Raw genomic sequence first — 54,452 nt, 5'->3', positions numbered from 1 at the left:
CGAAATGGTTCATGTGCCCTACAAGGGCGGCGCGCCGGCGAATGTCGACCTGCTGAGCGGTCAGATCCAGGCCGTTTTTTCGCCCTTGGTGGAAGTGCTGCCCTACATCGACAGCGGTAAGTTGCGTGCACTCGGCGTGACCACCAAGGCCCGCTCGCCGCGCCTTCCCGACGTGCCTGCCATCGCAGAGGAACTGCCCGGGTTCGACGTTGTGCTTTGGAACGGTGTGTTCGCACCCGCCGGCACACCACCAGCTGTCGTGCGCCGCCTGGGTGCAACTATCAGCAATATCCTGCAGGATCCATCTGTGTGCAAGATATTCGCAGACCAGGGATCCACGCCGGTGGGCAATACACCGGCTGAATTCAAGAAGAACCTGACGGTGGAGATCGATAAGTGGGGCAAGCTTGTCAAGCTGTCCGGTGCGCGCGTTGACTGATCGGAGGCTCGCAATGCACATGTTCACGCCCTTTCATCGTCTGGCGCTCGTCGCCGCGCTGACCCTTGCGGGCTGCGCGGCCGCTGAGCCGGCCGTGTCCGCGCCTTCGTACTTCCTGTCGACGCAGGACGGCCGCGCCGCACTGCTCGACGGCGTGGTCGATGCCGCCAAGGACAAGCTCGCGGTTGTCGAAGAGTCAGGTGGCAAGCTCCGTATCGTGAACGCGATCGTCATGCCGGTCTGGTTGATGGGCCCGCCGAGTTCCATCGCGCTGGTTCCGGCCGGCCGGCTGGCGCTTGTGAGTACAGCCACTCGGCGTGCTCCGGCCGATCCAACCAGGGTAATCGCCTTCGACCTCGTGTCGGTCGCTGCGCTCGATCCTTCGGGCATGGTGCCACCGCGCGCGGTGGCCGCGCTGCACACGGGCGTTGCAGGCATCTCCATCAACCGCACGGGCACCTTGGCGCTGGTTGCCAATCGGGGCGAGGGCTCCGTTTCACTGCTGGCCATTGATGGCGAGCGCGTCGAGACGGTGGCCAAACTGATGCTGGGCGAAAAAGCCGGCCCGGCCCATGCCGCTTGCACGCCGGATGGGCGTCAGGTGTTGGTGCAGGACGCGCTCAATCGTCAGATCCGGCTCTACCGCACCGATGGCAACCAGGTTTGTCGACATCGGCGAGCGCCTACAGTTCAACGGCGCGCCTTCGGCCCTGCGGCTCTGGCGCTGAAACCAATCACGTCTTTTGGATCTCTTCGCATTTCATGAAGCCCTTGCTCCTTGTCCTCGTCTTTCTTTCCGAAGAACACCGTGCCCTAGTCTCCGAGCGCTTCGAGGTGATCTACTCGCCCAATGAAAAGCTGGGCGCTGACCGAACCAACGGCGAGGCCCAGATCGCTGCGCGAGGCCCAGACATTCGCGTGGTGCTGACCAACGGCACGAATGGCTTGCTGGCATCGGAGATCGCTGCCTTGCCGAAGCTGGAATTGATCAGCACCGTAGGGGTCGGTTTCGAGAACATTGCGCTCGACGCGGCCAGCACTCGCGGCATTCCGGTCTGCAATGCGGCCGGCACCAACGACGCCGCCGTGGCCGACCATGCGATGGCCATCCTGCTGGCCGCCATCCGCCGCCTGCCGTTTCTCAACGACGGAGTGCGCAACGGCCTGTGGCGTGACGACATTCCGCGTCCGCCGCATGTCAGTGGACGGCGGATGGGCATCTTTGGCCTCGGTGCCATCGGCAGGAAGATCGCCAAGCGGGCCAGTGGTTTCGACATGGAAATTGGCTACCACAGCCGCACCCGCCGCGACGAGACCGGCTTTCAGTGGTTTGACGGCATCCTGAGTTTGGCGGCTTGGTGCGACTTTCTCGTCATTGCCGCGCCGGGCGGTAAGGCCACGTTCCACATCGTCGACCGTGAAGTGCTCGACGCGCTGGGTCCGCAGGGCGTGCTCGTGAACATCGCGCGGGGCACGCTGGTCGACACGAACGCCGTCGCCGACGCGTTGCGCGAGAAACGCATCTGGGCGGCCGCACTCGACGTTTACGAGAACGAACCCGCACCGCCTGCGCAGTTGCTGGCGTTCGACAACGCGGTGCTCACGCCCCACGTCGGCGGCATCTCGCCGCAAGCGATCCATGCGTCAGTGCTGCGGTTTCTAGAAAACGCCGAGGCACATTTCGCTGGTCGGCCTCTCGTTACGCGAGTCAACTGACTCGCATGTGACTGCCCGCGCGCTGGGGCGCTCCCGGGATCAGTCGGCCTTGATGTTCGCTTCCTTGATGAACGACGGCCACTTCGTCGTTTCACTGCGCAGGTAGTTGCAGCGTTGTTGAATAAATCGTTTTCGAGCCCGAGGGCAGGGATCTGGCATGATTTGCTCGCTTTTACCTGCAGAAAAGCCTGTGCAAACACAGTGAAAACCGCCGTCACATGATCGCAAAAGCCCGTTACAAGATGACCCAGTGCGCAACAAGCCTCGCCGTTCAGGGCAGGCAAGGATAGCGCGGACGGCGTAGCCGTCCTGGGGTGAGGCCGCTGGCATCCGGGGATATGCAACATTCCCCCCCCGGAGGTATCTGCGGCTCCCTGCCCTCAACGGGGCGTCCCTGGTTGGGGAAGCGTGATCATTTCATGCGTCGTGGAGACCTCCAATGCACCGCATCACCCCGCACCAGCCCCACCCGCTATTCGACAGCGCAGCCACAGGCCGCATCGAGCGTGCAGCCGCAGCCACCCTGCCCGCGCACCAGTTGATGCAACGCGCCGGCTTGGCCGTGGCGCAGTTGGCCCAGGCGCTGGCGCCATATGCACGCACGGTGTGGCTGGCCTGTGGCCCCGGCAACAACGGCGGCGATGGCCTGGAGGCTGCGATGCACCTGCAGCGCAATGGCCGCCAAGCGGTGGTCACCTGGCTGGGCCAGCCGGACAAGGCGCCCGCCGATGCCCGGGCCTCCTGGCTGCGCGCACAGGCCGCCGGGGTGCAATGGGCCGACCACGCCCCGGATCAGCTCAGCAGTTGCGACCTGTGCATCGACGCGCTGCTGGGCCTTGGAGTTTCTGCATCGTCATCGCGCGCGATGGACCCGGCGCACGCGATGAACGCCCCGGCGCGAACAATCGACCCGCGCTTGCGCGCCTGCCTGAGCATGCTGCGGCACAGCCTTGCGCCCGTGCTGGCGGTGGATCTGCCCAGCGGGCTGGACGCAGACACCGGCCAGTACGCGCCCGGCCTGGCCCCTGATCCAGGCCCACCTCCTGGCCCGGCACGCTATACGCTGAGCTTGCTCAGCCTCAAGCCCGGCCTGTTCACCGCCGCAGGGCGCGACGCTGTCGGCCAGTTGTGGTTTGACGACCTGGGCGTGGCGCCCGGGCCAGAGCCGCCGAGCGCCTGGCTGTCCGGCCCGGCGCTGGCCGCGCCGCGCGCCCACGCCAGCCACAAGGGCAGCTACGGCGATGTGGCCGTGGTGGGCGGCGAAGGCTTGGCCGAGCGCGGCCTGGGCATGACCGGCGCCGCCTTGCTGGCCGCGTCTGCCGCATTGCACAGCGGCGCGGGCCGGGTGCTGGTGGCCCTGCTGGACGACGGGCAGTTGCCACTGGACCCGCAGCAACCCGAGCTGATGCTGCGCCGCTTCGAGGCCCTGGCGCTGGAACGGTTGACCGTGGTCTGCGGCTGCGGCGGGGGCCAGTCCGTCGGCCAGCGGTTGCCTGAAGTCATCACGCGCGCGGCCCGCTTGGTGCTCGATGCCGACGCCCTCAACCACATCGCCGGCCATGCCGCCCTGCAAGCGCTGGTGCTGGCGCGTGGCCAGCAGGGGCGGCCCACCGTGCTGACCCCCCATCCGCTGGAAGCCGCCCGGCTGCTGGGCTTGAGCACTGCCCAGGTGCAGGCCGACCGGCTGGGCGCCGCCCGGCAACTGGCCACACGGTTTGCTGCCGTGGCCGTACTCAAAGGCTCGGGCAGCGTGATTGCAGCGCCGGGCCAGACGCCCGCGATCAACCCCACGGGCAATGCGCTACTGGCCAGCGCAGGCACCGGCGATGTGCTGGCCGGCATGGTGGGCGCGCGCCTGGCGGCAGGTGCCAGCCCGCTGAACGCCGCCTGCGACGCGGTGTATGCCCATGGCCGGGCGGCCGACGCCTGGCCTGCCGGTCAGGCGCTCACAGCCGGCGAACTGGCGCGGCGGCTCGGTCGCTGAGCGCGGCAGCACCGCCGGACACCCCAACCGATCATGCTTGTGGCGCTTGTTCTGCTTGCGTCTGTAGCCATCAAGAAATGAGCAAGCCACCAGTGGATGGCGGGCGGCACATCAGTTGCGGCGCGGCTTGCGCGCTTTGCCGGTCTGGCCGGCGACCGCTTTTTTCCTGACCGCCTTTTCCTTCTTCTTGACCGGCGCCTTCGGGGGCGTTTCTGCCACCGTCCCGCTGACCGATGGCGCAGCCCCCGGGGCCGACTTGCGCCCTCCCGAGCGCCCGCCGGTCTTGCGCGCAGCGCCACTGGCGCCATCCCCTCCTGGCAATTCCTCGCCCTCGCGCACCAGGCGAAAGTCGATCCTGCGGCCGTCCAGATCCACGCGGCTGACCTGCACCCGCACCCGCGCACCAATCGCATAGCGGATGCCGGTGCGCTCGCCGCGCAGTTCCTGGCGCGCCTCGTCGAACTTGAAGTACTCGCCCCCCAGTTCGGTGATGTGCACCAGGCCCTCCACATACATCGCGTCGAGCGTCACGAAGATACCGAAGCTGGTGACCGCGCTGACCACGCCGCTGTATTCCTCGCCCAGATGCTCGCGCATGTACTTGCACTTGAGCCAAGCCTCGACATCGCGGCTGGCCTCGTCGGCCCGGCGTTCGTTGGCGCTGCAATGCAGGCCCGCAGCTTGCCAGGCCAGGCCAGCGCGGCCGAGCGCCTGCTGGCGCGGCTTGCTGCCCGGCGCGGCCAGCCGCTTGGCCAGTTTGGCCTGCGCCTCGCCCGGTGCCGGCAGCGCCGGCAACTGGTACTGCGTCTTGCCCAAAATGGCCTTGATGACCCGGTGCACCAGCAGGTCCGGATAGCGCCGGATCGGGCTGGTGAAATGCGTGTAGGCATCGAACGCCAGGCCAAAGTGGCCGCTGTTGACGGGCGTGTAGATCGCCTGCTGCATCGAGCGCAGCAGCATCATGTGGATCTGCGGGGCGTCTGGCCGATCCTTGGTGGCCTCGGCAATCGCCTGGAACTCCGCAGGCTTGGGCTCATCGCTGATCGACAGGCCCACCGCCATGGCCTTGAGGTAGTTGCGCAGGAGCACCTGCTTTTCCGGCGTGGGGCCTTCGTGCACGCGAAATAGCCCCGGCTGGCCGCCCTGGACGATGAAGTCGGCGCTGCAGACATTGGCCGCCAGCATCGCCTCTTCGATCAGCCTGTGCGCATCGTTGCGGATGCGCGGCACGATCTTTTCGATGCGCCCGTTCTCGTCGCAGACGATCTGCGTCTCGGTGGTCTCGAAATCCACCGCCCCGCGCTCGCGCCGGGCCAGCAGCAGCGCGTGGTAGACATCGTGCAGGTTTAGCAAATCCTTGACCCGCTCCTGGCGCTTGGCGGCTTCAGGCCCGCGCGTGTTGGCCAAAATGGCGGCGACCTCGGTGTACGTCAAGCGCGCATGGCTGTACATCACGGCCGGGTAGAACTGGTAGGCCGGCACCTCACCCCGGGCCGTGACCAGCATGTCGCAAACCATGCACAGGCGCTCGACCTGCGGGTTCAGCGAGCACAGGCCGTTGCTGAGCTTCTCGGGCAGCATCGGAATCACGCGGCGCGGGAAGTAGACACTGGTGGCGCGGTCGTAAGCGTCAATGTCGATCGCGCTGCCGGTCTCCACATAGTGGCTGACATCGGCAATCGCCACCAGCAAACGCCAGCCCTTGGCGCGGCCGACCTTGGCCGGCTCGCAATACACGGCATCGTCAAAGTCGCGCGCATCTTCACCGTCGATGGTGACCAGCGGGATATCGCACAGGTTGACGCGGTGCTTCTTGTCCTGCGCGCGCACCTTGTCGGGCAAGCCCTTGGCCTGCGCCAGGCCGGCAACAGAAAACTCATGCGGCACGCCGTACTTGCGCACCGCGATCTCGATCTCCATGCCCGGGTCGTCGACCTCGCCGAGCACTTCGGTGATGCGGCCCACGGGCTGGCCGAACAATGCCGGCGGCTCGGTCAGTTCGACGACCACCACCTGCCCCGGCTTGGCAACGCCGGTGGCGCCCTTGGGGATCAAGATATCCTGGCCATAGCGCTTGTCCTCGGGCGCTACCAGCCACACACCGCTTTCTTGCAGCAAGCGGCCGATGATGGGCTGGGCCGGCCGTTCGATGATCTCGACCACACGGCCCTCCGGGCGGCCGCGCCGATCCTGGCGCACGATGCGCGCGCGCACGCGGTCCTTGTGCAGCACTGCGCGCATCTCGTTCGGCGAGATATACAGGTCGCCTTGGCCGTCGTCACGGATGACGACCCCGTGCCCGTCCCGGTGCCCCTGCACGCTGCCTTCGATCTCGTCCGACACATGCGCGGACTGCGCGCCGGAGGTCATTTTCTTGCTGTACAATCTTAGTCTTTCCTGAAATGCCCAGGTGGCGGAATTGGTAGACGCACTAGTTTCAGGTACTAGCGAGTAACATCGTGGAGGTTCGAGTCCTCTCCTGGGCACCAAGTTTAACGACAACCGGCAACGGTCTCCAAAATAAAAGAGCCGCCCCGGGACGGTCTATCCCCCACCCCGGTGGCGCTCAGACCCGCCTGCGCAAGCTCGCAACCTGTTCGAGGCCATTTCGGAGCAAGGCGAGTTGGTCGATCCACGCGCCCAACCCAATGGCCGACGTGGTCGTACAAAGCACAGTCGCCAACCTGATCCAGTGGTTGCGCGCAATCACGGTGATGACGTTTTGCGTTTCATGACCGATCCGGGAGTGTCCTTCACCAACAACATCGCCAAGCAGGCGGTGTGCATGTCCAAGGTCAAGCAGAAGATGGTGCAGAGCGCAGTCGTGCGCGGTGACGAGGTGACACTAGCCGGCTTCGGCTACTTCGAGGCGGTCCTTGCGAAGCGCCTCGCACCGGGGAGAGCGCAGACATCGGAGAAAAGCGTCGTTCGAAGTTCACGGTCGCACGCTCAAGACCGCCGTGCTGGGCGCACCCTTCCTGCCCGTTCTGGCCGGCATAGTTTCCAGATTGGCGGGCATCGGAAATCTTGCCTTGCTCCGGTGGAACCTATGTACATAATCCCGGACGATTGCATAAACTCCAAACGCTATCCGCTGTTCATGGCCAGAGCAGTCCTGCAGGAGCTGATAGAGTCCTTGCAATCCACCCCGGGGAGTGTCAAACCATGTCGATGGCCCTGCACAAGAACGCCCGCACCACGCCGGCCGTGCGTGCCGAGATAGCCGCCAGTAGCCAGACCGCCAGTGTCTTGGCCCAGCGCTATGGCATCACCGAACAGACGGTCTACAAGTGGAAGAAACGCGAGGTCTTCGTGGACCGCTGTCACACAGCCCATCGCCTGCAGACCGTGCTCACGCCTGCACAAGAGACCGTGGTGGTCCACCTGCGGCGCACCTTGCTGCTGCCCCTGGATGACCTGCTGGCCGTTACGCGGGAGTTCCTCTGCCCTGATGTGTCACGCTCGGGGCTGGACCGGTGCCTGCGCCGCCACGGGGTGGGCAACCTCGATGCCCTCAAGCCCCGGGAGCCTACGGTGACCCACCAGGCATTCAAGAGCTACGAGCCGGGCTACGTGCACATGGATGTGAAATACCTGCCCCAGATGCGCGACGAGAGCCGCCGGCGCTACCTGTTCGTCGCCATCGACCGGGCCACGCGATGGGTGTTCGTGCAGCTCAAGGCCAACAAGACGGCCGCCAGTGCACAGGCCTTCCTGAAGACATTGCACAAGGCTTGCCCGATCAGGATCAACAAGTTGCTGACCGACAACGGCAAGGAGTTCACCGACCGACTGTTTGCCAGCGGCGAGCGCCAGGCCAGTGGCAACCATGAGTTCGACCAGTTGTGCCAGGCGCTGGACATAGAGCATCGGCTGACCAAGCCCAGGACGCCGAGAACCAACGGCATGGTCGAGAGGTTCAATGGTCGCATAGCCGATGTCCTGAAGACCCACAGGTTCGACAGCCGCGAGGACATGGAGCAGACCTTGCTGCGCTATGTGGCCTTGTACAATCACCAACTGCCGCAATCAGCGCTGGGCAGCAAGACGCCTATGCAGGCCATGAAAGAGTGGCATCAGCAGCACCCGCATCTGTTTCACAAGAGGCCATATGATCGTCCGGGATGCGACAGGTAAGCGAGCAAGGGAGCGGAGATGAAGATCAAGCGGTTGGTGATCCTGGCGGGCGTTCTGGCGTCCTTTGGCGCCTCGGCGCAGATGCCCGTCCCGCTGCTGGATGGCGCCGACACGGGCGGCAAGTCAGCGGCCCAGGCCCAAGTGGGCAAGCAGCTCGAAGCGCTGTTGCAGTGCAAGGCTGGCACCACCTTCACGGCCAAGGCCGTGGGGGTGGAGTTCCAAGCCCTCGGTCTGGTCAAAGGGCCGGATGGCTTCTTGCTACCATTGCGCAAAGGCCCGCAGCCGTCGCTGTTCGGGGATCAAGTCCTGGCCGCGCTGGTCAGCGATGCGGACGGGGAGAAAAAGGTCGTTGTTTACCTGAAAAAACAGACAGGCAAGCAACTGGCGAAGAAACTCGGCGTCACCAAAATTGACGAACAGGCTGATACCGATGAGCCGTCCTATTTCAAGCAGACCAGCCAGAAGACCACGTTGCTGGTCGGCTCGGCTTCCGAGGTGTTCCTGGGCAACAGCAGCATCAAGTATCAATCGGCTGTTACATGCCAGTTGATTAAGTGAGCTGACCATGGCAGAAAATGAGAGGCTTCAAGAAGCCGTGGGCATTTTGGGCGATCAGAACGCTCAAGAAGATTCGTGCAGAAATCGCTGCGGGTCGAGAATAGAAAATAATTTGTTGAATCCTTTTTAATAATGGAGGTAATGATGGCGAAAATGTGGAAGGCTGCGGCTGTCGTGGCGTCGTTCTCAGTGCTCGCGGGTTGCGCGGGCTACGACCAGTGGGCCGAGAGCACGAATCGCAAGATGAATTCCGGCTGGACGGAGATGCTGTACGGCAAGCAGACGGTGGACGCATCGGCACTGCCCAAAGGCATGACGGTCAACCTCTCCTACGGCAAGGGCGAGGGCAGCGGCATCCCCGGCCCCGCCGCGTCGAAGTTCTACGACAAGCTGCTCGGCGATGTGACCTACACCAAGAGCTGCAAGAACATGCTGACCTTCAACGTGGCCATGTTCAATGATGCCGGGGCCGCGATCCGTACCGAGCCTGTCGTGGTCGGGCCGTACACGGCGGGCACGAAGGCGCTCATCAGCAAGGACGTGATCGCCGATCCGCAGATGCAAAAGTCCAATCAGGTCACAAGGCTGGTTCTCTCCAGCGCCAAGTGCATCTGATGGCCGACTCGATGCAGGCCGTGGCGATCCGGTCGGTGATCGCCTCCCTGACGGACGCGGCCATGTGCGGCGACTGGCAGGGGAGTGACGCGGCATCGGTGTTGCGGGTAATGGGACGCAGCCCGCTGCAAGCGCGGGACGTGCCTGTGACGATGGAGATGGTCGCCCTGCTCCAGCACTTCGCCACCCGTCTCGACGTGCGCGACGTGCCTGGGCTGGGCGTTGAAGGCCAGGAAGACGTGGAACTGGCCCCAGGCATCGTGTGGGGTGGCTCCAAGCTGCTTGTGCTGCTGGATGTTCCTGCGGGCGCTTTTGATGGCATAGCGTATTGGGTCGCTGACAGCCTGCCGAGCGCCAAGATCAAGGCGATGCCCGGTGTGCTCGCCCTCCCCTTCACCATCGAGAGCACCGGGGAAGGGGACGAGGCCCAGGGCCGTGCTCTTTCCTGACTGGATGGCCGTGTTCTACCCGCATGCGCGAGCGGAGCATGCGTTCCCGATCCTGGCCCTGCGCCCCGTGTTGTCGAACGATGCGTTTGGCGGCGACTGGGTGGATGCCGCCATAGGACACATGGGCTTCTACGGCCTGCCACGAAAACTCGCGGAGCAGTTCGTGGCAAAGGGAACAGCGCCTCTGTAGGTTTTGCTATTAGTGCGTAATAATTGCGCCGCACTTATTCAGTCGCAGCATGAAGGAGGTGAACGGTGATGAACACCACGCTTTCCCCGATCACGGTGCCTGCTACCTCGCGGCGCCGCTACCTCGGCGGCATGGCCGCGCTCAACCTGCCGTCGCCAGCGGGAACGGGCGACTGGCACATGGAGCAGACGTTCTTTCGGCAACGGGAGAAGCGTTCCCGCTCGTTCATCTCCGGCGTTGGGTGCCCAACGGATACGACCGCGATCCTCGGGGATGCTGGGGTCTATGACTGCACTGCCACGCTCGATGAACTGGGCATTCCTCATGAGAGCACGCTCGCCTACGCCGCAAGCCACGCGCGCGCCTGCGCTGATCTCGTGCTGGCAGCGGTGATGCGCGGCGATCAGCCCGATTTCGTGACCCTGGACGACTGGATGCCACGCGACGGCGACAAGCAGCAGGTTTTCGACCTGTTGGCAAAGGCTCTCGGCCACCTCACCGCAGAGCAAAAAGACAAGGTGCTTCGATGGCAGAGCAAGAACGCGATTCGACCCCCAGGGACGAGGCCCACGAGCGGCTGATGCGGTCGATCCTGAAAGGGATCGGCGACACGCCGCTCGTGCTGAAAGGCGGCACCGCCTTGCTGCTGGCCTATGACCTTAGCCGCTTCTCCGAGGACTTGGATTTCGACGCGCCGCACAAACTCAACTTGGAATCCCGAATCCAGCGCAGCGTGCCGATGGGCATCACGCTCGATGACGTGGCCGCCCTGAAAGACACGGGCACCGTGACGCGCTACCGGGCGAAATACCATACCGAGCACGGCCCTCGCTCTCTGAAACTGGAAGTCTCATATCGGACGCCGACACCGGATTCGGAGGTGCGATCTGTCCATGGCATCCGTGTGGCGTCTCTGCCCCGCATCATCGACCAGAAGTTAAAGGCGGCACATGACGGGCATGATCCGCGTGCGAAAGTGCGCGATCTGTACGACCTTGATTTTGCGGCCCGCCGCTGGCCCGTCGCTTTCACGGGCGATCTCGCCTCGCGGTTGCAGGCATTCGCCGAAGACCCTGGTGCGCTGGAGTCCAGATACCAAGCGGACTACGACGAGGATGACCTGATTCCCGATCTTGTCGATCTGGAAGACCTTGCGCTCAGGATGCACTACGCGGCCCGGGAGATCGCGGCAAGCCGCGCGGAGATCGACCAGCGGGTCGAGGGCCTTCCGGCGCTTCGGGGTGCCGCAGACCCCGCTGTGCGCGCCTTCTGGAAGCACGCCGATGAGGCGGTGGAGAGCATGAAGGCGGGCGGCGGCAACGCCTATGAAGTCGATTGGCGTCAAGTCGAGCAAAAGACCATCCGGGAATGCCTCGAACGTGGACAGTCGCTGGACAGCATTGCCGATGCCTTGGGCAGCAACAGCCCAGGCGCGGCAAGTCCGGGTCAGCAGGCCGCCCTACGCGAGCGCATCGCCGGAATCGAGGCGGAAAGGCCGAGGGCTGGCCAACAGGGCCTTGCCAAGCTGCCTGCCCTTCACTTGGTGAACCGGCACGCCTGCAAGCAGGCCATGGCCCCGGCTACGGCTCCTGCCTGGAGCGCGGAGCAGGAGCACAGGGCCGCAGGCTTGGAGGGAATCAAGGCCATGGCTACCGGCGCGCTGCTGACCTTCGCGGAGATCGGCGCCGAGGCGATCAAGAAGGCCGCTGAGGCGCCGAGGGTGGATTGGCGACAGGTGGAGGATGCCGTGATTGCCAAGAGCCTCACGGACGATCAGCAGCCCGCCGACGAGGTGTACCGGGCCATCGCAAGTGCAAGTCCTGGCGCGCTGACGGATCAGCAGCAAGCGGCTTTGCGCGAGCGAATCGACAGCGCCGCGCGAGTTGCGCAGGGCGTGGATCGTGATCGGGGATTTTCAATGTGAGGGCGAAGCATGGACAAGCAAATGGAAATTGACGCGCTCCGCACCGCACTGCGAATGATGGGACTGGAACCAAGGAAGGTGGCGAATTTCATCGCGGAAGGCGGGGACTATGCCTGCAAAGCTGTCCTTTTCCGATGCGTCACCCTTGACGAAACGAGGCTGCGTGGGGTGGTTGGGGAGCAGTCCAACATGGACGGTCGGCGGTCGATGTGGGCTCAACTCCTTGTATCTGCGTCTGCGAGTTCCCCTGTCGGGAACGATGAGCAATTGACCTATCGGGTATGGCCCGATGGCACGGCGCAGGCCACCGAGGACGGCGAGCCGTACTCGTGGATGAGCGACGATTTCATCGTGATCCATGCTGCGGACGAAGACAAAGCGCGCGCACTTGCTGGCGTCTAATTAGAGAATTTTTGATTTAAGTAGAAACATATCCAGAAAATGAAAAGTAGTTGGATAATTCCTGTGGTGTAAAACAATCAAGCAGGTGCCCGATGGTATTCCAAAGTCCATCGACAGTACGCTGTTCAGCTTTCCTGAGCAGGGCTTTCAGTTTGGAAAAGAATTTTTCGATAGGGTTCAAATCTGGTGAGTAAGGCGGAAGATAACGCAATGTTGCGCCAACCCCCTCAATGGCCTCACGCACACCAGAGACTTTATGGCTGGACAAATTATCAGCGATCACGATATCACCAAGGCGCAGCGTAGGACACAGAAATTGCTGTACATAGGCCAAGAATGCTTTGTCATCCATAGGGCCATCCAGGACCATCGGGGCGGTCACGGCGTTCACCCGCAAGCCGGCAATGAAGGTGGTGATTTTCCGGTGACCATGTGGAACACTGGCTATGCAACGCTGTCCCTTCGGCGAACGGCCTCGTGTGCGGGTCATGTTGGTGGATGTGCCCGTCTCATCAAGGAACACAAGCTTTGTTGCGTCAAGTGCTGGCTGGCTTTCCTTCCATGCAACCCGATCCGCTTGCACATCCTTACGCTCTTGCTCGCTGGCGTGCAGAGTTTTTTTTAAAGCTCAAACCCCATTAGCATTTCCCTGGCGACTTGGACTACTGCCCGCGCTGCGTGAAGAACGGCGCAGCGAAGCGCCGTGACACCAGCATGGGCCTGGACAAGAGCACCAGTCCCAGCGCTTGAAGGTCAGCGGGGCACGTCGCCCACGAGGCCGCGCAGCCGCGCTCCCTGGGCGCGGGCCTCGGCCAGCAACGGCTCCCAGTCGCTCGGCGGGTGGCCGCTGGCCAGCATCCTTGCGAACACCCGGTATGCGTCATCATCGCTCTCGTATGCGCGTTTGGTGGCTTCGTCGTTGACCCAGCCAAGCACAATCGTCTTGCTGGGCGCGTGGAATCGGAAGAACAGCCGGTATTGCTGGAAGAACTTGGCCCGGAACCAGTGCCTGTTTTCCGCGCCAAGGGTGTTGCCCTGCCGGTATTCAGGCCGTGCCGGGTCTTGCGGGATCACGTCGAATGCCAGCTTCGTGACAGCTTTGTACCTCTTGGCCACATTCTTCTTCGCGTAGCCACTGGGGTCTTTCGCCCGCAGCTCGTCCACCTGTTGAATCAAGGCCTCAAACCGTTCGAGAAACAGTGGGTACGCAAAAACCCTCCAGCCATGGATGACCACATGGGCGTCTTGATCCTGGGGAGTGCTCTCGGAAAAGTTGGGCAAGCGGGACAGGGGAACGCCTGCACCAACATGGCGGGTGCGAGTCATTCGTCTTCCGGCGACAGCGGCGCATCCAGATCGACCTCGATGCCAGCGGCCAGCTCTTGGGCACGCTGAACGAAGCCGACAGTCAGGGGTTGAAGACGCTCAGGATGCTCGGCAATGTCACGGGCCAGGAATTCCAAGAACTTCCCGAGAACAGGATCATCCTCTCCAGCATCGGCGCGGGTCAGGACGACCTCGCCGGTAGGCTGGATCGCGTAGTGGATCTTGTCGCGCTTGCCCAGGCGCAGCGCGCGGCGGACGGTTTCTGGAACCGTGGTTTGGTAGCGGTCGGTCAGGGTCGACTCAGCTTCAAGTGCGGTCGGCATGATGGAATCTCCGGGGTGAATGCCCGGATGGTAATGCAATCGCATTGCCCGGTCAATGGGCCTGCTGCTGACGGGCGCACAGGGCTGCGAGGTGCGCGCCCAGGTCGGCAATACCTGCGCTGCGCAGCTCGTCGGCTACCCGCATCGAGCGGGCCTCGCTCCTGGGCAGCAGAACCGCCCTGGCGCTCTCGTAGGGACGCGGCAGCGGGTGCCATAGCCACGTTGCCCGAAAGGCGCGCATGGCCTCGAAAAAGGCCTGGGTGCCCGCGTCTTCGTTGCTGATGACGAACATCTCAAAGTCGCGGCGCAGCGAGGCAATGGCGAGCGCGTTGAGCGAGTAGGTGTAGCGCGTGCCCTCCAGCGGCACGCGCTGGCCCAGGCGGGCCGAGAGGTACTTGGCGGCGGCAGTGTGGTGCGAGCCACCATCGTTCATGAGCCAGAGGCGCCCATCCCACAGGTATCGGGTGAAGTGGTCGCTGGTTCCTGGGGAATGGATGATGCGAATTTCGCTGTGCGCAAGGCTCTTGGCCAGCCGCTCCGGCGTGATCTCGGAGATCAGCCACTGGCACCGGGCCTCGGCCATGGCCTCCGTGCTGGAGAAGGCCCACAGGTCTGCTTTCGAGGCCAAGAAGCCGTCTATGTCGGTCACGTCGCAGCACCAACCCTGCTCGATCTCGCAGTGGGCGATCTGCGCGTATTCGGCGCGGATGAGGTGGAAGCTCTGCCATCCCCCATCAATGGCGTGCCAGCCCAGCAGAAAGCCGCGCTGGCGGCGCGGCCCTCCCAGTGGGGGGTACATCCCCAGCTCGTGCCAGCGAGGCACGCTGCTGGCGTGAATGCAGGGTGCAGGAACCTCCAGTGCGGCCCGCGTCTGCGGATGCGCGGCCAGCATACGGCAGAGGCTGACCGGCTGGCCGAAGTCCTCACGGATGCCGTCAACGACGCGCTTGAGCAGTGCCTGCATATCCTCACCTCCCGAGAAGGGAGAAGTGATCTTTTTTATCGTGCAACTGCAATTTTAATTCCTGCCCTTGTTCAAGTCTTTTGAGTAACCGTCTTCCGAGTCAAGCGCCGTGAAGCGATTTATCCCAAGGTTTGCGAGTTCTGACCATGGCGTTGAGCGCATGCCATTACACACAACCCTCCTCCTTGAAGCCCGCGCCCATGCCAGCAATAGACGAGAAGTTCAGTCTGGTATACCTTTTTCCCGCTTGATTCATTTTCAGACGAGAGAGACCGCAATGACATGGGCCGCAGAAGAATTTGCAGGAGCGCAGTTGGGAGATGCGCGCTTGAATCACCGCTTGATCAAACTCACGGAGCGATTTGCCGACAAACCCACAGCCAGCATTCCTGGCGCATGTCCGGATTGGAGCGAAACGCAAGGGGCGTATCGATTTTTCGATCAAGCCAACAACGCCAAACGGCCCTTGAAATGGGAAACGGTGTTGGCCCCGCACATCGAGCGCACCGCAGCACGGATGCGACAACACCGCGTCGTGCTGTGCCTGCAAGACACCACCGAGCTGGATTTCAACGGGCAAAGCATCGAAGGCCTCGGGCCCTTGTCCTACGAAGCTCAACGCGGCATGTACCTGCACCCGACCTATGCCGTCACGCCCGAACGCGAACCGCTGGGCATCACCGACGCTCGGATGTGGGCACGCACACCCAAGGCGGACGATGGCACGCGAGCCGGTGTGCGGGAAAGTCTGCGCTGGAGCGAGGCTTACGAGCGCATCGGCGAGATGGCGCAAACCTTGACCGATACGCGCCTGGTTTGCGTGGGCGATCGTGAAGCGGACATCGTTGAAATGATGCGCCGCGCCCGCGATCTGGGGCATCCGGCGGACTGGCTGATTCGCTCGAAACACAACCGCACCTTGCCCGACGGCAGCAAATTGTGGGCGCAAACCATGGAGGATGCGCCCTTGGGCGAGATTGAATTCACCCTGGCAGCGCGCACCGCCGAGGCTGCCCGCGTGGTGCGCCAGCAAATTTGGGCGCGCGCCTTGAACATTCCCGATGGGGCGGGTGGCCAGTTGACGGTGACCTGCGTAGTGGCCAAGGAAACGAACCCGCCGGCAGGCTGCAAGGCGGTGCAATGGCATCTGCTGACCAATCGCATGGCGAGCGACTTTGCCGAGGTGGTGGAGTGGATCGACTGGTACCGCTGTCGCTGGGAAATAGAAACGTTTTTCAACGTGCTCAAAAACGGCTGCCGTGTCGAAGCCCTGCAACTGGGCAGCGTGGCCAAGCTGGAGTTGGCGCTGGCCGTGTATATGCTCGTGGCCTGGCGCCTGGCGCGCTTGGTCAGACTGGGGCGCACCCATCCAGACTTGAGCGCCAGTGCGCTGTTGACCGAGGCAGAGTGGAAGGGGCGTACATTTTGGCAAAGAAAAAACCACCGACTCAGCCACCGACCATTCGTGAAGTCATCCGGCAAATCGCCATGCTCGGCGGCTTCCTGGGCCGCAAGTGCGATGGACAGCCCGGCGTCAAATCCCTCTGGCTTGGCTTTGCCCGGGTCAGGGATTTTGTGCAGGGTGTTGAGCATATGCGCTTGCTTCAGGATGCAGGGGGAAGTTGTGTGTAAGGGCATGGGTATACCCCCCTTCGGCGGTGTTAAAACGTTAAATAAAAAGGCGTTAACACGCGCGCGCGTGTTACGCTGTGGATAAGAGATCGTAAGTCCTTGTCACGCAATGATTTCTCCAAGTAGCATGTACGCCGATAGACGAGAACCATGTACACTGATAGACGAAAAAAGCGTACCGCGATAGACGAGTGTTTGTACGGCGATAGACGAATCGGCCGCATTTTCTGTGGATAAGTGGCCAAATGTACGCCGATAGACGAGTGTTTTGGGCCGTGTCGGATGCTTTCAGCGTGGCAGCAAAAGAAGCGTTTTTGATGTTGCCGGGCTAAAAATCCAATGCTGACGCGGGTTTTCCGGTAGTTTTGTCGCGCAAGGATGTGCGCCGATAGACGAGAGAAGCGTGCCGCGATAGACGAATTCGCGCAGTTTGGCAAGAAGGCGAAATGTACGCCGATAGACGAATCCGGGCCGGCGCTGGCCAGGGGGCCACGATGGGCGGTTGAGGCTCTGCCCGTGGCCAAGCTGGAGCACCGCCTTGCTGGGCATGCAGCAGCGGGCCGCCGTGGCCGAGGGACGCGCCGAGGAAATCGAGCGCCGGGTGGCCGACCTGCGGGAAGAGGTGGCCCGGACGCGGCGCGATGCCGAAGCGCTGGCCGCCGACAACGGGAAGCTGGCCGACCAACTGCGCCAGGTCCAGGTCCAGGTCGAGGCGTTGCGGAGCGAGCTGGCCGGCGTCAAGGCCCATGCGGAGTCACAAGCAGAGGCGCACCAGGAGCAGCGCAAGACGGCCGCCCAGGAAGCGGCACGCATGGTCGAGCGCTTCACTGGTGCCCAGGCCGAGCGCGACCAGGCGCAGCGGGACGCGGCTGCGGCGCGGGAAGAGGCGGCAGGGCTGCGCGGCCAGCTCGAAGCCTTCGAGGAGCAGCACACGCAATTGATGGCCGCATTCCGAGACTCGGAAAAAGCCGATAAGGCCGTTGCACGTACCAAAAAGGACTGATATTTCGGGGGTTTTGCGCTAAAATGGCATGTTGTTTGGCAGCTACATCTGAGGGGCAAAAATCATGATCTCAGAGCAGGAACAAACCGAGCGCCGCGCCGTGGTGCAAAGCGCCCTTGCGAGCCAGCGCATCGAGGGCTTGGAGCCTGATGCACAGGCCGTGGCCGACGCCGAACGCTGGGCGCGTGGCGAGATGGCCATCGGTGCCGCCGTGGACCAGTACAAGGCGCGCATGCGGCTAGAAATGGCATGAAATACGCCGGGGATCGCGGCGATCCTTACCTGGACAGCGAAACGGGTGTTCTCCGCAATCTCCTTGGAATCAAGGAACAGGGTGGACTCGATAAAGCCGAATCCACCCTTTCCTTTTTGCGGGCCAGCGAATTGCGCGAGCAGCCCGTTAAAGGCAAATTCGATTTAGCGCACCTGCAGCGAATTCACAAGCGCCTTTTTGGCGACGTGTACGACTGGGCGGGCCAAATCCGCCAGGTCGAAATCTCGAAAGGCAGCACTATGTTTGCCCGGTAGATTACGATCCAGAGTGCGGCGCAGCAGCTCTTTGGGCAGCTTGCCAAGGAACAGCTCTTGCGTGGCCTCGATGCCGACGAGTTCAGCAAGCGGGCCGGCCACTATCTCGGGGAAATCAACGTGCTTCATCCCTTCCGTGAGGGGAACGGCAGGACGCAGCGCGAGTTCATCGGGCAACTGGCCCAGCAGGCGGGCCACAGGATCGACTGGAGCGGGGTCAGTCAGGCCAGCATGACCCAGGCGTCAATCGAAGCCTACAACGGCGACTCAAGCGGTTTAGCTGGCCTTATTCGCGCTGGCATGCCAGACCAGCTTTTTTTTAACCCATGAGTCTAGTGTCGCGTCACTCATAAATTGTCAGTAAATAGATTACCGTAACGGGACATCTGATCTGCCTATCCGGCAGTGAACAGTAGAAACCCTTAGGTCAAACTTTTGATCCTTTTCTGAGCACCGCGCCTGATCGGCTCAGGCCCTATTTTCAGTCGCACCATGTCACCATGCACCTACACCTCCATCAAAGGCAGTCCAGCAGGCGTATATAGGGGTCGTCTCAGAAAACGGAAAATAAAGCACGCTAAGCCGGTGGCAGTGGTCGTAGCGGTCGGAACTTGCCCGCGCCGACCTTGGCGCTGCTGCGCCAGAGGTAATCGCCGGTCAGGTTGATGTGCTCCCAGCCCAACGGCGACAGGTACTGCAACAGCGCATCATCCACGACATGACCGTTGCCACGCAGCCCATGCGCTGCCCGCTCCAGATAGACCGTGTTCCACAACACGATGGCCGCCGTCACCAGATTGAGGCCGCTGGCACGGTAGCGCTGCTGCTCGAAACTGCGGTCGCGGATTTCGCCCAGGCGGTTGAAGAACACGGCGCGGGCCAGCGCGTTCCGCGCTTCCCCCTTGTTCAAGGCGCTGGCCAGCACGATGCCCTTGTCGGTCTGCAAGGCCAGCTCGGTCAGCAACTGGACGGCCTGCCGGTAGTGGCCCATGGCGAAGGGCTGGAAGCCGAACACCGTTTGTAGCTCGACCAAGTGCTCGCGCCGGGTCTGTTCCCGCTGGCCGTACTCGTCCCAGCTTTCGACGCCGACCTTGAGCTGGTTGGCGAGCCGTCTCAGCAAGGGCGGAAACGGCGGCTCATCGACGCCAAGGATGACGCCAGGAAAGCGCAGGTAGCAGGGTTGCACCGCGAAGCCCAGCCGGTTGGCCGGGCCGCGCCGCTGCCGGATGATGGACAGGTCGCTTTCGCTGAACGTGTAGTGACGGATCAAGTCATCCTTGGTGTCCGGCAACGCCAGCAGACTTTCGCGCTCGGCGGTGGAGAGGATCGAACGGCGGGGTATGCGGTTTCCTTCTTCTTGAAAACGTAGGTTTGTGACAAGCCCGCCAAGGCAACCGGCGCGGCACGGGAAATCAAGGCATTGCGATTCTCGAAAATAGTCCTTGAAACTACATTCTTGATTGCATACAATTTCAACGAGTTTCGAGAGGAAAGGATTCCCATGCGACCGTCTGTTGTGCTTGACATGAAGCGAAGCGCGGTGCGTGAAGCGGTAGGCCGCTTCCGCACGGCGAACCCGCGCGTCTTCGGTTCGGTGCTGCATGGCACCGACCGGGATGGCAGCGACCTCGATCTGCTGGTTGATGCGCTGCCCGGTGCCACGTTGTTGGACTTGGGCGATTTGGAAGAAGAACTGAAATCGCTGCTCGGCGTCGACGTCGATCTGCTGACCCCCGGCGACCTGCCGCCGAAGTTCCGGGTCAAGGTGCTCGCGGAGGCGCAGCCGGTATGAGCGAAAACCGCCTGCCCGATTACCTCGACCACATCCAGCAGGCCGCAACCGACGCGCGCGGCTTCGTGGAAGGGATGGCCAAGGACGACTTCTTGGCCGACAAGCGCACCCAGCAGGCCGTCATCATGAGCCTGATCGTCATCGGCGAGGCCGCCACGAAGGTGATGGATGGCTACGCCGAGTTCACCCAGGCGCATGCCGACGTGCCGTGGCGCAGCATGCGCAATATGCGTAATCGCATGGCCCACGGCTATTTCGACATCAACCTCGATGTGGTGTGGGAGACGGTACAGGAATGGCTGCCGGCGTTGCTCCAGCAATTGCCCGCTGTGCGCCAGGATGGCGACGATGAAGACCGTAGCCCGATGGACTGATGAGGGCAGGCAATGTCCACCAATGAATTGGTACTCGAAACGCTGACCGAAAAGATTCAGCGGCAGGATCGCTTCATCGCGGAACTGCAAGCCGAGCTTCAACGGGCGCACAGGTGGTGAGCATGCCAACACGCCTGAACACCGTTCAATTCCTGTCCGCGCAATGATCGGCTGGTGGATAGTCGTCTCGACGCAAAGCCCGGAGGAACGCGCCCGCGCCGACCAGGAGGCTCGCCGTGCGGCCATCTTGGCGCAGTGGGAGGCAGGGGCCGAAGGCATCCGCTGGATCGAGCGCCTGACGCGCGAGGGCAAGGCCGTGAGGCTATCCGCTGGTGGCTACCCGAACCGCTACACGGCAAAGGCCGCCGACGTGCTACCGCTGATCGAAGGCGGCGGCATCCAACCGCCCAAGGATGGCGTCTGGATTTTCGGCATCGATGAGGGCGAGGAATACGCCCAGCCACCCGGTTGGATGGGCAAGGTTGAAGTGCATGCCGACCGCTTAGCCGCCTGTCCTGCCGATCAGGTGTTGACCATCGACGCCTGGGATCAGTCCTGAATGTTCTTGGAGACCGCCACGTCATGAGCCGCAGCCGCCGCAAAACACCCATCGTCGGGCACACGACCTGCCGCAGCGAGCGCGAGGACAAGAAGCTCTGGCATCAGCGCTGGCGCACCCGTGAGCGCACCGCGCTGGCCAGCGCATCACCGGACGCCCTGAGCGCCCATCTGCTCCTGCTGGAAAACCAGGTCAGCAGCGTTTGGTCGATGGGCAAGGATGGCCGCTCCTACTGGCCCGTCAAGCGCCAGGCCGCCACAGCGGCTCGCATCGCCAACCACAAGGGACACAACCCGCACGAACGCGCCTCCCTGAAAAAGCGACTGCTGCGCAAGTGGATGAGCAAATGAGTGCTTCCAGCATCGAGGTGCTGGCCAGCGCTTGGGCGCGGATCGCCGCGGAAGCGGAATTCCCCGCCGACTACGAAGGCACACCTTCACCGGAGGCGCACCGAGCCAGTGAGGTCATTCAGGAACGGATTCGGGAGCATATCGTCGCCACCAACGACATGCGGCTGTTTGGCCTGCTGCACCCGTTGGGTCAGGCGTCGCTGCACATGGAGCAAGCGCTGTGGCCGGAGGATGACGAGCGCATGACCCGCGAGGTCGAGGAAGCCCTTCGGGAAGACAACGACCCCAACGCCAAGTCGTACACCCACGAAGAAGTCATGCAGGCGATGCAGGAACGCATCGACCTGGCGCGAGGCAAGCCATGTTGATCGGCTATGCGCGCGTCTCGACGCAGGATCAGAACCTGGAGCTGCAACGCGAAGCCTTGACCAAGGCCGGATGCAAGAAGGTCTTCGAGGACAAGGTGAGTGGCACGCGGGCAGACCGGCCCGGCTTGTCCAAGACGCTCGAAATGCTGCGGGAGGGCGACACCCTGGTTGTCTGGAAGCTCGACCGGTTGGGCCGGTCAGTCAAGCAACTGGTTGATCTGGTCGGCGACCTGCACAAGCATGGCGTCCAGTTCAGGAGCCTGACCGATTCCATCGATACCGGCACGCCGTCCGGGCGGTTCTTCTTCCACGTCATGGCGAGCCTGGCCGAAATGGAGCGCGAGCTGACCGTCGAGCGCACCCGCGCCGGGCTGGAAGTCGCCAAGCAGCTCGGCCGCAAAGGCGGGCGCAAGCCGAAGATGACCGACAGCAAGATCGAGTCGGCCAAGGAACTGCTGGCCAGCGGTGTGCTGCCCAAGGACGTGGCCAAGAACCTCGGCGTGTCCATTCCGACGCTATACCGCTGGGTGCCAGCCTCCACGCACGCTTAGCGTGCTTTATTTTCCGTTTTCTGAGACGACCCCTGCCAACCCAAATGGTATCCGTGATATTTGGAAACACGTTTGGGGTCGCACTGATTTGAGTCGTCGCTACGCTTGCGACTTCGAGCTGATTAGCCCACAGGGTGCCGACGTGTATGTGTCTGTGAAGTGACTGGGAGTGAGGCTGTTGCGCAAGTCATCGAAGATGAAAACCACCATGCTGAAGGTACATCCCGATCGTCCGTCGCTGGAACCTAGTGGACTGTAATGATTGAATCAGGAGTAATTCTCCGAGTTGGGTCGAAGTACTTCCACTTCACGGACTTGGGTTGCTCGTCGTACTTGCGGACGTAGCGCATGGGCTTTCTCTTGAGATCGGGCACCGAGGTGAATACGCCGCGAGCGATCACGTCGCGCTCGATCTTGGCCAACCACAGTTCAACCTGGTTGAACCATGACGAGTAGGTCGGCGTGCAGTGCATACGCAGGTTCGGATGCTCACTGAGGAACGCGTCAACCAGCTTGGTCTTGTGTGCCGAGAGGTTGTCGACGATGACGTGAATTTCCTTGCCGCGCGGCTGATGGGCCACGATGTCGGTGAGGAAGGAGACGAACTCGGACGAGGTATGCCGCGTGGCAGTCTTGCCCAGCACTTCACCAGTCTTGGTATTGAAGGCGGCGTACAGCGAGAGCGTTCCATGCCTGAAGTACTCAAAGCCATGACGCTCGGCACGCCCCGGCGTGAGCGGCAGCACCGGGTCTTTGCGATCGAGCGCCTGAATCGCCGTCTTCTCGTCGACGCTGAAGACGGCCGCATGCTGCGGCGGGTTCAGATACAAGCCGATGACATCGGCTGCCTTGGTTTCAAAGTCCGGATCGTTGGAGGCGAGATAGCCTTCGAGCCGATGCGGTTTGAGTCCGTGCTTGGCCCAGATGCGCGCCACGGTCATGTGCGAGATGTCGCCACCAAGTTCGGCAGCGAGCTTGCGCGTGGACCAGTGCGTGGAACCATCGGCGGGCTTGTGCTTGGTCGTGCGCGCCAACACACGCGCCTCAAGGCGGTCGGTGACCTTGTAGCGTTGGCGACCGGCATGGCGAGAAAACAAGCCTGCCAAACGGTCAGCGGCAAAGCGCTTGCTCCAGAGAGCAATGTAGCTGTCATTGCAATCGAGCTTGGCCCTGATGGCGCTCCAGGTCAGTCCCTCGGCAAGCAGCAAGATCAGACGCGCACGACGCGCCAAATCCGCTCGAACGGCCCTTCCATTGGCTTGCTGCCGCAGTTCCACGATTTCGGCTTCGGTCAAGTTCATCGTGTCCTCCAAGGAAGTAATTTTACTATCTATTTAAACGTTATGGTTCACTAGGTGTATCATCCCGGACGACTGAATAGACTCCAAACGCTATCCGCTGTTCATGGCCAGAGCAGTCCTGCAGAAGCGGATAGAGTCCTTGCAATCCACCCCGGGGAGTGTCAAGCCATGTCGATGGCCCTGCACAAGAACGCTCGCACCACGCCGGCCGTGCGTGCCGAGATAGCCGCCAGTAGCCAGACCGCCAGTGTCTTGGCCCAGCGCTATGGCATCACCGAACAGACGGTCTACAAGTGGAAGAAACGCGAGGTCTTCGTGGACCGCTGTCACACAGCCCATCGCCTGCAGACCGTGCTCACGCCTGCACAAGAGACCGTGGTGGTCCACCTGCGGCGCACCTTGCTGCTGCCCCTGGATGATCTGCTGGCCGTTACGCGGGAGTTCCTCTGCCCTGATGTGTCACGCTCGGGGCTGGACCGGTGCCTGCGCCGCCACGGGGTGGGCAACCTCGATGCCCTCAAGTCCCGGGAGCCTACGGTGACCCACCAGGCATTCAAGAGCTACGAGCCGGGCTACGTGCACATGGATGTGAAATACCTGCCCCAGATGCGCGACGAGAGCCGCCGGCGCTACCTGTTCGTCGCCATCGACCGGGCCACGCGATGGGTGTTCGTGCAGCTCAAGGCCAACAAGACGGCCGCCAGTGCACAGGCATTCCTGAAGACATTGCACAAGGCTTGCCCGATCAGGATCAACAAGTTGCTGACCGACAACGGCAAGGAGTTCACCGACCGACTGTTTGCCAGCGGCGAGCGCCAAGCCAGTGGCAACCATGAGTTCGACCAGTTGTGCCAGGCGCTGGACATAGAGCATCGGCTGACCAAGCCCAGGACGCCGAGAACCAACGGCATGGTCGAGAGGTTCAATGGTCGCATAGCCGATGTCCTGAAGACCCACAGGTTCGACAGCCGCGAGGACATGGAGCAGACCTTGCTGCGCTATGTGGCCTTGTACAATCACCAACTGCCGCAGTCAGCGCTGGGCAGCAAAACGCCTATGCAGGCCATGAAAGAGTGGCATCAGCAGCACCCGCATCTGTTTCACAAGCGGCCATATGATCGTCCGGGATGCGACACCTAACTGCCATGAATGCCAAATTGTCAAGGCTCAGCAAAGCCGTCGAGCGCAAGAAAGGAGCATAATGTTTTGAATTTGGATTGCTCCTCCAGGAGTTGTACATTTTTTTGAAAAAAGAATGTACAGCAGCGTGCAATTTTTTACCATAGGAATTTAAGATGATGACACCTCAGTCCGCACTTGATATAAAGAAAAATTCATTACCTTTTCTTGATAAAAAAGGTGAATTTCCTGTTCTGACGCCAACCAATGGCCCGGAAATGCTGGATATTGGTGATCTTCATAAAAGTACTGGTGTTTGTACCCTGGACATTGGATTGATGAACACGGGGATTTGTAAATCGGCAATCACATATGTGAATGGAGACGAAGGAATTTTACGATATCGCGGCTATTCAATTGACGATTTGGTTGATAACTGTGATTATTTGGATGTGGCTTGGTTGCTACTGAATGGTGAATTGCCAACGCCAAGTCAGAAGGCTGAGTTTCAATACAATATTACTTATCACTCAATGGTGAATGAGCAAATGGCGTATTTTTTACGTGGATTCCGGCGCGATGCTCACCCAATGGCTGTCATGTGTGGTATGACGGGTGCCTTGTCTGCTTTTTATCATGACGAGCTTGATATATTTAACGCAGAACACCGGAAAATTGTGGCACACCGCTTGATTGCCAAAATGCCAACAATTGCAGCGATGGCTTACAAGTACTCTATCGGGCAGCCGTTGGTTTATCCTCGGAATGATCTAGATTTTGTTTCAAACTTCATGCAAATGTTATTTGCTGTCCCGTGTGAGCCATTTAAACTCAATCCGGCTGGCGTGCGCGCGTTCAGTGCTGTGATGATCGTGCAGGCCGATCATGAGCAAAATGCTTCGACATTTACGGTGCGCTCAGTAGGTTCGAGTCGTGCGAATCCCTATGCCTGTGTTGCTGCTGGCATTGCATCTCTTTGGGGCCCTTTGCATGGTGGCGCAAACGAAGGCGTACTCCATACACTCAACGAAATCGGATCTATTGAGAATATTCCTGCCATAATCAAGCGTGCCAAGGATAAAAATGATCCGTATCGCTTGATGGGTTTCGGACACCGGGTTTACAAAACCTACGATCCACGGGCAAAAGTCTTGCAACGGTATTGCTACGAGGTTCTTGAAGCATATGGGAAGAAGGACGACCCGCTTTTTAAAATGGCGCTTGAGTTGGAGCGCATTGCACTCAATGACGAATTTTTCATTGAGCGCAAACTTTATCCCAACGTTGATTTTTATTCTGGGCTTATTCTCAAAACCATCGGTATTCCGCTATCTATGTTTACGGCGCAATTTGCAGTGGCACGTACTGCTGGTTGGATTTCTCATTGGAATGAAATGATTACAGATCCAGCTGTCAAGATCGTGCGGCCGCGTCAACTCTATGTGGGATCGGATTTGCGTCCCTTTGTGCCTCCTGCCGAACGAACGGAGCACAAACCCCTTATTGGGTGAGTTGTGCAACCTTCTGCAAACAGGAGGTAAGTGTTTGAAGAGCGGTTTTAGGTTCAATTCCGTATTCCACCACCATAATTTGAAATCCCAACCCTTATCGGTTGGGATTTTTTTTGCCCGGAACGCCAGTGTTGGCGCGGTTTCGCGCCTTGGCCTCTTGAGCACACCCCTCCCGAAGTCGCCGTTCCGGGCGCGCATCCCGCCGGTTTTCTCTCTCTGTTCTCTGCTGCCCTCTTGAGCATTCAAGGCCCGAAGTCGTGTATCGGCGCGGGTTTGCGGGCCATCGGTTTGCATCTTCGTCTGCTCGGGAGCGCGCGACCGAGACAGCGAAGGCACAAAAACCCCGCCCTGCGGCGGCGTGACCGTGCGACTCGGCAGTCAGCGCGAGCCTGCCACCAGCGCCTCACGTTGCGCCAGCCAGGACGCCAACAACTTGCCGCGCAGCAACTGGCTGACGCCCACCTCGATGCGCCCCAGGGCGATGCCTTCGATCAGGTCGGGGGCCAGTTGCGCCAGTCGGCTCATCTTGCTCGCTTGGCCGAGGTCGATGCCTTCGGCCGCCGCGATCTCGGTCATGGAACTGAACCGCCCCTCGTCCAGCAGGCGCTGCCAGTGGTGCGCGAGGCCGAGCGCTCGCATCAAGGGGGTGTCCTGCGCCATCTCGCGCACCTGCCGCTCGCGGCGGGCCTCGTCCAGGAATTCCTGCGACGCGGCAGCCGCTTGGAACGAGCTGCGCCAGTCGCGCGGTCCGCGCGACTATGCCAGCAGTATCGCCCTGCGCGAGGTCGAAGACAACTGGGCTTGGTTGGCTACACCACTGCGAAGGCCGGCATCCTCGGCCTGACCCGCACGCTCGCGCGCGAACTGGGCGCGCGCAACATCCGCGTCAACGCGATCGTGCCGGGAGCGATCGTCACCGAGCGGCAGACCGCCCTGCACCGGGATGCCGCAGCCGACCAGGTGTTCCTCGACGCGCAATGCCTGAAGATCCGCCTCGACCCGGGCCATGTTGCGCGGCCGACGCTCTTTTTCTCCAGCGATGACAGCGACGGCATCACCGGCCAGCATGTGCTGGTCGATGCCCGGCGTCGCCCAGCAGTCGGTGATCTCGTGAAACGGGGCGTCGCTGGCGCAGCGCAGGCCAGGCACGCGCGCCTTCCGTCACCCCCCGGCCCGCTCCAACGATATTGCGTGCTGGCGCTGGAGGTCCTTCCGCAAGCCGGCCACGGCGCACGCAGCCCGGCGCCGCTGCGTGCGCGGCCGCCCCCGCAGCGCTCGGCCAGGCATGAGCGCCGCACAGCCGCCCGAAGGCGCTCATACCGTAGCCGGAGGTACTCCAGTGAGCCGCTGGTGCGCAACCGCCTGCCCGGCCACGGTGGCCCAGTCGTAGTGCATCGGCACGCTCTCGCAGCGGCGCCATGCGGCGCTCTGGTCGTCGTAGTGCGCATCGCGCGGATCGCCCGAGGCGCCGTGGAACACGATCCAGCGGCAGTCATCCCACTGCCCTACGTCAAAGACATAGCGCGCCACCGAGGCGTAGTGCGCGTGCATGCCCAGGTGCGCCAGATAGCCGGCGGAAAACACCGTCTCGTTGTCGCCGCCGATCGCGCCCATGTCGCGCGGCGCAAGCATGGTCTCGCCAGGAAACACCGCCGCCAGCGGGTGTTGCAGCAGCAGCCGATGCCGCGCACCCCACGCGGCTGCGGGTTCGCGCGCCACCTCCTGCAGGGCCTGGGTGAGTACTTCGCTCCACGAGGCGCCGCCGAGCAATGCCCGGTCGTCGGCGCGCAGCAGTTGCGGCACGCACCAGCCCAACTGGTATTCGGGCACGAGACCGGGGGGAATGCTGCCGCGCAGGCCCGGATCGGTGACGCCAAGCCCGCTGCGCTGCGCGACCTGGCGCGCCAGCGCCAGGCGCAGGCTGACGTAGGCGTTGGCCTCGGTGGAGTCGGCATCGAGCCTGCCGTCCCACGCCACGAGCCGCTCGCGCAACGCCGCCGATGCCGGCTCGGCAAGCGCCAGCGGCGCGAGCCGGGCGCAGATGTCCAGTGCCGGCAGGCTCACGGTGTCGCGGTGCACGGCGTGCATGTCGGCGCTGTCGGCGGCTTCGAGCGCGGTCAGCAGTTGCCAGATGCGGCGGGCGCGGTGCGGCGGATGGCAGTCGGTGCTCAGGTACTCGTCATGCCGCTCGACGATGCGGTTGTTGGCCGTGACGATCAGGCCGGCCGCGGGGTCGATCTGCCGTGGCAATTGCTCCCAGGCAAGCCAGCCGCGCCAGGCATGGCGGTCGAGCCAGCCCGGCACGGGCAGCCAGCCGTTGGCGGCCGGGCGGCGCGGTATCTTGGCGCGCACATGGTGTCCGATGTGGCCCTGCGTGTCGGCGGCCACCAGGTTGTGATCGACCAGGCCCCAGCCGCGGCTGGCCTCGAACAGTGCCGCGACGCTGCGCGCCTGCATCATCGGCCGCAGGCAGTCGAAGGAGCGGTCGGCCTCCACGTCGGACGAATGGCGCAGCACCAGCGCGCTGCCGCTGTTGGCTGCGCCGGCGACCACGGGGCCGCGCGCGGTCACGAGCACCTCGCAGTCGACATCGGCCTGGCCGCGCACGCGGATGCGCTCGACGCGCCGCGCCACCTCGGCCCACTGGGCATTGCCGCCGTCGGCATCGGTGCGCAGCAGGTAGCGCCGGCCCTGGTCTTCGAAGCGTTCCAGGTACAGGTCGGCGGTGTCGACGAAGGCCACCGTCACGCACCAGGCCACGTCGCGGTTGTGCGCGAAATGCGGAAAGCCGGGCACGCCCGGCGAGGTCAGGCCGATCACGTCGAACTCGTCGCAGGCGACATGGCATTGCAGGTACAGGTTGGGCATGTCGAGCACGCGGTGCGGGTCGCCCGCGAGCAGGGGCCGTCCGCTGCGGGTGCGGCTGCCGTGCAGCGCCCAGTTGTTGCTGCCGCCAGCGCCGGCTTCGGTGTCGCTGTGGCCGATGAAGGCCGCCATGGCGTCGGCCAGCGCGGCCATGTCAGGGGCGATCCGGTCGGCCGATGCGCCGGGCGGCATGCAGGCCAGGTCGTCGCTGCCGTCATTCATGCGCAGGCGGTCGAGCGCCGCAGCGCCGACGATCGGCAGTGCGATGGCGCGCCACAGCTTGGGGTAGACGGAGTTCAGCAGCAGGCTGGTCTGGCGCAGCACCGCGATGCAATGCCAGTCTTGCCAAGGCTCGGGCGTCGCGCCGAGCAGCGCGTACTCGGGCGGCAGCGGGCCAGTGGCGATGAAGGCGTTCACGCCGGCGGTATAGGCCGCGAGCATGGCGCGCGTGTCGTCGTTGACGGCCAGCAGGTCGCGGCGGCAGCACTCGGTCAGCCCGAGGCGGCGCGCCAGCATGTCCATCGGCAGTGCGCTGGGCCCGAGCCATTCGGCGTAGCGGCCGAGCGTGCGGCGGCGCAGCGCATCCATCTGCCAGAGGCGGTCGCTGGCATGGACATGGCCGAGCGCGAAGAACGCATCGTCGGCGCCACGGGCGCGCAGGTGCGCAATGCCCCAGGCGTCACGCCAGAGGTCGACCGGGGCGCGCAGGCCGGGCAGTTGTCGGGTGGTGGGTGTCACGGGGCTCGTCCTTCATTCGGGGTTTCTCGGCCGATCGGCTGCGCCAACGGGGCGGGGAATTCCGGCAGGATAGCGGGATTCACATCACGGCCCCATGACACCCGCGCAACCGCCTCCGCATCGGCTTTGCGGTCGGCATGGAGTGGGATGGAGTGGGATGGGCATTGCTGCCCGCCAGCAGCGCCATCACAACGCAATCCATTCGCCGGTCGCGATGCTGCGATCCACCGCTTCTCCGATCCGGGTCGACACCAACGCATCCTCGCCGTCGGGATATTTCCCCTTGAGTTCATCGAGCGTGACGAGACCATTTTTCATCGCCCCCAGCAGTTCGATGAATCGAATCATCGACGCGAAGGTGTAGCCCTGAACCTGCGCGCCCCACACCGGGTGCTCATACTCTTGCGCACCAAAAGCGTTGATGACCAGACTTTCCACCGCATCGGAGTAGGCACTGAACATGCCGCGATCCTGGCTATCGATCTCCACGACGCCTTCTTCGCCAACGATCCGGAGCTGTTGATTGACAATCGACGGGAATCCGGCGGGCAGGATCCAGGAAACGTCGAATGAAAAGTTTGCGCCATTGACGAATTCGACGCGGGCATTGATGCTGTCGAGCGTATCCATGCCCATGGACTTCAATTTTCCCCTGTGGCCAACGGCATATACCCTGCGGGGCTGGCTTTGTATCAGCCAGTAGACGAGATCATAAAAATGCACCCCCAAAAACCAGGAGGGCGAACTTTGCGCAGCCCACTTGCGCAGCCATACCGAAGGCACCTCGATCCTGTCTTCCATGCATGCGTAGCCGTACTGAATCTTTCCGAGCCGGCCTGCTTGCATGTCGCTTTTCAAGCGCATGTGCGCGGGGTCGAAACGCTTGTGAAAGTCGACAAACAGCATGACAGCGCGCCGGCGGCAGGCATCGATCATCCGCTGCGAGCGCTCGCTGCTGGTGTCCAATGGCTTTTGCACAAGCACATGCAAGCCCGCATCGGCCGCAGCCAATACTGCGTCGCCATGCAAATGGTCGGGTGTTGCGATGGCCACGGCGTCGAGATGGACATTCATCAGCATTTCCTTGTAGTTTGCATATCCCTGGATACCCAAACTCCTGGTGTGGCGCTGAAGAACTTCTTCATCGATTTCTGCCAATGCGATCAAGTCCACCATTCCCTGCTTTTGCGCAGCCGAAAAACACTTGAGCATGCTGCTGCCATAAATGCCTGCGCCGATCACGGCAATGCGTGGCCTGGATGTCTGGATCGTCTGGATCATTTCTTTCTCCTGTATGCAGTCAGAGCGATGGGTCAAATGTCGGACGGTATTTGTGATCGCCCACCCGCGCGGCAACGACTTGCAGTTTGTCGTTCCACTCGACCTCACCGGGCTGTGCTGCGATTCCATGGCGCCCGAACGCGCTCGCCAAGATGCGCTGCGGGTTCTCGGTCGCCATCGCGATGGCCTCCTCGAAGCAGGCATCCGTCCAGGCGACGACGTTGCGCACCGCGCGATCGAGGGTCAGGCTCGATCCCGCCAGATAATTCGAGCCTGGAATGCGCACCGAACCGTCGCGTCCCAGCTCGACAACGGAACCGGCAAAGCGATAAGCACCAGGCCGGGTGGCACCAGCGGCACTGACGGCATCGGTGACGAGAATGGAGCGCGCCAATCCCTTGGAGCGCAGCATGGAGCGCAGAGCGCCCGGTGGGATATGCAGGCCATCGGCAATGAAACTGGCGCATAGATCATCGCACCCCAATTGCGCCTGTATCGTGTTGTTGAATTTCGGCAGTAATTGCGGCACCCCGTTGCCCAAATGCGTGCACATGCATGCACCCGCATGTGCTGCCCGCGCGACAGTCTCGATATCTGCGGCTGAATGCCCGACGGAAAGAATCTTTCCTTGCGCATGCAGACTTTTCGCGAAACGCTCGTTGTCATCACGTTCGGGCGCGTAAGTGACCATCAAAATCGGGCGCGATAATGCACGCTCAAAGCAAGACACCCACTCCGGGTCCGGCTGAGCCATTGAATCCGCAGGATGGCATCCCGCGTAGCCATCCATTGGATTCAGGAACGGTCCTTCGAGGTGATAGCCGGGGATCATCGCGGCCCCCAAACGGCTCGCGCGTGCCGCCCGATCCAATGCCCGCAGGCGCGCGTCCATTTCGTCGCGTGTCCCGGTGATGATCGTGGGCAGACAGGCCGTCACGCCCGTTGCCAGCATCGCGCCCAGCGCGTGATCGAGCGCCTCGCCCGAAATGGCACAGGCATCGTTGAAATCGATTCCGGAAAAGCCATTCACTTGAATGTCAAACAATCCGGCTGTCACTTTCCTTGTCATGGCCACCCCCTTGGCGCATGGCGCAACAAACTTGCAGAGGGAGGATCGAGATAGATCGTGCAATCGGTATGCGTTTGCAAGAACGAAGCCGGCATCTCTTTCGTCATGGCGCCCTCGATGGCCGCTTTCACGGCAGCCGCTTTACGCCTGTCGGGGACGGAAAGAATGATCTTTCCGGATTTCGCGATCTGTTGCACGCTCATCGTGATCGCGCGCCGTGGCACGTCATCAGGGGTGGAAAACCAGCCTTCAGACCATTGCTGCCGGCGGCACGCTTCATCCAACTGCACCAGGATGTAGGGGCTTCGGGTTTCGAAGTCGGCCGGGGGATCGTTGAACGCAAGATGACAATTCTCGCCAATACCTGCGAAACAGACATCGATGTCGTGCATTCCGATCAAGGTATTGAGGCGGGTGATTTCATCTGCAATCGAGGCCGCCGTGCCATCGATGGCGACAAAGTCTTTGGGCATCGGCAAGTGCGCGAGCAAGCGTTTTTGCAGGTAGTTGCGGAAACCCGCAGGATGGTCGGGCGGGAGACCAACATATTCATCCAGATGAAAAATGGTGACGCGCGACCACTCGATGCCGCGCTCTTGAATCAACGCATCGATCATTTCGAACTGGCTGGCGCCAGTGGCAACGATCACGCTCGCCGCTGATTTTTCCGCCAAGGCTTGGCGCAGCGCACTCGCGCCAGCGCCGGCAGCCCTTTTTCCCAAAGCCAGTTTATCCTGGAGAATTTCTACTTTCATCGCCATCTCTTTGCAAAATGAATCGACTGCCAGCGTGCGCGCCACATACCGATCACGCCAGCCACGCCGGCAGGTGCCGGGTGCGGCGGCTTACTGCGCCGCCACGGTCTTGATGCGCGCGATCATCTCGTCGACCGCCTTGTCCACCGGTACTTTGTCGGTGACGATGCGGTTCATCGCCTTGGCCCAGACGTTCTCGTTGTTCAGGGCGGTGAATTTGTAGTTCTTGGTGAACTCGAAGGGCGTAGTGCCGTTTGAAAATTGCTGATGGACCATCGATCGATTCGGGTCGGATTGCCAGAATGCGCTTTGCTGGCCCGCCTTTGTGACGGGAAACCAGCGACCGAGTGCTCCCTCCACGTAGGGTGTCAAATTCGCCTCGTCCAGCAAAAATGCCACAAACTGCTTGGCTGCGGCCTTGTTCTTTGCCTCCCTGAAGATGACGCCCGTCTTGACCGATGCGCGATAAGTCATTCGGGAGCCGTCTGGTTTGTTCGGGAAGCCGGCGACTGCAATCAGCTCCATGTAATTCTTTCTGGCCGTTGCCCGTTGGGAATCGGTCAGCACGGAATTGCCCATGTCATCGAGCCATTTGGCGGCGATGGAAATCGTTGGATTGTGCGTAAGCACGATGGTCTTGTTGTGGAATGCGACGTTGTTGTCCGGGTCCTTCCAACTCGTCGCCGAGGGGGGGACGCATCCCTTGAGATACCACGAGGTGTAATCGGTCAGTGCATCGATCAAACCTTGGCGGACGGCCGGATCGTCAACCAACAGCTTGCCATCGTTATCGACAAGCCTGACGTTGTAGGCATCCATGAAAGTCAGGAACGACCAGGAGGCATCGGTCGAGTCCACGCCCAATGGCTGACCAATGCCATATGCGCGAGTGCCGGTTTTCTTGCGGTACGCGGGTTGGACCTTCTCGCACCAGAAGCGCCAGTAGTCCTGCCAATTCTTTGGAATATCCGTCTCTTTGAAACCGGCCTCGGCCAGCATGTCCCTCCAGTAAACGATGTGAATGGTTTGCTGCTTGACAGGAAATGCGTAGTAGGCACGCTGCCTGGCCGCATCGTTGTATAGATGGACGGCCTCGAAAGCGCCGGCAGTGAAGCGCTCACGCATCGGACCGAGCAGGCCGGAGAGATCCTCCAACCGGCCCTCGTAAGCCCACTTGGAGGTGAGTTGGAAGTCGTAGACATCGGAATATGCGACATCGGGCGGTTCACCCGCATCGAGCGCCGCGATGGTTTTGGGAATCGTGTCTTGAGGCGGGTATTGCGACAACTCGACCTGGATTGCCGGGTACCTGGCCTGGAACTTCTTGATCATTGCCAGCAACGCGTCGTCCTCACCTTTGTAGAAAGCCTTGACCCACCAGACCCTGAGTCTTTCCTGCGCCGATGCCGGCGTGGCAACCGCCAGACCGATGACGAAAATGGCGCCAAAAGAAAAGGCCAAGGCTTTGGATTTCATGATGGGTATCTCCGGCAGGGGTTGGGGTTTGTGGATGCACCATCGCGCGTCTCGTCTGCATCGTATTTTGCAACCGGTTGCACGTCAATGGCAACCGGTTGCATTTTTCGTTGCATGCCAAGCCGATGCCGAAAGCGGGGTGGCTCATGCCATGCCGGATGTCCGATGCAACGGGCAAGGGCAACGGATTCAGGTGTCGGCGCCGTGTACCATTGCCCGGCCTGATGGTTGACCCTCAGGCAGCGAATGGCCTTCGCGCAGGGCCGGCGGTGTATGGCATGTGGCGTGCTGGCGGGGGTGCTTGCCGATATGCCGTTGGCTGGGGCTGGAAGGCAATGGCCATTGCCTGCATTCGAACGATGAAGCGCAGCGTTTTCCTGCGCTGAACATGGACACGATGAAGTCATCTGCCGCTCCACCAACGATGCAGCAAGTCGCCCGTGCGGCTGGCGTTGCGCGTTCGACGGTTTCCAGGGCTTTCACCAAGCCCGGCATGCTCAGCACCGAAACAGTCGCGCAAATCAAGAGCGTGGCGGCTTCCTTGGGTTACGTTCCGAACCAAGTCGCACGGGCGTTATCGACGGGTCGGCATGGCAATGTCGCGCTGATCGTCCCCGACGTGGCCAACCCTTTTTTCCCCCCGTTGATCCGGGCCGTCGAAGCGGCGGCCGATGCGGCCGGGATGTGCATCTTTCTCGGTGACTCCGATGAGGATCCGGCAAGAGAGGCTCGGCTGGTCGGCAAGCTGTCGGCACAGGTCGACGGATTGATCCTGGCCTCTTGCCGGTTGGCAGAAGGCGCGATACAGGCCTTGAGCGGACGATTGCCGATCGTGCTGATCAACCGTGATGTCGCGGGCATGGACCGTGTGCTGATCGATAGCGCGCCGGGTGTTGCCGCTGCAGTGCGGCATCTGCACGAACTCGGACACCGGTGTGTCGCCTATCTCGCTGGCCCTGCCTCCTCATGGTCGAACGAGCGGCGCCGGATTGCCGTGCTGGACACAGCGCAGGAATCGGGTTTGGAGGTCATACAGATCGCCCCCCGACGCCCTTCTTACGAAGGCGGGATGGCCGCCGCAACCATTGTCCGATCCACCCGCGCGACCGCAGTCATTGCTTTCGATGATCTGGTGGCGCAGGGGCTGCTGGCTGGCATGGCCCGGATGGGTGTCCATGCGCCCGCCGGCATCAGCGTCGTCGGATGCGACGATGTGCTGGCCACCCGCACCTATCCTGCACTGACCACCATTGCCTCCCGTCCGGAACTGGCCGGGCGCATGGCCATGGAAGTCTTGCTGGAGCAACTGGCCGCAGGCAAATCGAGCGGCGCGGCCCACATGCTGAATACCGAGTTGATCATTCGCGCGACGACCGGACTGCCCCTGTTGCGCTAGTGTCGCGTCACGGATCAGATGTCGTAGGCTGCGCGCAGCCATCGGAGCGCAGCGCAAGGCGCATCGCTTGCCAATACCGAGTGTATTGGCAAGCGATGCAACGCCGCGATGCGCTTCGATGGCCAGCGCAGACCGACAGATGATCGGTGACGCGACACGAGGCCGGCAACGCCGATGCGGCTGCTTCCTTCGGCCCGCGCGGGACGCGGCGGGTTCCGCTGCCGGACCGGGCGCGTCTACATCGCCCAGATGCGGGGCGGCTCGGCGTCGAGCTGCCACAGGGCGGCGCGCCAGGCGGCCCGCACCTGCCGGAGCAGTTGCATCGCCGGCTCTACCTGGGGGGCCAGCAGGCGCAGCACCAGCACCTGGTCACAGGGGCTGGTGGCGCCTGCGGTGGTTTTGAGCGCATGGGCATCGATCACTGCGCGGGCGGCATCCAGGGCGCTGTCGCGCCGGGCCTGGCTCAGCGCGCTGCCGGCGCCGAAGAACAGGCTGGCCATGCAGCAGTGCCCGGCCAGCCCCAACGGGCTGCGCAGCAGGCGCTGGTCGGTGGCGTCGATCACGCCGTGCTCGCGCCACAGGCCGGGGATTTCGATGTGCTGCACGAAGCGCCCGGCCACGAAAGGCTGCCCGGCGTGCGGCAGGCCGAGCGCGGTCACGTCCGCGCCCATGCATTCGGCGCCGGGTGCGAGTGTCAGCGTGAGCCGGTTTTCGGCGTTGCAGGCGTTGTAGCAAAGCGCCTCCAGCGGCAGCCATTCGAGGCGCGCGCCAGGGGCCAGCGACAGGCAGGTGCGCTGCAAGACCGGCGCGCCCATGCTGCGGTAAAAGCGCGTGGCCCCTGCGCTGGTGATCAGGGCGTGCGCGCCGGGGCCGACCGAGGCCCGGATGTCCAACTGGTCACCGCCGACCAGCCCGCCCGGGGGGTGGACCAGCACGTTGTGGCAGATGCCGCCCCCTTCCGGATACAGGCTTTGCAGAACGCGCAGCGGTCCGTGGTGCTCAAAGCGCGCCACGGTGCGGGCGTGCTCTCGCGTGTAGTTCAGTTGCAGCCGGGCATGCCAGGGCATGGCGATGGGAATGAAAATGGGAATGGGCAAAGTCTCAGCGGGCTTCGGCCAGCAGAACCTTGACATCCGCTGCCAGGGCCTGGGCACTGCTGCCATAGTGGTGGTAGACGCGCAGGCGCCCCGCCGTGTCGTACAGGTAGCTGCCCGCCGAATGGTCCATGGTGTAGTTGCCCGGTGTGTTGCCGTCGACTTTCTTGTAGTAGACATTGAAGCCCTTGGCGACGGCCGCCAACTGTGCGGCGCTGCCGCGCAGCGCGAGAAAACCGGGGTCGAAGCTGGCCATGTAGGCTTTGAGCACCTCGGGGGTATCGCGGTCGGGGTCTACGGTCACGAAAATGACTTGCAGACGGCCACCGTCTTCGCCCAGCAATTGCTTGACTTGTGCCATTTCCTGCAGCGTGGTGGGGCAGACATCCGGGCACTGTGTATAGCCAAAAAAGACCGTCACCACCCGGCCCGCAAAATCCCGGGTATGGCGCGCCTGTCCGTTGTGGTCGGTCAGCGCCAGGTCGGGCGCAGAGTTCATCCCGGTGATGTCAATACCGCGAAACTCTGCCTTTTTCCCGGAACATGCACTGATCAGCGCCAAGGTGCTGATGGATATTGCGCCAGCAGCTATCGTTTTGAGGGTGTTTCTTTTCAGCATCGCGGTCATGGCAGGTAGTGGTCGAGCAGCAAGGCGGCAAACAGCGCGCTCAGGTGGATCAGCGAAAAACGGAAGGTCTTGCGCGCCAGCGCGTCCGAATAGTTGCGCCACAGCGCAAAGCCGTAGCCGCAAAAGCCGGCGCCCAGCAGCACGGCGGCGGCCAGATAGGGCCAGGAACTCATGCCGTAGATGAACGGCATCAGGCAAGCGGCAAAAAGGATCAGCGTGTACAGCAACACCTGCAGGCGCGTGAACGCGCTGCCATGCGTCACCGGCAGCATCGGCAGGCCCGATTGACGGTACTCCTCCACCCGGTACAGGGCCAGCGCCCAGAAATGCGGCGGTGTCCACAAAAAGATGATCAGGAACAGGATCAGCGCCTCGGGGCCTACGGTGTTGGTCATCGCCGCCCAGCCCAGCACCGGGGGCATGGCGCCCGAGGCGCCGCCGATCACGATGTTCTGCGGCGTCAGGGGCTTGAGGATCAGCGTGTAGATCACCGCGTAGCCGACGAAGGTGGCAAAGGTGAGCCACATGGTCAGCGGATTGACCAGAAAATACAGCAGCGCAGAACCGGCCACGCACAGCAAGGCCGAGAACAGCAGCGTCTGCGCGTTGGACAGCTCGCCCCTGGCCGTGGGCCGCCAGGCGGTGCGCTTCATCTTCGCATCGATGCCCTGCTCGACGATGCAATTGAACGCCGCAGCAGCGCCGGCCACCAGCCACACTCCGGCGCAGGCCCATGCGATGCGGCCCCATTGCGCCGCCGACGGCAGGCCGGGCACGGCCAGCACCATGCCGATCAGGGCGCAAAAGACGATCAACTGCACCACGCGGGGCTTGGTCAGCGCGTAAAACTGCCGCAGACGCGAGGGCGCAGAAACAGCAACAGGGGGGGCGGCACTCATGCGGACATTCTCGGTGCGTTGGCGGGCGGGCACAACGCGGGTGGTGATGGCTGCGCGCGGCTTGCCACCCAGGCCCAGGTCCACACCAGCACCAGGGCGGCAGCGCCGCCGGTGTGCATCACGGCCGCCAGCAAGGGCCAGCCCAGCACCACGCTGGACAGGCCCGTGGCCAATTGCAGCAACCCCAGGATGGCCAGCCAGCGCGCCTGCGCCGGCAGCCGCCGATGGTGGTGCAGGCGCCAGGCCAGCAGGCCCAGCGCCGGCAGCGTCGCATAGGCCAGCAGGCGGTGTGTGTAGTGAATGGCGGTCAAACCGGCAAAGTCGATGTGGCTGCCGTCTTGCCGCAGGCCCAGCGGGCGCCAGATTGCAAAGCCCTGGGCAAAATCCATCGCCGGCCACCAACTGCCCTGGCAGGTCGGGAACGTGGTGCAGGCCAGCACCGCGTAATTGGTGCTGACCCAGCCGCCGGCGAGCAGTTGCATGGCCAGCAGCAGGCCGGTGGCGGCCAGGCCCCGGCGCAGTGCGGGCGCGAGCTCGACCGGCAACCGGCCCTGCGCCCCTTGCGCTGGCGGGTCCTGCGGCCGCAGCGGCCCATGCGCCTGCGCATGGCGCACTGCCTGCACGCACAGCAGGGCCAGCAGCACCAGGCCGCCGGCCAAGTGCAGTGTGACGATGGCGGGAAACAGCTTCATCGTCACCGTCAGGGCGCCAAAAGCCCCTTGCAGACAGACCCAGAGCAGCGTCGCCGTGGGCCACCAAGGGCTGATCGGTGGGGGCTGCGCCGCGCCATGGCGGGCCCGGCCATGCTGCACCCAGGCCGACAGCGTCAGCACGCTGATCAGCACGCCCACCCCCAGGGCCAGATAGCGGTGCAGCATCTCGACCCAGGCCTTGCCATGGGTGACCGGGCCGGTGGGCAGCGCCGCCTGCGCGGTCGCGATCTCTGCATGGGCACCCACCGGGCTGGCGCTGCCGTAGCAGCCTGGCCAGTCGGGGCATCCCAGCCCCGAATCGGTCAGGCGTGTGAAAGCGCCAAACAGCACCAGGTCAAAGGTCAAAAACAGCGTCAGCAGGGTCAGCGCCTGCAGGCGTCGCAGCGGCGAGCGGCGGCGATGGCGCGCCCAGACCCAGGCCAGCGGCCCGAGCGCGATCACCAGACCCAGCAGCATGAGCGGCACCAGCGGCGCCAGATCGTACAGAGGCTGTGTGTCGGTGTTCACTGTGGGGTACCTTCGCCTTCGGCTGCGGTATGAGCGCCTTCGGGCGGCCGTGCCGCGCTCATGGCTTGCCCGGCCGTCCGGCCTGGTCCCACGCAGCGGATGCGCGCAACAGGCGCTCCAGATCCCGCTTGGCCTTGGCGGCCCCCCGGGTGTCCATCGCGGCGGGAAAGCGCATCATCCATCGGCCCATCGGGTCCACCAGATACAGATGCTCGGCCAGTCGATGGCCCGGGGCTGGCGCCAGCCAGGCGCCGAGCGCGGCGCCATCGACCCGCAGCACGGTGGCTTTTTGCAGCGCCGGCGCCAACGCCGCCGGCGGACTGGCGCCGTCGTCGATCAGCCAGACCCAGTCGATGCGCTCCTTGTCCTTGCCCAGGCTTTCACGCAATTGCCGCTGGAGATAAAGCTGCCTTTGGCAGGCGGCATGGCAATCGCCGCCCGCCACGCTGACCAGCAACCACTGGCCTTTGAGCGCAGCCAGGGGCATCGTGCTTGCGTCCAATGCGGTCGCTGCCAGTTCGGGGATGCTGCGCTGCGGGTCGATCAACTCGCCGTAGTTGCGGTGGCCTTCGGGCCGGATCAGGTAATAAGTGACATACGAGGCGATGACCGGCGCTGCGCAGACGAGCAGCAGGGCCAGCATCTTGTAGCGGCCATGGCGTGTGCGCTGTGCCAAATCCACCGCCGCGCCGGCTTCAGGCACGCTGTGCACGGTCAGGCCGAGCAGATGTCCGGCATGGGCCGGGGCTGGCAGGTCAGGCGGCAGGCTGGCCGCGCGGGCGAATGAAGCGTCGGACGATTTGGAACCAGACATACAAAACTGCCATCAGGCCACAAAGCCCGAACCATTGAAATGCGTAACCGTAGTGCTTGTCCACGCCGGTGTCGATCGCGGGCCAGTCGCGCCGCAGACCCTCGCTGGCTGGCCCGGTCTGCAACACCGTGAGATTGGCCAGCGCCAGGCCGGTCTCGGCTCGAAACGCGGCCAAGCCGAGATTTTGCCGGATACGGGAAGATGCGCCATCACCGCCTTGGAACTCGTACAGCCGCGAAGGGGCCGGGGCCACCCGCCCGACGACCTGCACCACGGTGTCCCTGGGGGTTTGCACCGGGGGCAGCCGACTGTGCTGCTGAAAGTTGCGCGGCGCCCAGCCCCGCTGCACCAGCAGCACGCCAGCGTCCGGCCCGGTCAGTTGCAGCGGCGTGACGACGAAAAAACCGACCTGCCCCTGCATCTGCCGGTTGTCCAGGTACACCGTGTGTTCGGGCCGCCAACGGCCTTGCAGAACCACCGCCCGGTGCACTAGTGTCGCGTCACCGATCATCTGTCGGTCTGCGCTGGCCATCGGAGCGCATCGCGGCGTTGCATCGCTTGCCAATACGCTCGGTATTGGCTGCGCGATGCGCCTTGCGCTGCGCTCCGATGGCTGCGCGCAGCCTACGACATCTGATCCGTGACGCGACACTAGGGCCTGCGCCGCAGCGGCAGGCCCCGCGGCGCCGGTGAGCAAGGTCCGGGCATCGATGGCGGGCATCCGGCCGCGCGCCTCGATCAAGGCTTGCAGCGCCTGCTTTTCTGCTGCGCGCGACAACTGCCAGCGCCCCAGCGAAGCCGTCACCAGCATGCCCGCCAGCGCTGCCAGGGTCAGCAGCCAGAAATGCCGGTCGATGGAAGCCGGGGCGCTCGTCACGGGATAATCGGCTCCATGAAATATCTTCTGCTGCTCGGGTTCTGCGCCATTGTGGCCAGTTTGGCGTCGGCCTTGTTCTTCATGCTGCGCAATGGCCGCGAGGACGGCAGCAAAGGCCGGAAGATGGCCACCGCGCTCGCCGTGCGGGTGGGGCTGTCGATACTGCTGTTCTTGTGCATTCTGAGCGCCTGGCAACTGGGCTACCTACAGCCGACCGGATTGCCTGCCGGCAGCAACAAAAAAGCGCCGTGAGGCGCTTTCTCGTCGTTGCCGGGCGCGGCTCACATCCAGTAGACCAGCACATACAAACCCAGCCACACCACGTCGACGAAGTGCCAGTACCAGGCGGCGCCCTCGAAGCCGAAATGCTTGTCGGCCGTGAAATGCCCTTTTTGCAGCCGCAGCGTGATCACCAGCAGCATCAGCATACCCATGAACACATGGAAGCCGTGAAAGCCGGTGAGCATGAAGAACGTCGAGCCGAACACGCCCGAACTGAGTTTGAGGTTCAGGTCGGTGTACAGGTGGGTGTATTCATAGCCCTGCACCAGCAAGAAAGTCAGGCCCAGCAGCACGGTCACCCACATGAAGCCAATCGTCTTGGCACGCTGGTTGGCACGTAGCGCGTGGTGGGCAATGGTCAGCGTCACGCCCGAGCTCAGCAGCAGCGCGGTGTTGATCGTCGGCAGCCAGAACGGGCCTACGGTCTGGAAAGGCTCGACGATGCCGGCCGGCGAGGCCGTGGCACCGGCGGCCATGCTGGGCCAGACGGCCTTGAAATCGGGCCAGAGCATGGCGTTGTCCAGGCTGCCCAGGGCCGGCACCGAATGCGCGCGGGCCCACCACAGTGCCGTGAAGAAGGCGCCGAAGAACATCACCTCCGAGAAGATGAACCAACTCATGCTCCAGCGGTACGACAGCTCGATCTTGTGCCCGTACAGGCCCGATTCGCTCTCGCGGATGGCGTCGCCGAACCATTGGTACAGCACGAACAGCCAGCCCAGCAGACCGGCAACCAGGCAATATTTGCCCCAGTCATGGCCATTGATCCACTGGCTTGCGCCCAGGATGACGAAGAACAGACCGGCCGCAGCCAGCGCCGGGTGACGGGACTCGGCAGGCACATGGTAGTACGGGGCTTTGCCGTGGGTTGATGCACTCATTGGTAGTTCCTGATTCACAAAATCTCGGGATTGCCCACTCACACGATCCAGCGGACCAGCAGTATCAGCGCGGCCACCAGCAGAAAGATCGCCACCAACCCCACCGCAATGATGTGCAGCGGATTGAGTTGCTCCACATCCTGCTGGTAATCGCTGCCCTTGCGCAGGCCAATCAGCGACCAAGCCACTGCGCGCATCGTGCGCAGCAGTGATCCCTTGCGCTCGGGTTTGGCTGCGCCATTCATGAACCGGCTCCCGACACCACAGCGGAAGGATGGAGCAGGGCTGCCGTCGATGGCGGGGGGACATTGCCGCCCTGGGGGAGAACGATGCCGCCCTGAGGGGCGGGGGGTATCTTGCCGCCGACCTCAAAGAACGTATAGGACAGCGTGATGGTCGCCACGTCCCTGGAAAGGCGCGGATCGATCACGAAGGCCACCGGCCATTGCCTCTTTTCGCCGGGCTCCAGCGTGTATTGGTTGAAGCAAAAGCACTCCAGCTTGTTGAAGTGCGCTGCCGCCTGGCGCGGCGCATAGCTCGGAATGGCCTGCGCTGCCATGCGCCGGTCCTGCACGTTCTGAAACTCGTACATCACTGTCGTCAACTCGCCCGGATGCACCTGCACCGAACGCTGGGCGGGCCTGAAACTCCATGGGCCGCGCGCGTTGGCATCGAACTCCACGGTGATCGTGCGCGACCTGTCCACCTGCGTATTCGCCGGCAGCCGGGCATCCTTGCCGGCCACGCCGTTGCCGGGCACCTGCCGCTCGGAGAGCGACAAGATGTTGATGCCCGTCACTTCGCAGATCTGCCGGTAGATCGGAATCAGCGCATAGCCGAAGGCGAACATGCCGGCCGCAACCACCAGCAGTTTGCCGAGCATCTTGGCGTTGGCGCGGTGCAGGTTCAGGCCCATGACGAACCCTCATCGCGCCGTGCGGTATTTCGGGGCGGTTTCATGGCGACCAAGCCACCCTGGCCATGAAGCCGATGAAGAAAACCAGGGCCACGGACGCCAGGATCAGCGCCATGCGCAGGTTGCTCTTTTTCTGTTCGGGGGTCATGGGCTTGGGGTCCTCAACCAATCACGCGGGTTGCGCTGGCATCGAGCCTGGGCGGAGTGGCAAAGGTGTGGAACGGGGCGGGCGACGGGACCTCCCATTCCAGACCCTCGGCACCGTCCCATGGCTTGGTGGGGGCTTTTTCACCCTTGCCACGCAGCGCAGGAACGACCACCGCCACGAAGAAATACACCTGCGCCAGACCAAAACCGAAACCGCCCACGGTGGCAATTGCGTTGAAGTCGGCAAACTGCAATGCATAGTCCGCATAACGGCGGGGCATGCCGGCCAGCCCCAGGAAATGCATCGGAAAGAAGGTGATGTTGAAGAAGATCAGCGAAGACCAGAAGTGGATTCGGCCGCACTCTTCGCGATACATCACGCCGGTCCATTTGGGCAGCCAGTAGTAAATGCCGGCGAACATCGAGAACAGCGAACCGGCCACCAACACATAGTGGAAATGGGCCACCACGTAATAGGTGTCCTGCAACTGAACGTCCAGCGGGGCCATGGCCAGGAACAGGCCGGTGAACCCCCCCATCGTGAACACGAAGATGAAGCCCACGGCGAACAGCATCGGGGCTTCAAAGGTCATCGAGCCGCGCCACATGGTGGCGATCCAGTTGAAGATCTTCACGGCCGTGGGCACGGCGATCAGCATGGTGGCGTACATGAAGAACAACTGGCCGGTCACCGGCATGCCGGTGGTGAACATATGGTGCGCCCAGACGATGAACGACAAGATTGCGATCGACGAGGTGGCATACACCATCGAGGCATAGCCGAACAGCCTCTTGCGCGCAAAGGCCGGCACGATCTGGCTGATGATGCCGAAGGCCGGCAAGATCATGATGTACACCTCGGGGTGGCCGAAGAACCAGAAGATATGCTGGAACATCACCGGGTCGCCGCCACCGGCGGGGTTGAAGAAACTGGTGCCGAAGTGGCGGTCGGTCAGCGTCATGGTGATGGCGCCAGCGAGCACCGGCATCACGGCGATCAGCAGGTAGGCCGTGATCAGCCAGGTCCAGGCGAACATCGGCATCTTCATCAGCGTCATGCCCGGGGCGCGCAGGTTCAGGATGGTCACGATGATGTTGATCGAGCCCATGATGGAACTGGCGCCCAGGATATGCAGCGCAAAGATGCCGGCGTCCATCGACGGCCCCATCTGCAGTGTCAGCGGGGCGTACAGGGTCCATCCTGCGGCGGGCGCGCCGCCGGGCATGAAAAACGAACTGACCAGCATCAGCGCCGCCGGGATCATCAGCCAGAAGCTGAAGTTGTTCATGCGCGCAAAAGCCATGTCGGCAGCGCCGATCTGCAGCGGAATCATCCAGTTCGCAAAGCCCACGAAGGCCGGCATGATGGCCCCGAACACCATGATCAGACCATGCATCGTGGTCAACTGGTTGAAGAACTCGGGGTTCATCAATTGCAGGCCGGGCTGGAACAACTCGGCGCGGATCAGCAGCGCCAAAACGCCGCCGACCATCAGCATGGCGAACGCGAACAGCAGGTACAGGGTGCCGATGTCCTTGTGGTTGGTGGCAAACATCCAGCGGCGCCAGCCGGTGGGGCCGTGGTGCTGGCCGTCGTCATGCGCGTGATCGCCAGCATGCCCATGGTTGTCGAGAACTGCGCTCATTGCCGGATTCCTCAATCGGTGATCAGGTGATCGGTGATTACTTGCCACGCTGGGCCACGACCTCGGCGGGCTGCACCAGTTGGCCGGTCTTGTTCGACCAACTGTTCTTGGTGTAGCTGACCACGGCCGCAATGTCGGTATCGCTCAACTGCTGCCAGGATGGCATCGCGCCATTGGCCGCGCCCTTGAGCACGATCTGCAACTGCCGGGTATGGTCGGCTTCGATCACGATGGCCGAGCCGTCGAGCGACTTGATCGGGCCGGCGCCCTTGCCGTTGGCCTGGTGGCAGGACGCGCAGTTGGCGGCATAGACCTTCTCGCCGCGCTTGAGGATCTCGTCGAGCGTCCAGACCTTGCCCGGGTCGTCGAGCTTGGCCGCCGCCTTCTTTCTTTGCTCGGCCACCCAGGCGCTGTAGTCCTCGGCCGACAGCACCTTCACATGAATCGGCATGTAGGCATGCTCCTTGCCGCACAGTTCGGCGCACTGGCCATAGTAGTCGCCGATCTTCTCGGCGCGGAACCAGGTGTCGCGCACGAAGCCGGGCAGCGCGTCCTGCTTGATGCCGAAGGCCGGCACCATGAAGGAGTGGATCACGTCATTGGCCGTGGTGATGATGCGGATCTTCTTGTCGACCGGCACCACCAGCGGGTTGTCCACCTGCAGCAGATAGTTGTCGGGCGCATTCCTGACATCGCCGCTGTCAGACATGGCGCGGTGGCTGCTGTCCAACGTGGAGATGAAGGCCAGGCCCTCGCCTTCGCCGGTGAGGTAGTCATAGCCCCACTTCCATTGGTAGCCCGTGGTCTTGATTGTCAGGTCGGCATTGGTGGTGTCTTTTTGCGCCACCAGCACCTTGGTGGCCGGCAAGGCCATCACGATCACGATGACGAACGGAACGATGGTCCAGACCACTTCGACCGTCACCGATTCATGGAAATTGGCCGCCTTTGCCCCCTTGGAGCGGCGGTGCTTCCAGATCGAGTAGAACATCACCGAGAACACGGCCACGAAGATCGCCGTGCAGATGAGCAACATCATCCAGTGCAGGAAATGCTGCTCCTGTGCGATCCTGGTGGCGGGCGGAGCCAAGTTCAACTGGCGGACGGCGGGGCCACCCGGCAGGTCTTGGACGGCATGGGCTGCAAAGCCCACCCATGCACCGGCCATCAGCGGCAGGCAGGCCAGCTTGCTCGAAATGCTCTTCATGGTTCTCACTTATTCTCAAGCCTTGATGAAACCGATCCCTTGCGCATACCTTTGGTCCTTTGCCTGCATGGGGTCAGGCGGGGTACAAGGCCCACAAAGCCCAAAAGGCCCAAGCGGACGGCGCTGCGATGCCACGGCCGACCAAGCCCGGGGGTGCATGTCGGCCGGCGATTGTAGCGCTCCTTGCAGCCTGTGTTGATGCCAGAGTGACCGGCCAAGCCAAGCATTCTTGCTGCACCACCCACCCAGTGGCGTCTTGCGCCGGAGGCTGCGGATGACCCAAGCCCACGCCATTACACACAGCCCTCCTCCTTGAAGCCCGCGCCCGTGCCAGCAATAGATGAGCAGTTCAGTCTGGTATACCTTTCCCCCACTTGGTTTATTTTTTGACGAAAGAGACAACGATGACATGGGCCGCAGAAGAATTTGCAGGAGCGCAGTTGGGAGATGCGCGCTTGAATCATCGCTTGATCAAACGCACGGAGCGATTTGCCGACAAACCCACGGCCAGCATTCCTGGGGCATGTCCGGATGGGGGCGAAACGCAAGGGGCGCATCGATTTTTCGATCAAAACAACAACGCCAAACGGCCCTTGAATCGAGATTTTCCATTGGAGAACCCTCAAGGCAAAGAAACGGGAGAAAACCGAGCAGGCAAATCGAAGGTTTGAGCGGTATCCCACCAGCCTTGCATCCATGCGCACCGTTGCATCGCCATCGCCAAATGCAAGATGGATTTTCGGCTTTCCGTGGTGATGTAAGCGGGTTTTGCGAATGATTTGTAGCGCAGTGTTTGCAAGGTGTGCCGGACCGTGTTCGATGTGTGCTTGACCGTGCTGGTTTTGAATAGTGCCTGGCGCAGCAAACTCATCAGGTCATAGGCCCGCATCACCGTATTGAGTCGGCCCTGCAAATTCTCTGCGACCCGCATGAATGCTGGATTTTTGGCTCTTTGTGGTCCACCGAATCTCCCAGGATTCGTTGAACAGGCAGCTGATTCCTGAGAGATTTGCGCAATGCCCGAGCCCACCGACACGGCTGATTTCTTCCGCTCCCGTCTGGCCGAGATGATCGACTTGCGCCACCCGCTGGCGGTGCTGGCGAGCCGTCTTCCCTGGACGCAGATCGAAGCGGCACTGGCACCTTATTTCGCGCGTCGGGTCCGTGCCGGTCGAGTTCTGGAACACGACGATCTCTTCGGCCCTTCGCTCCAGGTCGCGGGCGCCGGTGTCGCCGCCGCGGGCCGCCCGCGTCTTCCCCTGCGCCTCATGGCCAGCCTGCTGTATCTGAAGCACGTCTACAAGCTCAGCGACGAGGAACTGGTCGAGCGCTGGGCCGAGAACGTGCAGTGGCAGTTCTTCAGCGGCATGACCTTCTACGAGCCACGCCTGCCCTGCGACGCCACCCAGATCGGGCGCTTCCGCTCGATCCTGGGCGAGGCCGGTGTCGAGGAACTCCTGAAGGCCACCATCGACACTGCGGTGGCCTCCAAGGCGATCAAGCCGGCCGAGTTCGAGCGCGTGATCGTGGATACCACCGTCCAGGAGAAGGCCATCGCCCACCCCGTGGACTCCCGCCTGCTGGAGATCGCCCGCGCCAAGGTGGTGGCTGCCGCCAAGCGCGCGGGCATCGCGCTGAAGCAGACCTTCGCCAAGGAAGGCAAGAACCTGCGCCGCAGGGCTGGCGGCTACGCCCACGCCAAGCAGTTCAAGCGCTTGAAGAAGGTGCTCAAGCGCCAGCGCACGGTACTGGGTATCGTGCTGCGCGAAGTGCAGCGCAAGCTTTGCAAGTTGCCTGCGACATCGGTGCCTGCCGTCGATCGCTTGCGCGCACTGATGGGCCGCGCCGAGCGCATTCGCACCCAGCGCCCGAAGGACAAGAACAAACTCTATGCATTGCACGCGCCCGAAGTTGAGTGCATCGGCAAGGGGAAGGCGCGCCGGCCTTACGAGTTTGGCGTGAAGGTCAGCGTGGCCGTCACGCACAAGCAGGGGCTGGTGGTCGGTGCGCGCAGCTTCACGGGCAACCCGTATGACGGCCACACGCTGGCCGAGCAACTCGAGCAGGTCAAGATCCTGACGGAGGACACGGGCGCCAGCCCGAAGCAGGCAGTGGTGGACCTGGGGTTCCGGGGCGTGGACGCAGCCAATCCGGGCATCCAGATCATTCATCGGGGGCGCTTCAAGTCCTTGACCGATGCCCAGCGCCGCTGGCTCAAGCGAAGGCAGGCGGTGGAGCCCACCATCGGACACCTGAAGCACGACAACGGGATGGATCGGTGCTGGCTGCAGGGTGCCACCGGTGACGCGCTGCATGCAGTGCTGTGTGCGGCGGGCTACAACATCCGCTGGCTGCTGCGCGCCATCATGCGCCTCGGGCTCAAGGGCCTTTTATTGCGCCTGATCGCCTTGCTGCGCACGCTCATCGGCGTCCCCCACTTCTTCGCATCCAACGAAATCACGCCATCACGCGCCGCCGCGCGGTTCGCTGCGATAGCGAAATGAATTTCGCAGGTCCGACTATTGAGGGTTGCCTCGGTGGCCCAAAAATCCTTCATGTTGAAACTGTCAGCGGCGAAATCGTATTAGTCGGTTGAACAAGGCTACGGCAGAAACGGGCTTCGCCTGATCGAACTCCTGGAGGGCATGCCACGCATCACCGATGCGACGCTCGAACGAGCACGGGGGGGGGTCAGATGAAGACCCTGATGCACCCCATCGAGGACTGGCGCTGGCTGATTCAGTGCTGGCCAAAGGGCAGCACAGCGATGATGGCAACCAGAATCGGGAATCAGGCGAGCGCTTTGACGAGCAGAGCCGCCATCGCAGCGACCAAGACGCCAAGCATCCATTTGAGCAGCAGCATCTCGCCCTTCATCTCGGCGAATCCCTTATCGACCTCGGCGAATCCCTTATCGACCTCGGCAAACCCTTTGTCGATCTTCGCTTCCATCCGCGTGATGGCGTTTTCTGAGCGCAATCCGGCTTCAGAAAAATCACGCTTGACCGCATCTTCAAGCGCCTTGCGCTGCGCGCTGATCAGCGCGTCGAGTTCCACGCGCTGCTCGCCCAATGCCACCGCCAATGCATCAGCCTCCGCCTCGGCTTGCGCAGGCGGCACACCAGCCGCCTTGAGCTTGTTGGCGAATTTGAGCGTATCGAACGTGGTGCTGGACATGCCGCCGATGCTACCGCACTTGACATTCGGTGGATCGGCAGCCGTTCATCGCGCACGACCGCAGACCATCGAGCACCTGCGCCGTGCACAGGCCGGCAAACCGTCCTTGCCCGCCCAATCACCTGCGCGCCCGGGAGCAGCGGCATGAAGCGCATCTACATCAGCGGCCCGATGAGCGGCGGCCTGCCGGACTTGAACTTTGCGGCCTTCCATGCCGAGGCCAGGCGTCTGCACGCGCTCGGTTGCGAGGTGGTCAATCCGGCAGACATCAACCCTGTCCGAGGTCGTGGTCGCCCCGTTGCACTTCGACGCGGCGGCGGCCGTCGTGAACTCTTCTCTGAGCCAAGACGAGCGAGGGGCGTCGCTGACACAGAAGGGCCTGCGATTGCCCTCAGCAGCAATGCTGCAAAACTGAAAAATCAATAGAGGACAACCCGGTATCCGGAGATCGCATCATGCCGACGCGAAATCGCATCGTTGTGTCGCCGCCGCCAGTGGATGCTGTGGGTCAGTGGCGCGCCTGCATATCAGCGAGCCGAATCCCGCCTCATTGGGCGAAAAAATTTGATCCTCTCTGGAGACGAAATGAAGGCTCCATGTCAATTCATCGTTAGTGCGAGTCTGCTTGCGACGTGCGCCGGCGTATCCGCCCAGTCTTCGGTGACTGTGTATGGCCTGATGGACTTGGCCATCGAGCGTGTTACCAACCTGGGCCCCCTCCACGGCCAAGTCACACGTATGCCATCACTCACGGGGAGCCTGCCGTCACGTCTCGGCTTTCGCGCTACGGAGGACCTCGGCGGCGGGCTGTCCGCAGGGTTCACACTGGAGATGGGCATTGCTCCGGACAGTGGGGCTTTGAATCAAGGCGGTCGCTCCTTTGGCCGACAGTCGTTCGTGAGCGTTGGGGGTCCATGGGGAACCGTGGGGATGGGACGACAGTACACAGCCTTGTATTGGTCGCTACTGGGCTCCGACGTCATGGGCCCCAGCCTTCACACATTTGCAAACCTGGATTCCTACATTCCAAACACCCGCACGGACAATTCGATCTCGTATAGGGGCAATTTCTTTGATGGCCTCTCAGTGGGCGCGACATACAGCCTTGGCCGTGATGTGGTGAATGCAGGTCCTAGTCCGGCCGGCACCAACTGTCCAGGGGAAAGTGCCACCGACCAACGCGCCTGCCGTGGGTGGTCGGCATATGCAAAGCACGATAAACCCACTTGGGGAGTCGCGATCGCGATCGATGCGATCCGAGGTGGACCAGGAGCGTTCGGTGGCTTCATCCTCAGCGCGATGAAGGACACGCGCTCGACTTTGAATGGACATCTGAAGTTTGGCGAAATGAAGATTGGCGGAGGCTTGATACGGCGCAATAACGACGCAAGTGTTGCGACGCCGCGTAGTGACCTATGGTTCATTGGTCTGAGTTACCCCCTCACGCCAGTACTCATACTTGATGCGCAATACTCGCAACTCAAGTTCGACCGTAGCGCGAACAAGGCAACCCACCCGGTCGCGCGCATGACCTACTTCTTGTCCAAACGCACTGCGGTTTACGCTTCTGTCGGTCACATTACCAACCGGGGTTCGCTGGCCCTCGCCGTCAGCGCAGCTCAACCGGGAAGCGCCCCAGTGGCGGGCGGTTCTCAAAATGGTGTTGGTTTCGGACTTCGACATTCATTCTGAGTTCGCAAAGCGCATGCGTCCCGTTCCACTTATTTGAAGAAGAGCTCGACCTGCCATCGGCTCTCGTAGAGCTGTAGAGCGCAGCGATCGTCAACGCCGGCAACGCCATGTGGTTGGTCAGAAAGATCAGCGTCTTGCCCGATTCCGGGTCCTTGAATCGGATGCGGCGCATGTGCCGGGGATATCTCTTGGTCGAGTAGTGCCCATTAAGCATCACCTGCTGGCTTCGATGTCGCGCAGGCTCTCTCGCCACGTCCATTGAGCGAATGCCATGGCGCGAAACTGTTCGGCGCAGGACAACGTGCGCATGCCCGAGTTGCCACCGAGCGTTGCACGATGCGAGCGAAGCTGGTCCATGGCACGAAAACTCCATGACCTGAGCAAACAAGGTCTTGCCGATGTACACGGGTACCTCCCGAGTCTGTGAGACCCGGCAAAGTACGCCGTTTTCGAGATCGAAGTCCAAGTCGGCAGCAAGCAAAATCGGCCTTGCAGCCGGCGCCAGCGTTCGATTTCGGCCTTGGCGTCGATCATTTAACCGGACAGTAGTGCGCTATTTCCTTGCTGCAGACTCATGCTGTGCTCTTGGCCGACCGCGTGTTCTCGGAAGAGGAACTCCGCCCTGTCTGCTTGACGGCCAACGATAGCCTCCACGATTGAGTGATGTTGACGATGTGCGTAAAACAACAGGTCGAACATTGCTTGCCTCCCCACTGCGGAAAACGCAATGCTGTCGGGGCTGGTGAACGGAACAAGATTACATCGCGCAGCGAAGCTTGCCAACAAGGGCATGCCGGCCCCTTCGAGCACCAAAGAGTGAAAGCGCAAATTCATCTCTCCATACCTGACTTCGTCGTCTTCATGAAGAGTGCGAGTGGAAAATAGTGCGTCGCCGGCCCGAAGCGTGTCTCGCAAGGCGTCGAGCAAGGATGCCTTGACTCCTCGTTCAGCCAGTTGCCGTGCAGCGAAGCCTTCGAGCAACGCTCTTAATCGAAGCGCCTCCAGACTCTCGCCCGGACCGAATGCGCGTACCGCAAATCCGCGTTGTCCAGATCTCACCAGCAGCCCTTCTTGTGCCAGTGCCGGCAACGCCTGCCTCACCGGTGTACGGGAGATGCCTAGCCGGGTTGCGAGATCGGCTTCCCGCATGCGTTCGCCCGGCGCGAGTTCACCGCGCAGGATCATCTCGCGCAACTGGAGCATGGTGGTTGTCTGGTTCATGGAAGACGAAGCGCCAAGGTTGCCGATTGGTGGCAAGAACATACGAAAAATAAATGCGCAGGGTAAGCCTCAAGGTAACACATCCCGCCGTCCTGGGATCCCGAAACCAATCTTTGGATCCCGCATAGGGAATTTCAAGCAAGGGTAAACCATGTTTGATGCAATTCGGGATCCCAAATACATTTGACCCAACGCAAGCGGGGCTTGCCCACATGAAAGCGGCCAGTGAAGAAAAGTCTTCTCGAGGTGGTGGTAAAAGGCATTCGGCAGCTAACTCCAAGGGTGCGCGAATACCTACTCTGTTCGCTGGATGCCTCGCCGTTGCCCAGCTACGCGCCCGGCTCCCACATTGAGCTGCACACCGTTTCTCCAGAAAGCGGTCCCATCATTCGGCATTACTCGCTCGTGGGCGGTGCCGGGTTGTGGGATGACACTCCCGACACCTACCGGATCGCTGTGCAACGCGAGGATCGCCGGCGCGGATCTGCACACATCCACGACTCGTTCGGGATCGGCACCATCTTGCGCGTGTCGGTGCCCAAGAACAACTTTCCGCTGGATCGACGCGACACGAAGAGCCTTCTTCTCGCAGGGGGCATCGGAATCACACCAATCCTGTCGATGTTGCGCAGCCTAGTCCGCCGGCATCGTGATTTCGAGTTGGTTTACGCTGGACGTGCAGGTGCCGACTTGGCCTACTGTGCTGACGTCCAACGCTTGGCAGGGGCGCGCGGCAGGATTCACGAAAGCGGCTCCGACAACCACCTCGACCTCCGGGCACTGCTGACTGCCCAACCCGGGGGTACGACGGTCTACATATGCGGACCTGCCGCGATGGTCGACGCCACCCGCAGGGAGGCTTCGACGCTCGGATGGGTCGATACACGAGTCCGCAGCGAGCTTTTCATCGCGGGGCCTACTGGAGATGAAGTGCCCTTTGACGTCGAACTCAAGGCGTCCAAGCGTCGCATCCATGTCGGCCGCGACACCACCATTCTCGACGCTCTGGCTGCTGCAGGTGTCCACGCACTCCACGATTGCCGGCGCGGCGAATGCGGCCTCTGCCCGATGACCGTGCTCGAGGCTGATGGACCCATTCAACATCGCGACACATACCTGTCCGAAGAGGAGCGCACATCGCAGAAAACGCTTTGCATTTGCGTGTCCCGCATCAAAGGCGCGCGGTTACTACTCGATGCCTGATTCACAAACTCGATGGAGCAACCAATGTCTGAATTGATGGAAATAGAGCCGCCGTTTGTTTTTGAATCCGGAGGATTCGCCGACCACACCACGCCGCTCGTGCGTGACTGTTGGTACATCGCCGGCCGCAGCGGTGAGATTTCAAGAAACATCATCAGCCGGCGGTTACTCGGAGTGGACGTCGCGCTTTACAGGACGTTGGCAGGTGAGCCGATTGCAGTGCGCAACAGGTGTCCCCATCGTTCATTCCCTCTCGCCAAGGGGAAACTTGTGGGAGACATCCTTGTCTGCGGCTACCACGGCATGCAGTTCGACCCATCGGGTCATTGCGTCAACATGCCCTCCATGCCCATCGTGCCGACGAATGCGAGCGTCCGCACATTTCCAGTCGTCGAGCGCGCTCCTCTGGTGTGGATTTGGATGGGAGATCCGGACAAGGCCGATGAAGCCTTGGTGCCAGGCACGCATTGGCTGAGCGACCCACTTTGGAAGAGCGTTACGGGTGACTTCCATATGCAGTCGGACTATGTTTCGATGCACGAGAACCTGCTGGATCAAACGCACTTCCCTTTCCTGCATCCCGGCACCGTTGGTACCCCCGAGTATGCCCGTTCAAAGCTCAACGTCCGGGAGGAAGGCGACGTCGTCATCATCGACCGCGCGCTTCGCAACTCGGCCCCGCCGGGTATCTATGGCATTCCAGCCGGAATCATGGACAAAAAAGTCGATCGTCTTTCGGAAGCCCGCTTCGCTTCACCCGCGATACACACCGCCTTCGCAAAGATCATCGACCTTGCGCCAGACGCTGGCAAGCAGGCCGAGTACAGATTCAATATCACCCACCTCATCACGC

General features: G+C 62.3%; 61 protein-coding genes, 1 tRNA gene and 5 pseudogenes (2 of these 67 running past the window's edge). 36 read left to right on the top strand and 31 right to left on the bottom strand.

The window, feature by feature from the left end; all coding sequences use genetic code 11:
* From VEIS_RS06960 to VEIS_RS06945, 4 genes are all read left to right on the top strand, one after another.
* A protein-coding gene (locus VEIS_RS06960; RefSeq protein ID WP_232287870.1) for a tripartite tricarboxylate transporter substrate binding protein crosses the window boundary here: on the top strand, positions 1–439 show its 3' portion. The gene continues 548 nt to the left of window position 1, outside the view; the window shows 439 of its 987 coding nt (coding positions 549–987); its start codon lies beyond the left edge, outside the window; the stop codon is at positions 437–439.
* 13 nt (positions 440–452) lie between these two features.
* Complete coding sequence (locus VEIS_RS06955; RefSeq protein WP_011809198.1) at positions 453–1,205, top strand: lactonase family protein; 753 nt, start codon at positions 453–455, stop codon at positions 1,203–1,205.
* Positions 1,202–2,155: a 2-hydroxyacid dehydrogenase gene (locus tag VEIS_RS06950; protein WP_011809197.1), complete on the top strand. Its 954-nt coding sequence runs from the start codon at positions 1,202–1,204 to the stop codon at positions 2,153–2,155. Before VEIS_RS06955 ends, VEIS_RS06950 begins: the two co-directional genes overlap by 4 nt.
* Positions 2,156–2,594: 439 nt before the next feature.
* Positions 2,595–4,139: a bifunctional ADP-dependent NAD(P)H-hydrate dehydratase/NAD(P)H-hydrate epimerase gene (locus VEIS_RS06945; protein ID WP_011809196.1), complete on the top strand. Its 1,545-nt coding sequence runs from the start codon at positions 2,595–2,597 to the stop codon at positions 4,137–4,139.
* 111 nt (positions 4,140–4,250) lie between these two features.
* Here the strand turns inward: VEIS_RS06945 and rnr are convergent, their stop codons facing one another.
* Positions 4,251–6,524: a ribonuclease R gene (gene rnr, locus VEIS_RS06940; RefSeq protein ID WP_041949869.1), complete on the bottom strand. Its 2,274-nt coding sequence runs from the start codon at positions 6,522–6,524 to the stop codon at positions 4,251–4,253.
* 19 nt (positions 6,525–6,543) lie between these two features.
* On the opposite strand from rnr, the gene VEIS_RS06935 reads away from it, so the two are divergent.
* The 9 genes from VEIS_RS06935 to VEIS_RS06900 all read left to right on the top strand — a co-directional run bounded on the left by VEIS_RS06935 (position 6,544) and on the right by VEIS_RS06900 (position 12,414).
* A tRNA-Leu gene (locus tag VEIS_RS06935) sits at positions 6,544–6,628 on the top strand.
* Positions 6,629–7,304: 676 nt separating this feature from the next.
* Positions 7,305–8,276, top strand: coding sequence for an IS481-like element ISVei2 family transposase (locus VEIS_RS06930; RefSeq protein WP_011809194.1), 972 nt, complete (start codon positions 7,305–7,307; stop codon positions 8,274–8,276).
* Between the two features lie 18 nt (positions 8,277–8,294).
* Positions 8,295–8,834 (top strand): hypothetical protein, encoded by a 540-nt coding sequence (locus VEIS_RS06925; RefSeq protein WP_011809193.1) that lies wholly within the window; start codon positions 8,295–8,297, stop codon positions 8,832–8,834.
* Positions 8,835–8,978: 144 nt separating this feature from the next.
* Positions 8,979–9,449 (top strand): hypothetical protein, encoded by a 471-nt coding sequence (locus tag VEIS_RS06920; protein WP_011809192.1) that lies wholly within the window; start codon positions 8,979–8,981, stop codon positions 9,447–9,449.
* Complete coding sequence (locus VEIS_RS24695; protein ID WP_011809191.1) at positions 9,449–9,898, top strand: hypothetical protein; 450 nt, start codon at positions 9,449–9,451, stop codon at positions 9,896–9,898. Before VEIS_RS06920 ends, VEIS_RS24695 begins: the two co-directional genes overlap by 1 nt.
* A gap of 10 nt (positions 9,899–9,908) precedes the next feature.
* Positions 9,909–10,088 (top strand): hypothetical protein, encoded by a 180-nt coding sequence (locus tag VEIS_RS24690; RefSeq protein ID WP_157048428.1) that lies wholly within the window; start codon positions 9,909–9,911, stop codon positions 10,086–10,088.
* A 68-nt stretch (positions 10,089–10,156) separates the two neighbouring features.
* Positions 10,157–10,669: a hypothetical protein gene (locus tag VEIS_RS06910; protein WP_011809190.1), complete on the top strand. Its 513-nt coding sequence runs from the start codon at positions 10,157–10,159 to the stop codon at positions 10,667–10,669.
* Positions 10,615–12,012: a nucleotidyl transferase AbiEii/AbiGii toxin family protein gene (locus VEIS_RS24685; RefSeq protein WP_083758581.1), complete on the top strand. Its 1,398-nt coding sequence runs from the start codon at positions 10,615–10,617 to the stop codon at positions 12,010–12,012. Before VEIS_RS06910 ends, VEIS_RS24685 begins: the two co-directional genes overlap by 55 nt.
* A gap of 9 nt (positions 12,013–12,021) precedes the next feature.
* On the top strand, positions 12,022–12,414 hold the full coding sequence (locus VEIS_RS06900; protein ID WP_011809188.1) for a hypothetical protein: 393 nt from the start codon (positions 12,022–12,024) through the stop codon (positions 12,412–12,414).
* 16 nt (positions 12,415–12,430) lie between these two features.
* On the opposite strand, the pseudogene VEIS_RS25735 reads toward VEIS_RS06900, so the two are convergent.
* The 4 genes and pseudogenes from VEIS_RS25735 to VEIS_RS06885 all read right to left on the bottom strand — a co-directional run.
* Positions 12,431–13,039, bottom strand: a pseudogene (locus tag VEIS_RS25735) (IS630 family transposase); the annotation flags it as partial.
* Positions 13,040–13,167: 128 nt separating this feature from the next.
* Positions 13,168–13,740, bottom strand: a complete 573-nt coding sequence (locus VEIS_RS06895) for a type II toxin-antitoxin system YhaV family toxin (protein WP_011809186.1) — start codon at positions 13,738–13,740, stop codon at positions 13,168–13,170.
* Entirely contained in the window at positions 13,737–14,063 is a 327-nt protein-coding gene (locus VEIS_RS06890) for a type II toxin-antitoxin system PrlF family antitoxin (RefSeq protein ID WP_011809185.1), read from the bottom strand. The genes VEIS_RS06895 and VEIS_RS06890 overlap by 4 nt, the downstream gene beginning before the upstream one ends.
* 52 nt (positions 14,064–14,115) lie before the next feature.
* A complete protein-coding gene (locus tag VEIS_RS06885; RefSeq protein WP_011809184.1) occupies positions 14,116–15,027 on the bottom strand; it encodes a DUF6685 family protein in 912 nt (303 codons plus the stop codon).
* A gap of 160 nt (positions 15,028–15,187) precedes the next feature.
* Here VEIS_RS06885 and VEIS_RS06880 point away from each other — a divergent pair.
* The 6 genes and pseudogenes from VEIS_RS06880 to VEIS_RS29655 all read left to right on the top strand — a co-directional run.
* Positions 15,188–16,498 (top strand): annotated as a pseudogene (locus VEIS_RS06880) (IS4 family transposase); the annotation flags it as partial.
* Positions 16,435–16,659 (top strand): IS4 family transposase, encoded by a 225-nt coding sequence (locus tag VEIS_RS30340; protein ID WP_232287923.1) that lies wholly within the window; start codon positions 16,435–16,437, stop codon positions 16,657–16,659. The pseudogene VEIS_RS06880 and the gene VEIS_RS30340, both read left to right, overlap by 64 nt.
* Before the next feature lie 538 nt (positions 16,660–17,197).
* Positions 17,198–17,662 (top strand): hypothetical protein, encoded by a 465-nt coding sequence (locus tag VEIS_RS06875; RefSeq protein ID WP_011809182.1) that lies wholly within the window; start codon positions 17,198–17,200, stop codon positions 17,660–17,662.
* A 64-nt stretch (positions 17,663–17,726) separates the two neighbouring features.
* Positions 17,727–17,915, top strand: a complete 189-nt coding sequence (locus tag VEIS_RS06870) for an antitoxin VbhA family protein (RefSeq protein WP_011809181.1) — start codon at positions 17,727–17,729, stop codon at positions 17,913–17,915.
* Positions 17,912–18,190 carry a Fic/DOC family protein gene (locus VEIS_RS29660; RefSeq protein WP_198137966.1) on the top strand — a complete coding sequence of 93 codons (279 nt, stop codon included), beginning with the start codon at positions 17,912–17,914 and terminating at the stop codon, positions 18,188–18,190. Before VEIS_RS06870 ends, VEIS_RS29660 begins: the two co-directional genes overlap by 4 nt.
* Positions 18,191–18,520, top strand: a complete 330-nt coding sequence (locus VEIS_RS29655; RefSeq protein ID WP_321161068.1) for a Fic/DOC family protein — start codon at positions 18,191–18,193, stop codon at positions 18,518–18,520.
* Positions 18,521–18,767: 247 nt separating this feature from the next.
* Here VEIS_RS29655 and VEIS_RS30335 read toward each other — a convergent pair whose 3' ends face one another.
* Positions 18,768–19,532, bottom strand: coding sequence for a DUF4158 domain-containing protein (locus VEIS_RS30335; protein ID WP_083758729.1), 765 nt, complete (start codon positions 19,530–19,532; stop codon positions 18,768–18,770).
* Between the two features lie 159 nt (positions 19,533–19,691).
* Between VEIS_RS30335 and VEIS_RS06855 the strand changes: the two genes are divergently transcribed.
* The 6 genes from VEIS_RS06855 (at position 19,692) to VEIS_RS06830 (ending at position 22,184) form a co-directional block, all read left to right on the top strand.
* Complete coding sequence (locus VEIS_RS06855) at positions 19,692–19,982, top strand: nucleotidyltransferase family protein (protein WP_011809180.1); 291 nt, start codon at positions 19,692–19,694, stop codon at positions 19,980–19,982.
* Complete coding sequence (locus VEIS_RS06850; RefSeq protein WP_011809179.1) at positions 19,979–20,356, top strand: HepT-like ribonuclease domain-containing protein; 378 nt, start codon at positions 19,979–19,981, stop codon at positions 20,354–20,356. Before VEIS_RS06855 ends, VEIS_RS06850 begins: the two co-directional genes overlap by 4 nt.
* Before the next feature lie 163 nt (positions 20,357–20,519).
* Positions 20,520–20,915, top strand: coding sequence for a hypothetical protein (locus VEIS_RS06845; RefSeq protein WP_011809178.1), 396 nt, complete (start codon positions 20,520–20,522; stop codon positions 20,913–20,915).
* Positions 20,916–20,938: 23 nt separating this feature from the next.
* On the top strand, positions 20,939–21,265 hold the full coding sequence (locus VEIS_RS06840; RefSeq protein WP_011809177.1) for a hypothetical protein: 327 nt from the start codon (positions 20,939–20,941) through the stop codon (positions 21,263–21,265).
* Positions 21,262–21,633: a hypothetical protein gene (locus tag VEIS_RS06835; protein WP_011809176.1), complete on the top strand. Its 372-nt coding sequence runs from the start codon at positions 21,262–21,264 to the stop codon at positions 21,631–21,633. The genes VEIS_RS06840 and VEIS_RS06835 overlap by 4 nt, the downstream gene beginning before the upstream one ends.
* On the top strand, positions 21,627–22,184 hold the full coding sequence (locus VEIS_RS06830) for a recombinase family protein (protein WP_011809175.1): 558 nt from the start codon (positions 21,627–21,629) through the stop codon (positions 22,182–22,184). Before VEIS_RS06835 ends, VEIS_RS06830 begins: the two co-directional genes overlap by 7 nt.
* A gap of 245 nt (positions 22,185–22,429) precedes the next feature.
* Here VEIS_RS06830 and VEIS_RS06825 read toward each other — a convergent pair whose 3' ends face one another.
* The gene (locus VEIS_RS06825; protein WP_011809174.1) at positions 22,430–23,485 is read right to left on the bottom strand and encodes an IS630 family transposase; all 1,056 of its coding nucleotides are present in this window, start codon (positions 23,483–23,485) and stop codon (positions 22,430–22,432) included.
* 168 nt (positions 23,486–23,653) lie between these two features.
* Here VEIS_RS06825 and VEIS_RS06820 point away from each other — a divergent pair, with 168 nt between their 5' ends.
* Together VEIS_RS06820 and VEIS_RS25725 are read left to right on the top strand one after the other, a co-directional pair.
* A complete protein-coding gene (locus tag VEIS_RS06820) occupies positions 23,654–24,625 on the top strand; it encodes an IS481-like element ISVei2 family transposase (protein WP_011809173.1) in 972 nt (323 codons plus the stop codon).
* A gap of 158 nt (positions 24,626–24,783) precedes the next feature.
* On the top strand, positions 24,784–26,115 hold the full coding sequence (locus tag VEIS_RS25725; RefSeq protein WP_083758728.1) for a citrate synthase: 1,332 nt from the start codon (positions 24,784–24,786) through the stop codon (positions 26,113–26,115).
* Between the two features lie 378 nt (positions 26,116–26,493).
* Here the strand turns inward: VEIS_RS25725 and VEIS_RS30330 are convergent, their stop codons facing one another.
* Positions 26,494–26,757: a hypothetical protein gene (locus VEIS_RS30330; protein ID WP_232287869.1), complete on the bottom strand. Its 264-nt coding sequence runs from the start codon at positions 26,755–26,757 to the stop codon at positions 26,494–26,496.
* Here VEIS_RS30330 and VEIS_RS31510 point away from each other — a divergent pair.
* A pseudogene (locus VEIS_RS31510) lies at positions 26,728–27,138 on the top strand (SDR family oxidoreductase); the annotation flags it as partial. The gene VEIS_RS30330 and the pseudogene VEIS_RS31510 overlap by 30 nt on opposite strands.
* A 291-nt stretch (positions 27,139–27,429) precedes the next feature.
* Here VEIS_RS31510 and VEIS_RS06805 read toward each other — a convergent pair.
* The 5 genes from VEIS_RS06805 to VEIS_RS06785 form a co-directional block, all read right to left on the bottom strand.
* Positions 27,430–29,718, bottom strand: coding sequence for a penicillin acylase family protein (locus VEIS_RS06805; protein ID WP_011809170.1), 2,289 nt, complete (start codon positions 29,716–29,718; stop codon positions 27,430–27,432).
* Positions 29,719–29,904: 186 nt separating this feature from the next.
* On the bottom strand, positions 29,905–30,960 hold the full coding sequence (locus VEIS_RS06800; RefSeq protein WP_232287868.1) for a Gfo/Idh/MocA family protein: 1,056 nt from the start codon (positions 30,958–30,960) through the stop codon (positions 29,905–29,907).
* A gap of 58 nt (positions 30,961–31,018) precedes the next feature.
* Entirely contained in the window at positions 31,019–32,068 is a 1,050-nt protein-coding gene (locus VEIS_RS06795) for an N-acetylglucosamine-6-phosphate deacetylase (protein WP_011809168.1), read from the bottom strand.
* The gene (locus VEIS_RS06790) at positions 32,065–32,868 is read right to left on the bottom strand and encodes a glucosamine-6-phosphate deaminase (RefSeq protein ID WP_232287867.1); all 804 of its coding nucleotides are present in this window, start codon (positions 32,866–32,868) and stop codon (positions 32,065–32,067) included. Before VEIS_RS06790 ends, VEIS_RS06795 begins: the two co-directional genes overlap by 4 nt.
* 45 nt (positions 32,869–32,913) lie before the next feature.
* Positions 32,914–34,299, bottom strand: a complete 1,386-nt coding sequence (locus VEIS_RS06785; protein WP_011809166.1) for an ABC transporter substrate-binding protein — start codon at positions 34,297–34,299, stop codon at positions 32,914–32,916.
* A 388-nt stretch (positions 34,300–34,687) separates the two neighbouring features.
* On the opposite strand from VEIS_RS06785, the gene VEIS_RS06780 reads away from it, so the two are divergent.
* Entirely contained in the window at positions 34,688–35,695 is a 1,008-nt protein-coding gene (locus VEIS_RS06780) for a LacI family DNA-binding transcriptional regulator (protein ID WP_011809164.1), read from the top strand.
* Between the two features lie 14 nt (positions 35,696–35,709).
* Here VEIS_RS06780 and VEIS_RS28365 read toward each other — a convergent pair whose 3' ends face one another.
* From VEIS_RS28365 to VEIS_RS06750, 7 genes are all read right to left on the bottom strand, one after another.
* Positions 35,710–35,853, bottom strand: coding sequence for a hypothetical protein (locus tag VEIS_RS28365; RefSeq protein WP_157048426.1), 144 nt, complete (start codon positions 35,851–35,853; stop codon positions 35,710–35,712).
* Positions 35,854–35,931: 78 nt separating this feature from the next.
* On the bottom strand, positions 35,932–36,762 hold the full coding sequence (locus tag VEIS_RS06775) for an urease accessory protein UreD (protein ID WP_011809163.1): 831 nt from the start codon (positions 36,760–36,762) through the stop codon (positions 35,932–35,934).
* Positions 36,763–36,796: 34 nt separating this feature from the next.
* Complete coding sequence (locus VEIS_RS06770; protein WP_157048425.1) at positions 36,797–37,408, bottom strand: SCO family protein; 612 nt, start codon at positions 37,406–37,408, stop codon at positions 36,797–36,799.
* 5 nt (positions 37,409–37,413) lie between these two features.
* The gene (gene cyoE / locus VEIS_RS06765; RefSeq protein WP_011809161.1) at positions 37,414–38,316 is read right to left on the bottom strand and encodes a heme o synthase; all 903 of its coding nucleotides are present in this window, start codon (positions 38,314–38,316) and stop codon (positions 37,414–37,416) included.
* Positions 38,313–39,485: a COX15/CtaA family protein gene (locus VEIS_RS06760; protein ID WP_049774043.1), complete on the bottom strand. Its 1,173-nt coding sequence runs from the start codon at positions 39,483–39,485 to the stop codon at positions 38,313–38,315. The genes cyoE and VEIS_RS06760 overlap by 4 nt, the downstream gene beginning before the upstream one ends.
* 109 nt (positions 39,486–39,594) lie before the next feature.
* Positions 39,595–40,350, bottom strand: coding sequence for a hypothetical protein (locus tag VEIS_RS06755; protein ID WP_041949865.1), 756 nt, complete (start codon positions 40,348–40,350; stop codon positions 39,595–39,597).
* A complete protein-coding gene (locus VEIS_RS06750; protein WP_011809158.1) occupies positions 40,292–41,227 on the bottom strand; it encodes an SURF1 family protein in 936 nt (311 codons plus the stop codon). Before VEIS_RS06750 ends, VEIS_RS06755 begins: the two co-directional genes overlap by 59 nt.
* A 15-nt stretch (positions 41,228–41,242) precedes the next feature.
* On the opposite strand from VEIS_RS06750, the gene VEIS_RS06745 reads away from it, so the two are divergent.
* Positions 41,243–41,479 carry a twin transmembrane helix small protein gene (locus tag VEIS_RS06745; protein WP_011809157.1) on the top strand — a complete coding sequence of 79 codons (237 nt, stop codon included), beginning with the start codon at positions 41,243–41,245 and terminating at the stop codon, positions 41,477–41,479.
* A 29-nt stretch (positions 41,480–41,508) separates the two neighbouring features.
* On the opposite strand, the gene VEIS_RS06740 is transcribed toward VEIS_RS06745, so the two are convergent.
* The 6 genes from VEIS_RS06740 to coxB are packed head-to-tail and all read right to left on the bottom strand — an operon-like array spanning position 41,509 to position 46,306.
* Positions 41,509–42,390, bottom strand: coding sequence for a cytochrome c oxidase subunit 3 (locus VEIS_RS06740; protein ID WP_011809156.1), 882 nt, complete (start codon positions 42,388–42,390; stop codon positions 41,509–41,511).
* A 38-nt stretch (positions 42,391–42,428) separates the two neighbouring features.
* On the bottom strand, positions 42,429–42,635 hold the full coding sequence (locus VEIS_RS06735) for a DUF2970 domain-containing protein (RefSeq protein ID WP_041949864.1): 207 nt from the start codon (positions 42,633–42,635) through the stop codon (positions 42,429–42,431).
* Complete coding sequence (locus VEIS_RS06730) at positions 42,632–43,306, bottom strand: cytochrome c oxidase assembly protein (RefSeq protein WP_011809155.1); 675 nt, start codon at positions 43,304–43,306, stop codon at positions 42,632–42,634. The genes VEIS_RS06735 and VEIS_RS06730 overlap by 4 nt, the downstream gene beginning before the upstream one ends.
* Before the next feature lie 40 nt (positions 43,307–43,346).
* A complete protein-coding gene (locus tag VEIS_RS30320; RefSeq protein WP_232287866.1) occupies positions 43,347–43,454 on the bottom strand; it encodes a cytochrome oxidase small assembly protein in 108 nt (35 codons plus the stop codon).
* Between the two features lie 13 nt (positions 43,455–43,467).
* Positions 43,468–45,099, bottom strand: a complete 1,632-nt coding sequence (ctaD, locus tag VEIS_RS06725; protein ID WP_011809154.1) for a cytochrome c oxidase subunit I — start codon at positions 45,097–45,099, stop codon at positions 43,468–43,470.
* Between the two features lie 37 nt (positions 45,100–45,136).
* Positions 45,137–46,306: a cytochrome c oxidase subunit II gene (gene coxB / locus VEIS_RS06720; protein ID WP_011809153.1), complete on the bottom strand. Its 1,170-nt coding sequence runs from the start codon at positions 46,304–46,306 to the stop codon at positions 45,137–45,139.
* Positions 46,307–46,710: 404 nt separating this feature from the next.
* Between coxB and VEIS_RS25710 the strand changes: the two genes are divergently transcribed.
* Positions 46,711–46,977, top strand: coding sequence for an IS4/Tn5 family transposase DNA-binding protein (locus VEIS_RS25710; protein ID WP_083758579.1), 267 nt, complete (start codon positions 46,711–46,713; stop codon positions 46,975–46,977).
* On the opposite strand, the gene VEIS_RS06715 is transcribed toward VEIS_RS25710, so the two are convergent.
* Positions 46,929–47,342 (bottom strand): hypothetical protein, encoded by a 414-nt coding sequence (locus VEIS_RS06715; protein ID WP_232287865.1) that lies wholly within the window; start codon positions 47,340–47,342, stop codon positions 46,929–46,931. The genes VEIS_RS25710 and VEIS_RS06715 overlap by 49 nt on opposite strands.
* Here VEIS_RS06715 and VEIS_RS06710 point away from each other — a divergent pair.
* Positions 47,323–48,810, top strand: a complete 1,488-nt coding sequence (locus tag VEIS_RS06710; protein WP_011807917.1) for an IS5-like element ISVei5 family transposase — start codon at positions 47,323–47,325, stop codon at positions 48,808–48,810. The two genes, VEIS_RS06715 and VEIS_RS06710, sit on opposite strands and share 20 nt — an antisense overlap.
* 286 nt (positions 48,811–49,096) lie before the next feature.
* Here the strand turns inward: VEIS_RS06710 and VEIS_RS06705 are convergent, their stop codons facing one another.
* Positions 49,097–49,483 (bottom strand): CCDC90 family protein, encoded by a 387-nt coding sequence (locus VEIS_RS06705; protein WP_011809150.1) that lies wholly within the window; start codon positions 49,481–49,483, stop codon positions 49,097–49,099.
* A 144-nt stretch (positions 49,484–49,627) separates the two neighbouring features.
* Here VEIS_RS06705 and VEIS_RS25705 point away from each other — a divergent pair, with 144 nt between their 5' ends.
* Together VEIS_RS25705 and VEIS_RS25700 are read left to right on the top strand one after the other, a co-directional pair.
* Positions 49,628–49,909: a DUF4406 domain-containing protein gene (locus VEIS_RS25705; RefSeq protein WP_011809149.1), complete on the top strand. Its 282-nt coding sequence runs from the start codon at positions 49,628–49,630 to the stop codon at positions 49,907–49,909.
* A 159-nt stretch (positions 49,910–50,068) separates the two neighbouring features.
* On the top strand, positions 50,069–51,175 hold the full coding sequence (locus tag VEIS_RS25700) for a porin (RefSeq protein ID WP_011809148.1): 1,107 nt from the start codon (positions 50,069–50,071) through the stop codon (positions 51,173–51,175).
* Positions 51,176–51,207: 32 nt separating this feature from the next.
* Here VEIS_RS25700 and VEIS_RS31505 read toward each other — a convergent pair.
* The 3 genes and pseudogenes from VEIS_RS31505 to VEIS_RS06690 form a co-directional block, all read right to left on the bottom strand.
* Positions 51,208–51,398, bottom strand: a pseudogene (locus VEIS_RS31505) (IS4 family transposase); the annotation flags it as partial.
* Positions 51,395–51,581: pseudogene (locus VEIS_RS31500) on the bottom strand (DUF4372 domain-containing protein); the annotation flags it as partial. The pseudogenes VEIS_RS31500 and VEIS_RS31505, both read right to left, overlap by 4 nt.
* Before the next feature lie 128 nt (positions 51,582–51,709).
* Positions 51,710–52,396, bottom strand: coding sequence for a GntR family transcriptional regulator (locus VEIS_RS06690; RefSeq protein ID WP_041950607.1), 687 nt, complete (start codon positions 52,394–52,396; stop codon positions 51,710–51,712).
* 225 nt (positions 52,397–52,621) lie between these two features.
* Here VEIS_RS06690 and VEIS_RS06685 point away from each other — a divergent pair, with 225 nt between their 5' ends.
* Together VEIS_RS06685 and VEIS_RS06680 are read left to right on the top strand one after the other, a co-directional pair.
* The gene (locus VEIS_RS06685) at positions 52,622–53,599 is read left to right on the top strand and encodes a PDR/VanB family oxidoreductase (RefSeq protein WP_011809146.1); all 978 of its coding nucleotides are present in this window, start codon (positions 52,622–52,624) and stop codon (positions 53,597–53,599) included.
* 24 nt (positions 53,600–53,623) lie between these two features.
* A protein-coding gene (locus VEIS_RS06680; protein WP_011809145.1) for an aromatic ring-hydroxylating dioxygenase subunit alpha crosses the window boundary here: on the top strand, positions 53,624–54,452 show its 5' portion. The gene runs 263 nt beyond the window's last position; the window shows 829 of its 1,092 coding nt (coding positions 1–829); the start codon lies at positions 53,624–53,626; its stop codon lies off the right edge, out of view.

The sequence above is a fragment of the Verminephrobacter eiseniae EF01-2 genome, from assembly GCF_000015565.1.
GTDB lineage: Bacteria > Pseudomonadota > Gammaproteobacteria > Burkholderiales > Burkholderiaceae_C > Acidovorax > Acidovorax eiseniae.
Note: the sequence above shows the minus strand (reverse complement) of the source record. Positions and strands in the feature narration are given on the sequence as shown.

Excerpts from the sequence above, each read along its gene's own strand:
- VEIS_RS06830 (WP_011809175.1), top strand. The coding sequence starts at position 21,627 with ATGTTGATCGGCTATGCGCGCGTCTCGACGCAGGATCAGAACCTGGAG.
- VEIS_RS06755 (WP_041949865.1), bottom strand. The coding sequence starts at position 40,350 with ATGTCTGGTTCCAAATCGTCCGACGCTTCATTCGCCCGCGCGGCCAGC.
- VEIS_RS06785 (WP_011809166.1), bottom strand. The coding sequence starts at position 34,299 with ATGAAATCCAAAGCCTTGGCCTTTTCTTTTGGCGCCATTTTCGTCATC.
- VEIS_RS06835 (WP_011809176.1), top strand. The coding sequence starts at position 21,262 with ATGAGTGCTTCCAGCATCGAGGTGCTGGCCAGCGCTTGGGCGCGGATC.
- VEIS_RS29660 (WP_198137966.1), top strand. The coding sequence starts at position 17,912 with ATGAAATACGCCGGGGATCGCGGCGATCCTTACCTGGACAGCGAAACG.
- VEIS_RS06770 (WP_157048425.1), bottom strand. The coding sequence starts at position 37,408 with ATGCTGAAAAGAAACACCCTCAAAACGATAGCTGCTGGCGCAATATCC.
- coxB (WP_011809153.1), bottom strand. The coding sequence starts at position 46,306 with ATGAAGAGCATTTCGAGCAAGCTGGCCTGCCTGCCGCTGATGGCCGGT.
- VEIS_RS06950 (WP_011809197.1), top strand. The coding sequence starts at position 1,202 with ATGAAGCCCTTGCTCCTTGTCCTCGTCTTTCTTTCCGAAGAACACCGT.
- VEIS_RS06745 (WP_011809157.1), top strand. The coding sequence starts at position 41,243 with ATGAAATATCTTCTGCTGCTCGGGTTCTGCGCCATTGTGGCCAGTTTG.
- VEIS_RS06795 (WP_011809168.1), bottom strand. The coding sequence starts at position 32,068 with ATGACAAGGAAAGTGACAGCCGGATTGTTTGACATTCAAGTGAATGGC.
- VEIS_RS06885 (WP_011809184.1), bottom strand. The coding sequence starts at position 15,027 with ATGCAGGCACTGCTCAAGCGCGTCGTTGACGGCATCCGTGAGGACTTC.
- ctaD (WP_011809154.1), bottom strand. The coding sequence starts at position 45,099 with ATGAGCGCAGTTCTCGACAACCATGGGCATGCTGGCGATCACGCGCAT.
- VEIS_RS06690 (WP_041950607.1), bottom strand. The coding sequence starts at position 52,396 with ATGAACCAGACAACCACCATGCTCCAGTTGCGCGAGATGATCCTGCGC.
- VEIS_RS06910 (WP_011809190.1), top strand. The coding sequence starts at position 10,157 with ATGAACACCACGCTTTCCCCGATCACGGTGCCTGCTACCTCGCGGCGC.
- VEIS_RS06730 (WP_011809155.1), bottom strand. The coding sequence starts at position 43,306 with ATGGGCCTGAACCTGCACCGCGCCAACGCCAAGATGCTCGGCAAACTG.
- VEIS_RS06955 (WP_011809198.1), top strand. The coding sequence starts at position 453 with ATGCACATGTTCACGCCCTTTCATCGTCTGGCGCTCGTCGCCGCGCTG.
- VEIS_RS06845 (WP_011809178.1), top strand. The coding sequence starts at position 20,520 with ATGATCGGCTGGTGGATAGTCGTCTCGACGCAAAGCCCGGAGGAACGC.
- VEIS_RS24685 (WP_083758581.1), top strand. The coding sequence starts at position 10,615 with ATGGCAGAGCAAGAACGCGATTCGACCCCCAGGGACGAGGCCCACGAG.
- VEIS_RS24695 (WP_011809191.1), top strand. The coding sequence starts at position 9,449 with ATGGCCGACTCGATGCAGGCCGTGGCGATCCGGTCGGTGATCGCCTCC.
- VEIS_RS06740 (WP_011809156.1), bottom strand. The coding sequence starts at position 42,390 with ATGAGTGCATCAACCCACGGCAAAGCCCCGTACTACCATGTGCCTGCC.
- VEIS_RS06920 (WP_011809192.1), top strand. The coding sequence starts at position 8,979 with ATGGCGAAAATGTGGAAGGCTGCGGCTGTCGTGGCGTCGTTCTCAGTG.
- VEIS_RS06895 (WP_011809186.1), bottom strand. The coding sequence starts at position 13,740 with ATGACTCGCACCCGCCATGTTGGTGCAGGCGTTCCCCTGTCCCGCTTG.
- VEIS_RS06820 (WP_011809173.1), top strand. The coding sequence starts at position 23,654 with ATGTCGATGGCCCTGCACAAGAACGCTCGCACCACGCCGGCCGTGCGT.
- VEIS_RS06870 (WP_011809181.1), top strand. The coding sequence starts at position 17,727 with ATGATCTCAGAGCAGGAACAAACCGAGCGCCGCGCCGTGGTGCAAAGC.
- VEIS_RS06710 (WP_011807917.1), top strand. The coding sequence starts at position 47,323 with ATGCCCGAGCCCACCGACACGGCTGATTTCTTCCGCTCCCGTCTGGCC.
- VEIS_RS06850 (WP_011809179.1), top strand. The coding sequence starts at position 19,979 with ATGAGCGAAAACCGCCTGCCCGATTACCTCGACCACATCCAGCAGGCC.
- VEIS_RS06825 (WP_011809174.1), bottom strand. The coding sequence starts at position 23,485 with ATGAACTTGACCGAAGCCGAAATCGTGGAACTGCGGCAGCAAGCCAAT.
- VEIS_RS06930 (WP_011809194.1), top strand. The coding sequence starts at position 7,305 with ATGTCGATGGCCCTGCACAAGAACGCCCGCACCACGCCGGCCGTGCGT.
- VEIS_RS25705 (WP_011809149.1), top strand. The coding sequence starts at position 49,628 with ATGAAGCGCATCTACATCAGCGGCCCGATGAGCGGCGGCCTGCCGGAC.
- VEIS_RS06775 (WP_011809163.1), bottom strand. The coding sequence starts at position 36,762 with ATGCCCTGGCATGCCCGGCTGCAACTGAACTACACGCGAGAGCACGCC.
- VEIS_RS06705 (WP_011809150.1), bottom strand. The coding sequence starts at position 49,483 with ATGTCCAGCACCACGTTCGATACGCTCAAATTCGCCAACAAGCTCAAG.
- VEIS_RS06780 (WP_011809164.1), top strand. The coding sequence starts at position 34,688 with ATGGACACGATGAAGTCATCTGCCGCTCCACCAACGATGCAGCAAGTC.
- VEIS_RS06890 (WP_011809185.1), bottom strand. The coding sequence starts at position 14,063 with ATGCCGACCGCACTTGAAGCTGAGTCGACCCTGACCGACCGCTACCAA.
- VEIS_RS25700 (WP_011809148.1), top strand. The coding sequence starts at position 50,069 with ATGAAGGCTCCATGTCAATTCATCGTTAGTGCGAGTCTGCTTGCGACG.
- VEIS_RS06945 (WP_011809196.1), top strand. The coding sequence starts at position 2,595 with ATGCACCGCATCACCCCGCACCAGCCCCACCCGCTATTCGACAGCGCA.
- VEIS_RS25725 (WP_083758728.1), top strand. The coding sequence starts at position 24,784 with ATGACACCTCAGTCCGCACTTGATATAAAGAAAAATTCATTACCTTTT.
- VEIS_RS06760 (WP_049774043.1), bottom strand. The coding sequence starts at position 39,485 with ATGCTGCTGGGTCTGGTGATCGCGCTCGGGCCGCTGGCCTGGGTCTGG.
- VEIS_RS06840 (WP_011809177.1), top strand. The coding sequence starts at position 20,939 with ATGAGCCGCAGCCGCCGCAAAACACCCATCGTCGGGCACACGACCTGC.
- VEIS_RS25710 (WP_083758579.1), top strand. The coding sequence starts at position 46,711 with ATGACATGGGCCGCAGAAGAATTTGCAGGAGCGCAGTTGGGAGATGCG.
- VEIS_RS06855 (WP_011809180.1), top strand. The coding sequence starts at position 19,692 with ATGCGACCGTCTGTTGTGCTTGACATGAAGCGAAGCGCGGTGCGTGAA.
- VEIS_RS06900 (WP_011809188.1), top strand. The coding sequence starts at position 12,022 with ATGGACAAGCAAATGGAAATTGACGCGCTCCGCACCGCACTGCGAATG.
- VEIS_RS06735 (WP_041949864.1), bottom strand. The coding sequence starts at position 42,635 with ATGAATGGCGCAGCCAAACCCGAGCGCAAGGGATCACTGCTGCGCACG.
- VEIS_RS30320 (WP_232287866.1), bottom strand. The coding sequence starts at position 43,454 with ATGACCCCCGAACAGAAAAAGAGCAACCTGCGCATGGCGCTGATCCTG.
- cyoE (WP_011809161.1), bottom strand. The coding sequence starts at position 38,316 with ATGAGTGCCGCCCCCCCTGTTGCTGTTTCTGCGCCCTCGCGTCTGCGG.
- VEIS_RS06925 (WP_011809193.1), top strand. The coding sequence starts at position 8,295 with ATGAAGATCAAGCGGTTGGTGATCCTGGCGGGCGTTCTGGCGTCCTTT.